Origin of the sequence: Leptothrix sp. (in: b-proteobacteria) (genome assembly GCF_965250675.1) — a bacterium.
In the GTDB taxonomy this organism is placed as follows: Bacteria; Pseudomonadota; Gammaproteobacteria; order Burkholderiales; family Burkholderiaceae_C; genus Sphaerotilus.
The window spans coordinates 115,020-172,003 of sequence record NZ_CBDFPH010000006.1 but is presented as its reverse complement, the minus strand read 5'-3'; the positions used below and the strand labels follow the sequence as shown (position 1 = coordinate 172,003).

Annotated in this window: 48 protein-coding genes, 1 pseudogene and 1 CRISPR repeat array (2 of these 50 cut by a window edge); of the genes and pseudogenes, 29 read left to right on the top strand and 20 right to left on the bottom strand. The window is 67.5% G+C overall.

Annotation, left to right across the window (positions count from 1 at the left end):
• Both AC5IG3_RS08285 and pmbA read right to left on the bottom strand, forming a co-directional pair.
• On the bottom strand, positions 1-610 hold the 5' portion of the coding sequence (locus AC5IG3_RS08285) for a DMT family transporter (RefSeq protein WP_491905816.1). 287 nt of this gene lie to the left of the window's left edge; 610 of the gene's 897 nt are visible here — the first part of the coding sequence; the start codon lies at positions 608-610; its stop codon lies beyond the left edge, outside the window.
• Between the two features lie 27 nt (positions 611-637).
• Positions 638-2,026 (bottom strand): metalloprotease PmbA, encoded by a 1,389-nt coding sequence (gene pmbA / locus AC5IG3_RS08280; protein ID WP_491905910.1) that lies wholly within the window; start codon positions 2,024-2,026, stop codon positions 638-640.
• 166 nt (positions 2,027-2,192) lie between these two features.
• Between pmbA and yjgA the strand changes: the two genes are divergently transcribed.
• Positions 2,193-2,774, top strand: coding sequence for a ribosome biogenesis factor YjgA (gene yjgA / locus AC5IG3_RS08275; protein ID WP_491905815.1), 582 nt, complete (start codon positions 2,193-2,195; stop codon positions 2,772-2,774).
• Positions 2,774-3,406, top strand: a complete 633-nt coding sequence (gene mog / locus AC5IG3_RS08270; RefSeq protein ID WP_491905814.1) for a molybdopterin adenylyltransferase — start codon at positions 2,774-2,776, stop codon at positions 3,404-3,406. The genes yjgA and mog overlap by 1 nt, the downstream gene beginning before the upstream one ends.
• 11 nt (positions 3,407-3,417) lie before the next feature.
• Here the strand turns inward: mog and cysE are convergent, their stop codons facing one another.
• From cysE to AC5IG3_RS08255, 3 genes are all read right to left on the bottom strand, one after another.
• Complete coding sequence (cysE, locus tag AC5IG3_RS08265; RefSeq protein ID WP_491905813.1) at positions 3,418-4,197, bottom strand: serine O-acetyltransferase; 780 nt, start codon at positions 4,195-4,197, stop codon at positions 3,418-3,420.
• Between the two features lie 64 nt (positions 4,198-4,261).
• Complete coding sequence (locus tag AC5IG3_RS08260; protein WP_491905812.1) at positions 4,262-5,305, bottom strand: acyltransferase family protein; 1,044 nt, start codon at positions 5,303-5,305, stop codon at positions 4,262-4,264.
• 26 nt (positions 5,306-5,331) lie between these two features.
• A complete protein-coding gene (locus AC5IG3_RS08255) occupies positions 5,332-6,075 on the bottom strand; it encodes an RNA methyltransferase (protein ID WP_491905811.1) in 744 nt (247 codons plus the stop codon).
• A 179-nt stretch (positions 6,076-6,254) separates the two neighbouring features.
• On the opposite strand from AC5IG3_RS08255, the pseudogene AC5IG3_RS08250 reads away from it, so the two are divergent.
• The 12 genes and pseudogenes from AC5IG3_RS08250 to AC5IG3_RS08195 form a co-directional block, all read left to right on the top strand.
• A pseudogene (locus AC5IG3_RS08250) lies at positions 6,255-7,130 on the top strand (inositol monophosphatase family protein); the annotation flags it as partial.
• Between the two features lie 471 nt (positions 7,131-7,601).
• Positions 7,602-10,214: a DNA mismatch repair protein MutS gene (gene mutS, locus AC5IG3_RS08245; RefSeq protein ID WP_491905909.1), complete on the top strand. Its 2,613-nt coding sequence runs from the start codon at positions 7,602-7,604 to the stop codon at positions 10,212-10,214.
• A 39-nt stretch (positions 10,215-10,253) separates the two neighbouring features.
• Positions 10,254-11,081, top strand: a complete 828-nt coding sequence (locus AC5IG3_RS08240; RefSeq protein WP_491905810.1) for a proteasome-type protease — start codon at positions 10,254-10,256, stop codon at positions 11,079-11,081.
• Positions 11,082-11,095: 14 nt separating this feature from the next.
• Positions 11,096-11,935 (top strand): alpha/beta hydrolase, encoded by an 840-nt coding sequence (locus tag AC5IG3_RS08235; protein WP_491905809.1) that lies wholly within the window; start codon positions 11,096-11,098, stop codon positions 11,933-11,935.
• A 28-nt stretch (positions 11,936-11,963) separates the two neighbouring features.
• Positions 11,964-12,821, top strand: coding sequence for a 3-methyl-2-oxobutanoate hydroxymethyltransferase (gene panB, locus AC5IG3_RS08230; RefSeq protein ID WP_491905808.1), 858 nt, complete (start codon positions 11,964-11,966; stop codon positions 12,819-12,821).
• Between the two features lie 30 nt (positions 12,822-12,851).
• Complete coding sequence (gene panC / locus AC5IG3_RS08225; protein ID WP_491905807.1) at positions 12,852-13,700, top strand: pantoate--beta-alanine ligase; 849 nt, start codon at positions 12,852-12,854, stop codon at positions 13,698-13,700.
• 113 nt (positions 13,701-13,813) lie between these two features.
• Positions 13,814-15,502: a CTP synthase gene (gene pyrG, locus AC5IG3_RS08220; RefSeq protein WP_491905806.1), complete on the top strand. Its 1,689-nt coding sequence runs from the start codon at positions 13,814-13,816 to the stop codon at positions 15,500-15,502.
• Positions 15,499-16,356: a 3-deoxy-8-phosphooctulonate synthase gene (kdsA, locus tag AC5IG3_RS08215; protein ID WP_491905805.1), complete on the top strand. Its 858-nt coding sequence runs from the start codon at positions 15,499-15,501 to the stop codon at positions 16,354-16,356. Before pyrG ends, kdsA begins: the two co-directional genes overlap by 4 nt.
• Positions 16,357-16,440: 84 nt before the next feature.
• Positions 16,441-17,724, top strand: coding sequence for a phosphopyruvate hydratase (gene eno / locus AC5IG3_RS08210; protein WP_491905804.1), 1,284 nt, complete (start codon positions 16,441-16,443; stop codon positions 17,722-17,724).
• Positions 17,725-17,742: 18 nt separating this feature from the next.
• Positions 17,743-18,018, top strand: coding sequence for a cell division protein FtsB (gene ftsB / locus AC5IG3_RS08205; RefSeq protein WP_491905803.1), 276 nt, complete (start codon positions 17,743-17,745; stop codon positions 18,016-18,018).
• Positions 17,984-18,454: a hypothetical protein gene (locus tag AC5IG3_RS08200; protein ID WP_491905802.1), complete on the top strand. Its 471-nt coding sequence runs from the start codon at positions 17,984-17,986 to the stop codon at positions 18,452-18,454. Before ftsB ends, AC5IG3_RS08200 begins: the two co-directional genes overlap by 35 nt.
• Positions 18,455-18,459: 5 nt before the next feature.
• Positions 18,460-19,062 carry a MarC family protein gene (locus AC5IG3_RS08195; RefSeq protein ID WP_491905801.1) on the top strand — a complete coding sequence of 201 codons (603 nt, stop codon included), beginning with the start codon at positions 18,460-18,462 and terminating at the stop codon, positions 19,060-19,062.
• Between the two features lie 15 nt (positions 19,063-19,077).
• On the opposite strand, the gene AC5IG3_RS08190 is transcribed toward AC5IG3_RS08195, so the two are convergent.
• Positions 19,078-19,959, bottom strand: coding sequence for an ion transporter (locus tag AC5IG3_RS08190; RefSeq protein ID WP_491905800.1), 882 nt, complete (start codon positions 19,957-19,959; stop codon positions 19,078-19,080).
• A gap of 3 nt (positions 19,960-19,962) precedes the next feature.
• On the bottom strand, positions 19,963-20,775 hold the full coding sequence (locus tag AC5IG3_RS08185; protein WP_491905799.1) for a ferritin-like domain-containing protein: 813 nt from the start codon (positions 20,773-20,775) through the stop codon (positions 19,963-19,965).
• Between the two features lie 38 nt (positions 20,776-20,813).
• Here AC5IG3_RS08185 and AC5IG3_RS08180 point away from each other — a divergent pair, with 38 nt between their 5' ends.
• From AC5IG3_RS08180 to cas2, 9 genes are all read left to right on the top strand, one after another.
• Complete coding sequence (locus AC5IG3_RS08180; protein ID WP_491905798.1) at positions 20,814-21,338, top strand: gamma carbonic anhydrase family protein; 525 nt, start codon at positions 20,814-20,816, stop codon at positions 21,336-21,338.
• Positions 21,338-22,345 (top strand): Hsp33 family molecular chaperone HslO, encoded by a 1,008-nt coding sequence (gene hslO, locus AC5IG3_RS08175; RefSeq protein WP_491905797.1) that lies wholly within the window; start codon positions 21,338-21,340, stop codon positions 22,343-22,345. Before AC5IG3_RS08180 ends, hslO begins: the two co-directional genes overlap by 1 nt.
• Positions 22,346-22,517: 172 nt before the next feature.
• Positions 22,518-24,860 carry a CRISPR-associated endonuclease Cas3'' gene (locus AC5IG3_RS08170; protein WP_491905796.1) on the top strand — a complete coding sequence of 781 codons (2,343 nt, stop codon included), beginning with the start codon at positions 22,518-22,520 and terminating at the stop codon, positions 24,858-24,860.
• A gap of 43 nt (positions 24,861-24,903) precedes the next feature.
• Positions 24,904-25,659, top strand: a complete 756-nt coding sequence (cas5c, locus tag AC5IG3_RS08165) for a type I-C CRISPR-associated protein Cas5c (protein WP_491905795.1) — start codon at positions 24,904-24,906, stop codon at positions 25,657-25,659.
• A gap of 2 nt (positions 25,660-25,661) precedes the next feature.
• Positions 25,662-27,434, top strand: a complete 1,773-nt coding sequence (gene cas8c, locus AC5IG3_RS08160) for a type I-C CRISPR-associated protein Cas8c/Csd1 (protein WP_491905794.1) — start codon at positions 25,662-25,664, stop codon at positions 27,432-27,434.
• On the top strand, positions 27,431-28,447 hold the full coding sequence (cas7c, locus tag AC5IG3_RS08155) for a type I-C CRISPR-associated protein Cas7/Csd2 (RefSeq protein WP_491905793.1): 1,017 nt from the start codon (positions 27,431-27,433) through the stop codon (positions 28,445-28,447). Before cas8c ends, cas7c begins: the two co-directional genes overlap by 4 nt.
• Before the next feature lie 18 nt (positions 28,448-28,465).
• Entirely contained in the window at positions 28,466-29,083 is a 618-nt protein-coding gene (gene cas4 / locus AC5IG3_RS08150; RefSeq protein WP_491905792.1) for a CRISPR-associated protein Cas4, read from the top strand.
• A gap of 14 nt (positions 29,084-29,097) precedes the next feature.
• Positions 29,098-30,129: a type I-C CRISPR-associated endonuclease Cas1c gene (gene cas1c, locus AC5IG3_RS08145; RefSeq protein WP_491905791.1), complete on the top strand. Its 1,032-nt coding sequence runs from the start codon at positions 29,098-29,100 to the stop codon at positions 30,127-30,129.
• 29 nt (positions 30,130-30,158) lie between these two features.
• A complete protein-coding gene (gene cas2, locus AC5IG3_RS08140) occupies positions 30,159-30,449 on the top strand; it encodes a CRISPR-associated endonuclease Cas2 (protein WP_491905908.1) in 291 nt (96 codons plus the stop codon).
• A gap of 187 nt (positions 30,450-30,636) precedes the next feature.
• Positions 30,637-32,968: direct repeats of the CRISPR family, unit length 37 nt; unit sequence GTCGCCCACCGGGAAACTGGTGGGCGTGGATTGAAAC.
• Between the two features lie 77 nt (positions 32,969-33,045).
• Here the strand turns inward: cas2 and AC5IG3_RS08135 are convergent.
• Both AC5IG3_RS08135 and AC5IG3_RS08130 read right to left on the bottom strand, forming a co-directional pair.
• Positions 33,046-33,741 (bottom strand): type IV pili methyl-accepting chemotaxis transducer N-terminal domain-containing protein, encoded by a 696-nt coding sequence (locus AC5IG3_RS08135; RefSeq protein WP_491905790.1) that lies wholly within the window; start codon positions 33,739-33,741, stop codon positions 33,046-33,048.
• Between the two features lie 155 nt (positions 33,742-33,896).
• Positions 33,897-35,789, bottom strand: a complete 1,893-nt coding sequence (locus AC5IG3_RS08130; protein ID WP_491905789.1) for a sensor domain-containing diguanylate cyclase — start codon at positions 35,787-35,789, stop codon at positions 33,897-33,899.
• Between the two features lie 228 nt (positions 35,790-36,017).
• Here AC5IG3_RS08130 and AC5IG3_RS08125 point away from each other — a divergent pair, with 228 nt between their 5' ends.
• On the top strand, positions 36,018-36,866 hold the full coding sequence (locus tag AC5IG3_RS08125; RefSeq protein WP_491905788.1) for a basic amino acid ABC transporter substrate-binding protein: 849 nt from the start codon (positions 36,018-36,020) through the stop codon (positions 36,864-36,866).
• Between the two features lie 55 nt (positions 36,867-36,921).
• On the opposite strand, the gene AC5IG3_RS08120 is transcribed toward AC5IG3_RS08125, so the two are convergent.
• Complete coding sequence (locus AC5IG3_RS08120) at positions 36,922-39,075, bottom strand: putative bifunctional diguanylate cyclase/phosphodiesterase (RefSeq protein WP_491905787.1); 2,154 nt, start codon at positions 39,073-39,075, stop codon at positions 36,922-36,924.
• 292 nt (positions 39,076-39,367) lie between these two features.
• On the opposite strand from AC5IG3_RS08120, the gene AC5IG3_RS08115 reads away from it, so the two are divergent.
• Positions 39,368-40,120, top strand: a complete 753-nt coding sequence (locus AC5IG3_RS08115) for an amino acid ABC transporter permease (RefSeq protein ID WP_491905786.1) — start codon at positions 39,368-39,370, stop codon at positions 40,118-40,120.
• Between the two features lie 94 nt (positions 40,121-40,214).
• On the opposite strand, the gene xerD is transcribed toward AC5IG3_RS08115, so the two are convergent.
• Entirely contained in the window at positions 40,215-41,147 is a 933-nt protein-coding gene (gene xerD, locus AC5IG3_RS08110) for a site-specific tyrosine recombinase XerD (RefSeq protein WP_491905785.1), read from the bottom strand.
• Positions 41,148-41,152: 5 nt separating this feature from the next.
• Positions 41,153-42,139 (bottom strand): tripartite tricarboxylate transporter substrate binding protein BugE, encoded by a 987-nt coding sequence (locus AC5IG3_RS08105; RefSeq protein ID WP_491905784.1) that lies wholly within the window; start codon positions 42,137-42,139, stop codon positions 41,153-41,155.
• Between the two features lie 109 nt (positions 42,140-42,248).
• On the opposite strand from AC5IG3_RS08105, the gene AC5IG3_RS08100 reads away from it, so the two are divergent.
• A complete protein-coding gene (locus AC5IG3_RS08100) occupies positions 42,249-43,151 on the top strand; it encodes an AEC family transporter (RefSeq protein WP_491905907.1) in 903 nt (300 codons plus the stop codon).
• Positions 43,152-43,186: 35 nt separating this feature from the next.
• Here AC5IG3_RS08100 and AC5IG3_RS08095 read toward each other — a convergent pair whose 3' ends face one another.
• Both AC5IG3_RS08095 and queG read right to left on the bottom strand, forming a co-directional pair.
• Positions 43,187-44,965 carry an alkaline phosphatase D family protein gene (locus tag AC5IG3_RS08095; RefSeq protein ID WP_491905783.1) on the bottom strand — a complete coding sequence of 593 codons (1,779 nt, stop codon included), beginning with the start codon at positions 44,963-44,965 and terminating at the stop codon, positions 43,187-43,189.
• Positions 44,922-46,055: a tRNA epoxyqueuosine(34) reductase QueG gene (queG, locus tag AC5IG3_RS08090; protein ID WP_491905906.1), complete on the bottom strand. Its 1,134-nt coding sequence runs from the start codon at positions 46,053-46,055 to the stop codon at positions 44,922-44,924. Before queG ends, AC5IG3_RS08095 begins: the two co-directional genes overlap by 44 nt.
• 66 nt (positions 46,056-46,121) lie before the next feature.
• Between queG and tsaE the strand changes: the two genes are divergently transcribed.
• Positions 46,122-46,631, top strand: coding sequence for a tRNA (adenosine(37)-N6)-threonylcarbamoyltransferase complex ATPase subunit type 1 TsaE (tsaE, locus tag AC5IG3_RS08085; RefSeq protein WP_491905782.1), 510 nt, complete (start codon positions 46,122-46,124; stop codon positions 46,629-46,631).
• Entirely contained in the window at positions 46,628-48,136 is a 1,509-nt protein-coding gene (locus AC5IG3_RS08080) for an N-acetylmuramoyl-L-alanine amidase (RefSeq protein ID WP_491905781.1), read from the top strand. Before tsaE ends, AC5IG3_RS08080 begins: the two co-directional genes overlap by 4 nt.
• A 19-nt stretch (positions 48,137-48,155) precedes the next feature.
• Here the strand turns inward: AC5IG3_RS08080 and AC5IG3_RS08075 are convergent, their stop codons facing one another.
• Complete coding sequence (locus tag AC5IG3_RS08075; RefSeq protein WP_491905905.1) at positions 48,156-49,418, bottom strand: glycerate kinase type-2 family protein; 1,263 nt, start codon at positions 49,416-49,418, stop codon at positions 48,156-48,158.
• Between the two features lie 57 nt (positions 49,419-49,475).
• Positions 49,476-50,141 carry a DedA family protein gene (locus AC5IG3_RS08070; RefSeq protein ID WP_491905780.1) on the bottom strand — a complete coding sequence of 222 codons (666 nt, stop codon included), beginning with the start codon at positions 50,139-50,141 and terminating at the stop codon, positions 49,476-49,478.
• An 82-nt stretch (positions 50,142-50,223) separates the two neighbouring features.
• Here AC5IG3_RS08070 and mutL point away from each other — a divergent pair, with 82 nt between their 5' ends.
• A complete protein-coding gene (gene mutL, locus AC5IG3_RS08065) occupies positions 50,224-52,119 on the top strand; it encodes a DNA mismatch repair endonuclease MutL (protein ID WP_491905779.1) in 1,896 nt (631 codons plus the stop codon).
• Between the two features lie 17 nt (positions 52,120-52,136).
• Here the strand turns inward: mutL and AC5IG3_RS08060 are convergent, their stop codons facing one another.
• The 4 genes from AC5IG3_RS08060 to AC5IG3_RS08045 form a co-directional block, all read right to left on the bottom strand.
• Positions 52,137-54,749: a GspE/PulE family protein gene (locus AC5IG3_RS08060; protein ID WP_491905778.1), complete on the bottom strand. Its 2,613-nt coding sequence runs from the start codon at positions 54,747-54,749 to the stop codon at positions 52,137-52,139.
• Between the two features lie 142 nt (positions 54,750-54,891).
• Positions 54,892-55,659, bottom strand: coding sequence for an ABC transporter permease (locus AC5IG3_RS08055; RefSeq protein WP_491905777.1), 768 nt, complete (start codon positions 55,657-55,659; stop codon positions 54,892-54,894).
• Positions 55,656-56,489, bottom strand: coding sequence for an ABC transporter ATP-binding protein (locus tag AC5IG3_RS08050; protein WP_491905776.1), 834 nt, complete (start codon positions 56,487-56,489; stop codon positions 55,656-55,658). The genes AC5IG3_RS08055 and AC5IG3_RS08050 overlap by 4 nt, the downstream gene beginning before the upstream one ends.
• A 10-nt stretch (positions 56,490-56,499) precedes the next feature.
• Positions 56,500-56,984, bottom strand: the 3' portion of a protein-coding gene (locus AC5IG3_RS08045) for an ABC transporter substrate-binding protein (protein ID WP_491905904.1). The gene runs 517 nt beyond the window's last position; only the last 485 of its 1,002 coding nucleotides appear in the window; its start codon lies off the right edge, out of view — the gene reads right to left on this strand; its stop codon occupies positions 56,500-56,502.

Here is a 56,984-nt window from a genome sequence, read left to right as displayed (position 1 = left end):
CGATGCACAGCAGGCAGGCCACCGTGGTCGCCAGGCCCGTGAGGCGCAGCGAGCCCAGGCGCTTGACCTCCTCGCCGCTGAAGACCAGGTAGACCGCGTAGCTGACCGCGCTGCCGAACACCAGCGCCGCACCCAGGCCCACATTGGCACCGGCGAGCGTCAGCTCATGGCCGAACACCAGCACCACGCCGGCGTAGCTCACGCCCAGAGCCACCAGCTGGCGCGGCTTGACCCGGTGCTTGAACAACACCACGCCCAGCAACAGCACGAGGGTCGGATTGAGGTAGAGGATCAGCCGCTCCAGGCTCGCGCTGATGTAGCCCAGCCCGGCGAAGTCCAGGAAGCTCGCCAGGTAGTAGCCAGAGAATCCCAGGCCGAAGATGGTGATCCAGTCGCGCCGGTGCAGCGCGCGCTGGCCGCGCCCAGCCCACCACGCCAGCGCCACGAACAGCGGCAACGCAAACGCCATGCGCAGCATCAGCAGCGTGATCGCATCGGCGCCGTGCCGGTAGCCGAGCTTGACGATGATGGCCTTGCCCGAGAACGCGATCGAGCCGATCAGCGCAAACGCCAGGCCCGGCCAGAGCTTGGGCGGAGCGGCAGCCGTCATCGGTGGCGTGCTGTCAGTGACGGGTTATCAGTGGCCTGCAATGGTCATCTTCTCGATCAGGATGGAGCCGACCGTCTTGCTGCCCATGTTGTAGGCATCCGCGCCCACGGCGACGATCTGGCTGAACATCTCGCGCAGGTGGCCGGCGATGGTGATCTCGTCGACCGGGTGCACGATCACGCCGTTCTCGACCCAGTAGCCCGACGCGCCGCGCGAGTAGTCGCCGGTGACGTAGTTGACGCCCTGGCCCATCAGCTCGACCACCAGCAGGCCGCGATGCAGCTTGCGGATCATGGCGGCCAGGTCATCGCCGCGCCGCGTCAGGCGGCTGCTCAGCGTCAGGTTCTGCGAGCCGCCGGCGTGGCCGGTGGTGCGCATGCCGAGCTTGCGGGCCGAGTAGGTCGACAGGAAATAGCCCTGCGTCACGCCGGCCTCGACCACCGTGCGGGCGCGGGTCTGCACGCCTTCGTCATCGAAGGGCGCGCTGCCCTTGGCCTTGGGAATGTGCGGGTCTTCGCGGATGTCGATGTGCGCGGGCAGCACCTGCTGGCCCAGGCAGTCGTGCAGGAAGGTCGACTTGCGGTACAGCGCACCGCCGCTGGTGGCCTGCACGTACGCGCCCAGCAGGCCGGCGGCGGCGGGAGCCTCGAACAGCACCGGCACCTCGCAGGTCTTGACCTTGCGCGACTTGAGGCGCGCCAGCGCACGCTCGGCACCGTAGCGGCCGATCACTTCGGGCGCGGCCAGGTCGAGCGCGTCGCGCATCGAGCTGTACCAGCCATCGCGCTGCATGTCGCGGCCCTTGCCGGCAATGGCCGAGCCCGAGATTGAATGGCGCGAGCTGGCATAGCCGCCCCGGAACCCCCGGCTGTTGCCCGAGAAGAAGTGCGACTGCTGCGCCGACACCGCCGCGCCTTCGCTGTTGGTGATGCGGGCGTCGACAGACATGGCGGCGTCTTCGCAGCGCAGCGCGATCTCGGCCGCGCCCTCGGCGTCGATCAGCCAGGGGTAGAACAGGCCGAGGTCGCGCCGGGTGGCCTCGGGCGTGGCCATGTCGGCCTCGTCGGGCAGGCCGGCGGCGCTGTCTTCGGCGGTGAAGCGGGCGATGTCGTAGGCGGCCTGCACGGTCTGCTGCAGCGCAGCCGGCGAGAAGTCGCTGGTGCTGGCGTTGCCGCGCCGCTGGCCCAGATAGACGCTCACGCCGATGGCCTTGTCGCGGTTGCGCTCGACGTTCTCGATCTCGCCCTTGCGCACCGACACGGACAGGCCGGTGCCCTCGGACACTTCGACGCCGGCATCGGTGGCGCCGAGCTTGCGCGCCCGCTCCAGCGTGTCCTCGACCAGCTGCGCGAACTGCTCGCGGGTGTAGGCAAAACCCGGCGCCGAACCGGAGGCAGCAGACGGATCGGAAGGCATGTCGGAGGGCACGTCGGAAGGCACGTTGGAAAAGGTCATGGGGTACGCCACAGAGGAGTCGAAAGACCTGACAGGGAGGCCGCTCGTATCATAGCCTTCGACTTTTTGCCCCTGTTTCAGGGAGCTCTGCGGTATTTCACCGTCTCACATTGCCTGCGCCTGCATGATGCCTTCCGACGATTTCGACGCCCCCCCCGCACGCCTGCCCCGTGACGAGCGCCCCAGCCGCACCCAGCTCAAGAACGAGTCGCACGAATTGCAGACGCTCGGCATTGCCCTGCTGGAGCTGTCCGACGCCAAGCTCGACGCCCTCGACATGCCCGAGATCCTGCGCGACGCCCTCACCGACCTGCGCCGCATCACCGCGCACGAAGGCCGCCGCCGCCAGCTGCAGTACGTGGGCAAGCTGATGCGCCACGTCGATGCCGAGCCGCTGCGCGAGGCCGTGGCCTCGCAGCGCCTGCCCGGCGCCAAGGAAACGCTGGCGCTGCACGACGCCGAACGCTGGCGCGACCGACTGATCGCCGAGGACAACGCGCTGACCGAATGGCTAGTCGCCCACCCCGACACCGACGCGCAGGCCCTGCGCAGCCTGATCCGCAGCGCCCGCAAGGACGCCGCCCTGGCCGCCGCCGCCCCTGAAGGCGGTCTGGAGCGCAAGGGCCGCACCTACCGCGAGATCTTCCAGCTGGTCAAGAGCACGCTGGAGCAGGCTGCTCGCGAAGCCAAGAACGACGATGAAGCGTGATGAGTGACGTGATGGGCAACACCGCCAGCCCCGCCACGCTTCCGCTGCCCGAGCCGGTCCGCATCGGCCTGGTTTCGGTCAGCGACCGCGCCAGCGCCGGTGTCTACGAGGACAAGGGCCTGCCCGCATTGCAGGACTGGCTGTCGCGCGCGCTGCACAACCCGATCACCTTCGTGACACGGCTGATTCCGGACGAAGAGCAAGGCATCAGCGCCGCGCTGCGCGATCTGGTCGACATACAAGCCTGCGATCTGGTGCTGACCACCGGCGGCACCGGCCCGGCACCACGTGATGTCACGCCCGAAGCCACGCTGGCGGTGGCCGACAAGGTCATGCCCGGTTTCGGCGAGCAGATGCGCCAGATCAGCCTGCGCTTCGTGGCCACGGCCATCCTGTCGCGCCAAGTGGCGGTGATCCGGGGCCAGGCGCTGATCATCAACCTGCCGGGCCAGCCCAAGTCGATCGCCGAAACACTCGAAGGCTTGGCCGCCGCCGTGCCGCCCTGCCCCGGCATCTTCGCTGCCGTGCCCTACTGCATCGACCTGATCGGCGGGCCGTACCTGGAAACGCGCGACAGCGTCTGCACGGCATTCAGGCCCAAGACGGCGCGGCGTCCCGCCCGGCCGGACTGATCACTTGATGATCACTTGACAAGGCGGTTCAGGCGCTCGGCGTCGAACTGTTCGGTGGTCTGCGCATCATTGGGCACGCAGGGCGCGCCGGGCAGTTCGCGTGCACCGGTCGAGAGTTTCTCGATCGCCTGCCACAGCAGCGCAATCTGGTGCTCATGGCCAACGGCGTTGTCGATCAGGCCCTTCATCGCCATCGCCACCGGGTCGTCGCCCTGGGTCACGCCGTAGGCGGAGAAACCCATCCTGGCGGCCACCGCCTCGCGGTTTTCATCGTCCTTGGCCAGGATGATGCGCGCCGGGTTGCCCACCGCCGTGGCGCCCGCCGGCAAGGGTTTGGTCAGCACCGCGCCGGAACCGACACGAGCCCCTGCGCCCACCGTGAAGCCACCCAGCACCGCCGCGTTGGCGCCAACGATCACGCCGCGCTCCAGCGTCGGATGCCGCTTGGCGCCCTTGACCAGCGAAGTACCGCCCAGCGTCACACCTTGGTAGATGGTGCAGTCGTCCCCGACCTCGGCCATCTCGCCGATCACCACGCCCATGCCGTGGTCGATGAAGACGCGCCTGCCAAAAGTGGCACCGGGGTGAATCTCGATGCCGGTCAGGAAGCGGCCGATGTGCGACGAGAAACGGCCCAGCCACCGCAAATCGTGCACCCAGAACCAGTGGCCCAGGCGCTGGATCCACAGCGCATGCAGGCCGGGATAGCAGGTCAGCACCTCGAACCACGACTTGGCGGCGGGGTCGCGCTCCAGGATGCAGGCGATGTCTTCTTTGAGGCGGGAGAACATGGCGATGTGGCGAAATCTGAGTTGCTCAGTGTAGGCGCCGCCATCTCGGCCATGGCGTGGCAGGTTATGCCGGCGAGCGCTGTATCCTGGCTCGCAACCAACGGGACATGGGCCGCTCCAGCAACCGGTTGACCGCCCAGGCCGCACCGACCACCCCCACCAGCACGATCAGTGCACGCAGTTGAAAATCAACCCCTCGCCACCCGCCCGTCTCCAGCAGGATGTAGCCGATATTCTGATGCAGGATATAGACCGGATACGTCAATACGCCCATCCACACATAAACAGAACTGTTCCCGATCGAAATCCACTTCTGTGAAACAGCGTAGAACACCAGGTAAAAAGACGTCAACAAGGCAAGCGTGATCCAAAGAACTGAAAAATCTGAATCGACCAACACGACCGATTCCTTGCCCGCCGCTTTCCAGATATAAGCCACCGACAGCGCATAACACCAGAGCATCAAACCCGATCGCCAGCGTGTCCAGCCTTCGCGGCTGGCGCGGTAGAAAAGCATTCCGGCGACAAACAGCGAAGCCCATTGGGCGTCGAGCCAGAATTCTGCAAAATACACTGGCCGGATGACATTGGCCGTGCCGATCAGCAGCCAGACCGTCATCACCCTCTCAGCATGTCGCAGCCATTTCAGCCAGACCATGAAACCGATCAAAAGGTAGAACTGCAACTCCACAGCCAATGACCAATAGGCGCCATCGACATAATCCACCTTCATCCAGTGCGGCACCATGGTCAGGTTGGCCAGCGCCTGCAAGCCGTCTACTTGAAAGTGGGGCGTACTAAAAAACACCGTGATCAGCGAGGTCAGAATCACGCCCACCCACAATACCGGATACAACCGAGATACTCTGGAAGCGAAGAATTCCCGCACGGAAACCCCTTCAGCCGACATGAATATCACGAAACCGCTGATCATGAAAAACAGGTGCACACCGAGATAACCGTATCGAGCCAGATCACCCACCCAGATTGAGGGCTGATCGGTCAACCAGCCGCCTTGCTGACCCCGGTACAGATAATGAAAGGCCACCACCATCAGGCAGGCCAACCCCCGCAACAGGTCAATTTCTGGGTATCGCTTGGATTTCATCCCGCGATCATGACTCAGCAGCAGGGTTATTTCTTCAGCACCGCACGCGCAATGCCGCGAAGAATGTGAACTTCTTCTCCCGTCAGTGCTGCGCGATTGAGCAGTTGGTTGAGCCTGGGCAGCAGCTTGCGCGGCGCGGCGGGGTCGAGGAATTCAAGCGCGATCAGCGCCTGTTCCCAGTGCTTGAGCGCACCTTGGACCTCATCGACGGTGGCCTGGCGCGAGGTGGTCGTGCGCGCCTCGACCGCAAAGCCGCCCAGCGCCTGGCGCCATTCGTAGGACAGCAGCTGCACCGCCTGCGCCAGGTTGAGCGAGCCGTAGTCGGGGTGGGTGGGAATCGACAGGCAGACGTGGCAGCGGTAGACCTCTTCGTTGCTCATGCCGTAGCGCTCGCTGCCGAAGACCAGCGCGACCTTGGCATCGCGGTGCAAATCAGAGGCCGCCAGTTCGCCGAAGTAATCGCGCGGCGTGCGGGTGGGCGGGCCGAAGTCACGTGGCGTCATGGCCGTGGCGCAGGCGATGTGTACGCCTTCGAGTGCCTCATCGAGCGTGGCGACGATGCGCGCCCGCGCCAGGATGTCGGCCGCACCGCTGGCCATCGCCACGGTGTCCTCCTGGCTCAGCACGTCGGCGAAGCGCGGTGCCACCAGCACCAGTTCCGAGAAGCCCATCACCTTCATCGCCCGCGCGGTGGCACCCACGTTGCCGGGGTGGCTGGTGCGGATCAGCACGAATCGGGTGGCATTGGGCGGGGGCGAAGGCAGGGGCATGGGCGATGAGGGACAGCAGCAACGAAACACGGGGACAAAAATCTGATGCAGAAAACAGCAGCGCGCCGCTAGAATCCGCGTCCTCATCATAGGTGCCCCACCCGGGCGCCTTGCTCTTTGTCCTCGCCAGCCCCTTCCACTGAACGCGCCGCCACAAGCGGTGCCAACGCGTCGTCGCCATGTCACAACAAGTCAATCTTCACCCCATGCTCAACATTGCCGTCAAGGCAGCACGTGCGGCGGGCGCGTTGATCAGCCGCGCGAGTTTTGACGTGGACCGGCTCACCGTGAGCCAGAAGGGGCACAACGACTTCGTCACCGAAGTCGACCAGGCGGCCGAAGAAATCATCATCGAGACCATCCTGCAGGCCTATCCGGGCCACGCCATCCTGGCGGAAGAGTCGGGCCGCAGCCGCGGCGCGCAGAACAGCGATTTCGTCTGGATCATCGATCCGCTCGACGGCACCACCAACTTCATCCACGGCCTGCCGCAGTACGCCGTGTCGATCGCGCTGGCGTTCAAGGGCCGCATCGAGCAGGCCGTCGTCTACGACCCGACCCGCAACGACCTGTTCTACGCCACCAAGGGGCGCGGCGCGTTTCTGAACGACAAGCGCCTGCGCGTGTCCAAGCGCATCCGCATGCTCGACGCGCTGATCGGCACCGGCTTCCCCTTCCGCAAGGGCGACAACTTCAAGCGCTACATGAAGATGTTCGAGGAGATCTCGGTCGCCTGCGCCGGCCTGCGCCGCCCGGGTGCCGCCTCGCTGGACCTCTGCTACGTGGCGGCGGGCTGGTATGACGGCTTCTTCGAGACCGGCCTGTCGCCGTGGGACGCTGCTGCCGGCTCGCTCATCATCACCGAGGCCGGCGGCCTGGTGGGCAACTTCACCGGCGAAGCCGACTTCCTGTACCAGCGCGAAATCGTCGCCGGCAACCCCAAGATCTACGCCCAGCTGGTTCAGATCCTGACGCCCTACACCCGCATCCTGCCGGCCGACGAGCCGGCAGTCGCCCCGCAAATCGAAGCCGCCAAGCCGGCCCGCACCGCCTCGCGCCTGAAGGCCAAGGCCGTTGCCGAGCCGGACCTGACCGCCTCGGCCGGCGATGGTCTGGTGCCTTTCTCGGCCAGCCGCCCGGGTTCGACCCTGGTCGAGCCCCAAGAGACCGAGGCCCCCGTGCAACCGCCGCGCCGCACCTACGAGATGACGCCGGCCCAGGCCCTGGCCGACGCCTTCGACGACGTGCCTCAGGCGCCCGCGCCGGCGCCGATCATCACGCACAAGCCGCCGACCCGCATCCGCAAGGAAGACATGCCGCCGCCGGCGGAAGTGGTCGAGCCGCGCCGCGCCAAGCGCCGCGACGACGACGCGCCGTTCTAAGCGCCGTCCGCTGCCTCAGCAACCACCACAGCCCGCACTCTTGCGGGCTGTTTCACGTCCATCAGCCCCCACGCCGTGACCGCCGCCTCCCATCCACCGGCTGGCTCCGCCGCCGACCTCAGCTTCGCCGGCCACACGCCAGTCATGGCCCAGTACCTCCGCATCAAGGCCGAATTCCCTGACGCGCTGGTGTTCTTCCGCATGGGCGACTTCTACGAGGTCTTCTTCGAGGACGCCCGGCGCGCGCACCGGCTGCTCGACATCACCATCACCACGCGCGGCCAGAGCAATGGCGAGCCGGTGGTGATGGCGGGCGTGCCGGTGCACTCGCTCGAAAGCTATCTGGCCAAGCTGATCAAGCTGGGCGAGGCGGTGGCGATTGCCGAGCAGGTGGGCGAGGTCGGCGCCAGCAAAGGCCCGGTCGAGCGCAAGGTGGTGCGGGTGGTGACGCCCGGCACCATCACCGACACCGAGCTGCTGGCCGAGCGCGAGGACACGCGGCTGCTGGCCATCGCCCGCATCGGCCCGCCGGTGGCCGCCACCTATGGTTTGGCCTGGCTGGCGCTGGCGAGCGGCCAGCTCGGCCTGACCGAATGCGCCGAGCGCGAACTGCCGGCCTGGCTGGCGCGGCTGTCGCCGGCCGAGGTGCTGGTCAGCGCCGAGATCGAGCAGCGCCCCGCCGCGCTGCAAAACTGCACCGCCGTCATCACCGCCAGGCCAGGCTGGCAGTTCGACCGCGCCCTGGGCGAGCGCAAGCTGCGCGAGCAGCTGAAGGTGGCGCACCTCTCAGGCTTCAACGCGCAGGATCTGCACGCCGCGCATGCCGCCGCTGCCGCGCTGCTGAGCTACGCCGAGCACACGCAGGGCCGGGCGCTGTCGCACGTCAACGCGCTGACGGTCGAGCGCGCCAGCGACCTGCTGGAGCTGCCGCCGGCCACGCACCGCAACCTGGAGATCACCCAGACACTGCGTGGCGAGACGGCGCCGACGCTGCTGTCGATGCTCGACACCTGCCGCACCGGCATGGGCAGCCGCGAGCTGCGCCTGTGGCTGACGCACCCGCTGCGCGAGCGCAGCGTGGCGCGCGAACGCCACGGCGCCATCGCCGCGCTGCTGGAGGCACGGGCGGCCGAACCCTTGCGCGACGCGCTGCGCCACGTCAGCGACGTGCAGCGCATCACCGCCCGCACGGCTTTGCGCCAGGTGCGCCCGCGCGAGTTGTCCGGCCTACGCGAAACGCTGCTGACGCTGCCTGAGCTGCGGCTGCGCGTGCCCGACAGCGCCGCGCTGCTGCAGACCTTCCACGGCGCGCTGACGCCGGATGTGGCAATTGCCGACCTGCTGCAGCGCGCCATCGCCACCGAGCCCGCTGTGCTGCTGCGCGACGGTGGCGTGATCGCGCCGGGTTTCGATGCCGATCTGGACGAGCTGCGCGGCATCGCTACCCACTGCGATGCGTTTTTGCTTGATCTGGAAGCGCGTGAGCGCGCCCGCACCGGCATCCCGAACCTGCGGGTGCAGTTCAACAAGGTGCACGGCTTCTACATCGAGGTCACGCTCGGTCAGGTCGACAAGGTGCCGCTCGACTACCTGCGCCGCCAGACGCTCAAGAACGCCGAGCGCTACATCACGCCCGAGCTGAAGGCGTTCGAGGACAAGGCGCTGTCCGCCCAAGAACGCTCGCTGGCGCGCGAGAAGTGGCTGTTCGAGCAGGTGCTCGACGCGCTGCAGCCCCACCTGTCGGCGCTGTCGGAACTGGGCCGCGCGCTGGCGTCGCTGGATGCCTTGGCCGCTCTGGCCGAACGCGCCGCCACGCTCAACTGGTGCGTGCCGGAGTTCGTCAACCACCCGTGCCTGGACATCGAGCAGGGGCGGCACCCGGTGGTGGAGGCACGGCTGGCCGAAACGGGGGCGGGCAGCTTCATCGCCAACGACTGCCGGCTCGATGCCGCGCGGCGCATGGTGATCGTCACCGGCCCGAACATGGGCGGTAAAAGCACCTTCATGCGCCAGGTGGCAGTCATTTCGCTGCTGGCGGCGATGGGCAGCTATGTGCCGGCGTCGCGCTGCCGGCTCGGGCCGCTGGACGCGATCCACACCCGCATCGGCGCGGCCGATGACCTGGCCAACGCGCAGTCGACCTTCATGCTGGAGATGACCGAGGCCAGCGCCATCCTGCACGGCGCCACCGAACACAGCCTCGTGCTGATGGACGAGATCGGCCGGGGCACCAGCACCTTCGACGGCCTGGCGCTGGCCGGTGCCATCGCCAGCCACCTGCACGACCGCAACAAGAGCTTCACGCTGTTCGCGACCCACTATTTCGAGCTGACCGAGTTCCCGGCGCGGCACCGCCACGCCGTCAACATGCACGTGTCGGCGGCGGAAAGCGGTGATGACATTGTTTTTCTGCACGCCATCGAGGCCGGCCCGGCCAGCCGCAGCTACGGCGTGCAGGTGGCGCGGCTGGCGGGCATGCCGGCCAGCGTGCTGCGGCAGGCGCGCGGCGCGCTGGAGTCGCTCGAAGCCCAGCAGCGCGCGGGCGAGGCGCAGATCGACCTGTTCGGCGGCACTGCAGCGCTTGAGGCGGCCATCGAGGCCGATGCCCCGGCGTCTGTGCCCGCTGTCCCGCCGGTGATAGCCCCCGCGCCCTCGGCGGTGGAAACTGCGCTGCGCGAAGTGGATCCCGATGCGCTCACGCCACGCCAGGCACTGGATGTGCTCTATCAACTGCAAGCCCTCGCCCGGGCTGCTTAAATCGGGCGGCTCCGCCCTCCTCACTTCAAGCTCTCCACCATGACCTATTGCATCGGCATCCGGCTCAACGCCGGCCTTGTGTTCCTGTCGGACTCCCGCACCAACGCCGGCCTGGACGCCATCAGCACCTTCCGCAAGATGATGGTCTACGAGCGTCCGGGCGACCGCTTCATCTGCCTGCTGTCGGCCGGCAACCTGAGCATCTCGCAGTCGGTGCGCGAGGTGCTGCAGGTCGAGAAGATCGCCGGCCCCGAGGGCAGCGAGCCGATCACGATCTGGAACGCCAAGAGCATGTTCGACGTCGCCCGCGTGCTGGGCGCGGCCATCCGGCGCGTGCACGACCAGGACGGCCCGGCGCTGCGCGCCGCCGGCATCGACTTCGTCGCCAGCTTCATCCTGGGCGGCCAGATCGGCGACGAGGCGATGCGGCTGTTCCTGGTCTATTCGGCCGGCAACTTCATCGAGGCCACGCGCGAGACCGGCTTCTTCCAGATCGGCGAGAGCAAGTACGGCAAGCCCATCCTCGACCGCATGCTGACGCCCGACACCCCGCTCGACGAGGCAGCCAAGTCCGCGCTGGTGTCGATGGACTCCACCATGAAGTCCAACCTGAGCGTCGGCCTGCCGCTCGACCTGCTGGTCTACCGCGCCGGCTCGCTGCAGGCCGACCAGATCATCTGCATCGACGACAAGAACCCCTACTTCCAGATGATCCACAACACCTGGGGCCAGCGCCTGCGCGAGGTGTTCGAGAGCATCGACGACCCGCGCTGGGACGGCGGCGACGCGGCCCACCCGCTGCTGGTGGCGTCCGAGCGCTACGAGCCGATGAAGAAGATCACCCACGCCGACGAGAAGATCGTCTGAGGCAGAAGCCCGCCATGCACCTCGTCTTCAGTCACGGCAACGGTTTTCCGGCCGGCACCTACCGGGTGCTGATGGAGGCCTGGGCGCAGGCGGGCTGGCGGGTGTCGGCGGTCGAGAAGTTCGGCCACGACCCGCGCTGGCCGGTCAGCAGCAACTGGCCGCGCCTGCGCGACGAGCTGATCCACCACATCGACACGCTGGCCGCCAGCGGGCCGGTGGTGCTGGTCGGCCACTCGCTGGGCGGCTTCCTGAGCCTGCTGGCGGCGTGCAAGCGCCCCGATCTGGCGCGCGCCGTGGTGCTGCTGGATTCACCGGTGATCGGCGGCTGGCGGGCGCACAGCGTGCATGTGGCCAAGCTGACGCGGCTGATGGAGCGCGTCTCGCCCGGCAAGATCGCCCTGCGCCGCCGCCAGCACTGGCCCAGCCGCGACGACATGCAGCAGCACTTTGCCGCCAAGCACGCCTTCGCCCGCTGGGACCCGCGCGTGCTGGCCGACTACGCCCGGGCCGGCGTGCAGCCGGTGAGCAATGTCGCTGAAGGCGGCGCTGAACTGGGCGCGGGCGTCGAACTGGCCTTCAACCGCCGCGTCGAGGCGCGCATCTACAACACGCTGCCGCACCACCTGCCGGCGCTGCTCAAGCGCCATCCGCCGCGCTGTCCGGTCGGGCTGATTGCGGGCACTCAATCGGCCGAGGTGCGCCAGGTCGGGCTGGCCGCGAGCCGGGCGCTGGTGCGCGACAACTTGCGCTGGATCGAAGGCAGCCATCTTTATCCGATGGAGCGCCCCGACGAGACCGCCGCCGCCGCGCTGGGGCTGATCGACGATCTGCTGCACCGCAGCACCGCTGGCTAGAATCCGCCGCCCCGATGGAGGACTTTCGATGAGCAGTCACGCCCAGCCCAGCGCACCCACCGCCCCGGCCCGCAAGCCGGTCACGCTGCATGGGCTGCGCGCCATGCACCAACGCGGCGAGAAAGTCACCATGCTCACCGCCTACGACGCCACCCAGGCGCGGCTGGCCGACGAGGCCGGCGTCGACACCCTGCTGGTGGGCGACTCGCTCGGCATGGTCGTGCAAGGCCACGGCAGCACCGTGCCGGTGTCGCTGGATGAAATGGTCTATCACACCCGCTGCGTCGCCCGCGGCCTGGGGCCGAACGGCGCCCCCTGGCTGATCGCCGACCTGCCCTTCGGCAGCTACCACGACAGCGCGGAGCAGGCCATGCGCTCATCGGCTGCGCTGATGCAGGCCGGCGCGCAGATGGTCAAGCTCGAAGGCGGCGGCTGGACCGCCGAGACCGTGCGTTTCCTGACCGAGCGCGGCATCCCGGTCTGCGGCCATCTGGGCCTGACGCCGCAGAGTGTGCACGCGCTCGGCGGCTACCGCATCCAGGGCCGTGACGCCGAGGGCGCCGCCCTGCTGCGCCGCCACGCCGCGCAACTGGCCCAGGCGGGTGCGACCATGCTGGTGCTGGAGCTGATGCCCAGCGCGGTGGCCGCCCAGGTGCAGGCCGACAACCCGGAGCTGATCACCATCGGCATCGGCGCCGGCCCGGACACCGCCGGCCAGGTGCTGGTGCTGCACGACATGCTGGGCTGGACGCGCGGCAAGCTGCCACGCTTCGTGCGCGACTTCCAGGCCGAAGGCGGCCACGCGCTGGACGCGATCGAGCGCTATGTGGCCGCCGTCAAGGACGGCAGCTTCCCCGATGCGGCGCTGCACACCTACGCTACCTGATTCACGCGGCCTGAGCCCGCCACACCGACCATGCAAACCGTCCACACCCTTGCCGACCTGCGCGCGGCGCTCGCGGAGCGTCCCGCCATCGCCCTGGTGCCGACCATGGGCAACCTGCACGACGGCCATCTGGCCTTGATCCGCCAGGCGCGTGAACTGGCCGGCCCCAGCGGCACGGTGGTGGCGAGCATCTTCGTCAACCGGCTGCAGTTCGCGCCGCACGAGGACTTCGACCGCTACCCGCGCACGCTGGCGCGCGACTGCGAGTTGCTGGCAGAAGCAGGCTGCGATCTGGTGTTTGCGCCCGACGAGGCCGAGCTGTATCCGCAGCCGCAGACCTTCAAGGTCGTGCCCGACCCGGCGCTGGCCGACATTCTGGAAGGCCACTTCCGCCCCGGTTTCTTCACCGGCGTGTGCACGGTGGTGATGAAGCTGTTCTCGATCGTGCAACCGCAGATCGCCGTGTTCGGCCAGAAGGATTACCAGCAGCTGATGGTGCTGCGCCGCATGGTCGAGCAGTTCGCGCTGCCGATCCGCGTGGTGGCTGGCGCCACGCGGCGTGCCGACAGCGGCCTGGCGCTGTCCTCGCGCAACGGCTACCTGAGCGAGGCCGAACGCACCGAAGCGCTGCACCTGAGCGCCGCGCTGCGCGAACTGCTGGCTGCGGTGCGTGCAGGCCGGCACGACCTGGCTGCGCTGGAGGCTGAGGCGATGGCCGCGCTGGCCGCGCGCGGCTGGCAACCCGACTATCTGACCGTGCGCCGCCGCAGCGATCTGCTGCCGCCGAGCACCGCCGAAATGGCCGCCGGCGTGGCCTTGGTCGCCCTGGGCGCAGCCCGTCTGGGTGCGACCCGGCTGATCGATAACGTGGAAGGTTGAGGCGTCGCAAAGCGGCGCACCTATAATTTCCGTTTACCACAACGGCCCTCCTGTCCGACGCTTGGCGCCCCTCGTCCCGAGGCGGCCGCGTCCCCAAGGGAGGGCCGCTTCACATGACCAAGTTTGTCTTCGTCACCGGCGGTGTGGTGTCCTCGCTCGGCAAGGGCATTGCAGCGGCTTCGCTGGCTGCAATCCTTGAATCCCGCGGCCTCAAGGTCACCCTGATCAAGCTGGACCCCTATCTCAACGTCGATCCGGGCACCATGAGCCCGTTCCAGCACGGCGAGGTCTTCGTGACCGACGACGGTGCTGAAACCGACCTCGATCTGGGCCACTACGAGCGCTTCATCACGACGCGCATGCGTCGCAGCAACAACTTCACCAGCGGCCAGATCTACATGTCGGTGCTGGAGAAGGAGCGCCGCGGCGACTACCTCGGCAAGACCGTGCAGGTGATCCCGCACGTCACCAGCGAGATCCAGGACTACATCAAGCGCGGTGCCGGCTTCGGCACGCCCGATGCGGTTGACGTGGCGATCTGCGAGATCGGCGGCACCGTGGGCGACATCGAATCGCTGCCCTTCCTGGAAGCCGTGCGCCAGATGGCGCTCAAGCTCGGCCCCACCAACTCGGCCTTCGTGCACCTGACCTACGTGCCGTGGATTGCGGCCGCCGGCGAGTTGAAGACCAAGCCGACCCAGCACACGGTGCAGAAGATGCGCGAGATCGGCATCCAGCCCGACGCGCTGCTGTGCCGCGCCGACCGGCCGATCCCGGATGAAGAGCGCGAGAAGATCTCGCTCTTCACCAACGTCGCCCAGCACGGCGTCATCAGCGTCTGGGACGCCGACACCATCTACAAGGTGCCGCGCATGCTGCACGAGCAGGGCCTCGACGAGCTGATCTGCATGAAGCTGCAGCTGCTGACGCGCCCGGCCAACCTCGACCGCTGGGACCGCCTGGTGCACGCCGTGGCGCACCCCCAGCGTGAACTCACGCTGGCGATGTGCGGCAAGTACACCGACCTGTCGGACAGCTACAAGTCGCTCAACGAGGCGCTGCGCCACGCCGGCATCCACCACCACGTCAAGGTCAACATCGAGTATGTCGACTCCGAGACACTGACGCCCGAGACCGCCGCCACGCTGGAGCAGTACGACGCCATCCTGGTGCCCGGCGGCTTCGGCAAGCGCGGCATCGAGGGCAAGATCGTCGCGGCGCAGTACGCCCGCGAGCACGGCATTCCCTACCTGGGCATCTGCCTGGGCATGCAGGTCGCCACGATCGAGTACGCCCGCCACATGGCCGGCATGACGGGCGCGAACTCGACCGAGTTCGAACCCGACGGCGCCTACCCGGTGATCGCGCTGATCGACGAATGGCAGGACAACGACGGCAGCATCCAGAAGCGTGACGCCAACTCCGACCTCGGCGGCACCATGCGCCTGGGCGCGCAGAGCTCCGACGTCAAGCCCGGCACGATCGCGCACGCGATCTACGGCGACGTGGTGACCGAGCGCCACCGTCACCGCTACGAGGCCAACGAGAAGTACCTGCAGCGCCTGCAGGACGCCGGTCTGGTGATCAGCGCCATCACCCAGCGCGAGAAGCTGACCGAAATGGTCGAGCTGCCGCAGAGCGTGCACCCGTGGTACGTGGGCGTGCAGTTCCACCCCGAGTTCAAGTCGACGCCGTGGGACGGCCACCCGCTGTTCAACGGCTACATCGGCGCGGCGCTGGCGCACCAGACCGCCCAGGCTGCCAGCAAGACAGCAGCCGTCACCACCAAGGAATCGGCATGAAGCTCTGCGGTTTCGACGTCGGCCTGGACCAGCCCTTCTTCCTGATCGCCGGCACCTGCTCGATCGAGGGACTGCAGATGTCCCTGGACGTGGCCGGCCTGCTCAAGGAAGCCTGCACGGCGCTGGGCATTCCGCTGATCTACAAGGGCTCGTTCGACAAGGCCAACCGCTCGTCGGGCACGACCCAGCGCGGCGTCGGCATGGACGCGGGCCTGAAGATCCTCGACGAGGTGCGCCGCCAGACCGGCCTGCCGGTGCTGACCGACGTGCACGACGAGTCGCAGGTGGCCGAGGTCGCCAGCGTGGTCGACGTGCTGCAGACGCCCGCCTTCCTGTGCCGCCAGACCGACTTCATCCGCGCCGTGGCGATGTCGGGCAAGCCAGTCAACATCAAGAAGGGCCAGTTCCTGGCGCCCTGGGACATGAAGAACGTCATCGACAAGGCCCGCGCCGCCGCACGCGACGCCGGTCTGTCGGAAGACCGCTTCCTGGCCTGCGAACGCGGCGTGAGCTTCGGCTACAACAACCTCGTCGCCGACATGACCAGCCTGGCCGAGATGCGTAACACCGGCGCGCCAGTGGTGTTCGACGTCACCCACTCGGTGCAGAAGCCCGGCGGCCTGGGCGGCGCGAGCGGCGGTGCGCGCGAGATGGTGCCGGTGCTGGCGCGTGCCGGCGTCGGCGTCGGCGTGGCCGGTCTCTTCATGGAGACCCACCCCGATCCGACCAAGGCCTGGAGCGACGGCCCGAACGCCGTGCCGCTCAAGCACATGAAGACACTGCTCGAACAGCTGGTCGCGATCGACCGCGTCGTCAAGTCCCAGCCGCTGCTGGAAAACGACTTCAGCTGCTGAGCCACCCCTCGATTGACGCGACGCGGTAACTGCCTTGCTGCACCATCGTCGCGTTTTCCATCTTTTGACCCAGGAGATTGACCCATGAGTGCCATTGTTGACATCGTCGGCCGCGAAGTGCTGGACAGCCGAGGCAACCCCACCGTCGAATGCGACGTGCTGCTCGAGAGCGGCGTCATGGGCCGTGCGGCCGTGCCGAGCGGCGCGTCCACCGGCTCGCGCGAGGCCATCGAGCTGCGCGACGGCGACAAGAGCCGCTACCTCGGCAAGGGCGTGCTCAACGCCGTCAAGAACATCAACACCGAGATCAGCGAAGCGGTGCTGGGCCTGGATGCGGCCGAGCAGGCCTTCCTCGACAAGACCCTGATCGACCTCGACGGCACCGACAACAAGGCCCGCCTGGGCGCCAACGCGATGCTGGCGGTCTCGATGGCCGTGGCGCGTGCCGCGGCCGAAGAGTCGGGCCTGCCGCTGTACCGCTACTTTGGCGGCATGGGCGCGGTGCAACTGCCGGTGCCGATGATGAACGTCATCAACGGCGGCGCGCACGCCAACAACAGCCTCGACCTGCAAGAGATGATGATCATCCCCGTGGGCGCGCCTTCGTTCCGCGAAGCAGTGCGCTGGGGCGCCGAGGTGTTCCACGCCCTCAAGAAGATCCTGCACGACAAGGGCATCAGCACCGCCGTGGGCGACGAGGGCGGTTTCGCGCCCAGCGTGGCCAGCCATGAAGAAGCCATCCAGCTGATCCTGCAGGCGATCGAAAAGGCCGGCTACACCGCCGGCGAGCAGATCGCCCTCGGCCTGGACTGCGCCGCCAGCGAGTTCTACAAGGACGGCAAGTACCACCTCGAAGGCGAGGGCCTGTCGCTGACCGCGCAGGAATGGACCGACATGATGGCCGCCTGGGTCGACAAGTACCCGATCATCAGCATCGAAGACGGCATGGCCGAAGGTGACTGGGACGGCTGGAAGATCCTGACCGACCGCCTGGGCAAGAACGTGCAGATCGTCGGTGACGACCTGTTCGTCACCAACACCAAGATCCTGAAGGAAGGCATCGAGAAGGGCATCGCCAACTCGATCCTGATCAAGATCAACCAGATCGGCACGTTGAGCGAAACCTTCGCCGCCATCGAGATGGCCAAGCGCGCGAACTACACCGCCGTCATCAGCCACCGCTCGGGCGAGACCGAAGACAGCACCATCGCCGACATCGCCGTGGCCACCAACGCCGGTCAGATCAAGACCGGCTCGATGAGCCGCAGCGACCGCATGGCCAAGTACAACCAGCTGCTGCGCATCGAGGAAGACCTCGGCGAAGTGGCGGTGTACCCCGGCCGCGCGGCGTTCTACAACCTGCGCTGAAACCGTCGGGCCTGACGCATGCGCAGCATCTGCCTGATCCTGACTGTTCTGCTGGGCTTGGTGCACGCCGAGCTGTGGTTCGGTCATTCAGGCGTGCCGCGCGTGCGGGAGCTGAGCAACATGGTCAGCCAGCAACAGGCCCACAACGAAGAGGCGCGCGTGCGCAACGCGCGCCTGCAGGCCGAAGTGCGTGACCTGCAGGAAGGCATGGAAATCATCGAGGAAAAGGCCCGCGCCGAGCTGGGCATGATCCGCGCCGATGAAATCCTGGTGCAGTACGCGCCGCAGCGCTGATGCACCGCCCATGCAGGCCCAGGTCGCACCGCGCCTGCTGCTGCTGGGCGACGAGGCGCTGACGCGGCAGATCGCGGCCCGGCTCTCGGCCCAGTTCACCGGCGTGACCGTCGACACGGCCAGCCACTGGCCTGTTGAAGCAGCTCACAGCGTGGGCCTGACGCTGCTGTGCACCACACCCGAAGCCCGTGCCACCCGCGCTGAATTGCAGGCCGCCCTGCTGCACGCCGGCCAGCCCTTCGGCGTGGCCACCGGCGCAGACGCTGCGGCCTGCGCCCACATGGCCACCCGCGCGTGGCAGGCGCACCTGAACGCCCTCACCCACCCGGCCCCGCGCCCCAGCCTCTGGCGCCACGCCTGCGCCCGCTGCGGCGATGGCGACTGCGAGCGCCGGCTGTTCCAGGACCTGCACGGCCGCCAACACCAAGGACAATGAGCGCCATGGACCACAGTTTCTCTTCCGCGCTCCTGCTGCTGCTGCTCGTGCTCGATCCACTGGGCAGCCTGCCGATCTTCATCTCCATCCTCAAGAACGTGCCGCCCGAGCGACGCACGCGCGTGGCGCTGCGCGAGGCCTCGATCGCGTTTGCCGTGCTGGCGCTGTTCATGGTGGGCGGCCAGCACTTCCTGACGCTGATGCGGCTGTCCGAGCGCTCGCTGGAAGTCGCAGGTGGCGTGATCCTGATCATCATCGCCATCCGCATGATCTTCTCGGGCGGCTCGGAGATCTACGCCCAGGACGGCGAGGCGCGCGAGCCCTTCATCTTCCCGCTGGCGGTGCCGCTGATGGCCGGCCCCTCGGCCATGGCGACCGTGCTGCTGCTGGCCTCGCGCCAGCCCGAGCGCATGCTCGACTGGGCGGGCGCACTGACGGCGGCCATGGTCATCTGCACCGTGGTGCTGCTGAGCGCCGACCGCATCCGCCGCCTGCTGGGTTCGTCGATGGTCTCGGCGATCGAGAAGCTCATGGGCCTGGTGCTGACGGCCATCGCGGTCGAGATGATTCTGGCGGGCCTCAAACGCTACTTCATGAACCCGCTGTGAACGGTTGGAGCGCGATCAGTCGCGCTGGTAGGGCGGCAGCCAGACGCCGCAGTGGCGGCAGAAGTTCGCATCAGGCAGGTGGTCTTCGGTCAGGCAGGTGTGGCAGCTTCGGGTGGTGGTGAGCCGCTCGCCGCGCCGCGAACTCATCTCGGCCGTCACGATGCCGGTGGGCACCGCCAGCACGCCCCAGCCCAGCAGCATCATCAACGAGGTGATCAGGCGGCCGATGTCGGTCTTGGGCGTGATGTCGCCGAAGCCGACGGTCGTCATCGTCGTGATCGCCCAGTACACCGCCACCGGAATGCTGGTGTAGCCGTTGGCGGGCCCCTCGATCACGTACATCAGCGTCCCCATCACCAGCACCACCATCAGCACGAAGCCCACGAACACCACGATCTTGCGTGCGCTGGCTTCCAGCGCCAGGCGCAGGTAGCGGACCTCGGCGGCGTAGCGCGAGAGCTTGAACACCCGCACGATGCGCAGCAAGCGCAGCACCCGCACATCGACCAGCAGATGCAAGCCCGGCACCAGGATGGCCAGGTACGTGGGCAGGATGGACAGCAAGTCGACAACGCCATAGAAGCTGCGTGCATAACGCCACGGGTTGCGCACGCACAGCAGCCGTGCCAGGTATTCGGCGGTGAACAGCAGGGTGAAAAACCATTCGGTCGCCTTGAACCAGGGCTCCCAGCGCTGGGCCAGGCTGGCCACGCTGTCGAGCACCACCACCACGATGCTCAGCAGAATGGCCCAGATCAGCGCCACGTCGAAGCCTCGCCCGGCACGGGTGTCGGCCTCGAAGATGACGGTGTAGAGCGTCAGCCGCCAGCCGGTCAGCGGGCGACCGTAGCGGTCGGCGTCGCTCACCGGGGTGGAGGCAGGTCGAGCAGCGGCCACGGGTCAGCTCCAGTCCAGCGTTTCAAAGGCGGGCGCTTCCAGATACGCCAGCTCGGCCTCGCTGAACCCTGCCGCCAGCCGCGCCGCCCGGTTGAGCGGCGGGCGCAGGCGCGGGGCCTTGTACTGGCGCACCAAGATGCCGTAGTGCGCCACCGGGTCGAGCCCGGCGCGCTCGCAGGCCCAGCGGTACCAGTGGTTGCCGATGGCGACGTGGCCCACCTCGTCGTGCAGGATCACGTCCAGGATCTCGACCGCGCGCAGGTCGCCGGCGCGTTTGAGCTTGGCCTGGATCGGCGGCGTGGCGTCCAGCCCGCGCGCCTCCAGCGTGCGCGGCACCAGCGCCATGCGGGCGATGAAGTCGTCTCGGGTGGCGTGCGTCATGGCCCAGAGGCCGTCGTGGCCGTCGAAGTCGCCGTAGACGTGGCCGAGTGTGGCCAGATGCTCGACCAGCAGCCGGTGGTGCTTGCCCTCTTCCGCCGCCACGCGCAGCCAGTCGAGGTAATACTCACGCGGCAGGCCGGCAAAGCGCCAGCAGGCGTCCAGCGCCAGGTTGATGGCGTTGTGCTCGATGTGCGCAATCGCGTGCAGCAGCGCGGCGCGGCCCTCCAGCGTGAAGGGCGAGCGCGGCGGCACCTTCTCCACTGGCACCAGGCGCGGCAGCGCAGGGCGGCCGGGCAGGTCGGGCGGCTCGGCCAGTTCGGCGTCCGCATCGATGGCGATCAGCTCGCGCTCATCCCACAGCGCTTGCGCAGCCGCTGCCTTTTGCAGCGGATCGGTCAGGCGCAAGGCCTGCAGGGCACGTCGTCTCAAGTCCATCCCTACAATTTTGCCTTTGCCCAGGACAGGAGCGCCGCATGGCCGTCTACCAGCTCGGTGAGCACACGCCCGAGATTCACCCCAGCGCCTATGTGGCCGACAACGCCACCGTGATCGGCAAGGTGCACCTGGCCGAGGACAGCAGCGTCTGGTTCGGCGTGGTGCTGCGCGGCGACACCGACCGCATCCGCGTCGGCCGGGGCAGCAACATCCAGGACAACACGGTGGTGCACACCGATGCGGGCATCGAGGTCGTCATCGGCGACCATGTCACTGTCGGCCACCAGTGCATGCTGCACGGCTGCAGCATCGGCGACGGCTCGCTGATCGGCATCGGTGCCATCGTGCTCAATGGCGCCAGAATCGGCCGCCACTGCCTGGTCGGCGCCGGCTCGCTGGTCACCGAAGGCAAGGAATTCCCCGACCACAGCCTGATCATGGGCAGCCCGGCCCGCGTCGTCAAAACCCTCACGCCCGAACAGGCCGAGCGCCTGGCGCGCGGCGCCGCCCACTACGCCGAAGCCGGCCAGCACTACTCGCAAGCACTCAAGAGAATCGCCTGATGAAAACCGATCCCCACATTGAAGTCACCGACATCGACGGCGGCGAACTGCACAAATTCATCTTCGAAGGCCTGCCCGTGCGCGGCATGCTGGTGCGCCTGACCGGCGCCTGGACCGAGATGCTCGCGCGCCGCGAAGTCGCCGGCGGCTACCCCGAACCGGTGCGCCGCCTGATCGGCGAGATGAGCGCCGCCGGCGTGCTGATGCAGGCCAACATCAAGTTCAACGGCGCGCTGATCCTCCAGATGCAGGGCGACGGCCCCGTCAAGCTGGCCGTGGCCGAGATCCAGCCCGACCTGGCCCTGCGCGCCACCGCCACCGTGGTGGGCGAGGTGCCGGCCGACGCGCAGGTCGAGGCGCTGCTCAACGTGCACGGCCAGGGCCGCTGCGCCATCACCCTCGACCCCAAGGACCGCCAGCCCGGCCAGCAGCCCTACCAGGGCGTGGTGCCGCTGCACGGCGACCAGCGCGAGCCGCTGCAGAAGCTCAGCCAGGTGCTGGAGCACTACATGCTGCAGTCCGAGCAGCTCGACACCACCCTGGTGCTGGCCGCCAACGGCCAGGTCGCCGCCGGCCTGCTGATCCAGCGCCTGCCCATCCTGGGCGAAGGCAACCTGGCCGGCCAGCGCAATGAGGACGAGATCGGGCTCAACGAGCACTACAACCGCATCGCCATCCTGGCCTCGACGCTCAAGGACGAGGAACTGCTCGGCCTGGACACCGACACCATCCTGCGCCGCCTGTTCTGGGAAGAAGACATCCGCCGCTTCCCCGCCCTGACCGGCGAACACGGCCCGCGCTTCGCCTGCAGCTGCAGCCGCGAACGCGTCGGCCGCATGCTCATCAGCTTGGGCCGCGCGGAAGTCGACAGCGTGATCGAGGAGCGCGGCGATGTGGAGATCAACTGCGAGTTCTGCGGCCAGCAATACCACTACGACCCGGTCGACGTGGGCGAACTCTTCAGCCCCGCGCTGATGCAGGCGGGGGGATCGGGGACGGTGCAATGACATTTACTCGAGATTTGTCGTTCGTGATTTTTGCCACGCTGATCGTCTTCAACGCCTTGATGTAGAAAAACCAAAACTCGCCTGAAGCGCCCTTGAGGCGCTACCGTTGCCCTGTCAGAGGTCAAGCCCTTGCCAACAAAGGGCGCCTCTGACGAGCATCAGGGAGAAGGCAATGGACTACTTCGCGCACAGCGCGGATGAGCACGGTCGCAAGCATCTGCTGCGCGTGCATCTCGATTCAGTCGCTGCCATAGCGCGGCAATTCGCCGAACAGCGTCCATGGCGAGACGAGGCGGGGCTGGCCGGTACGGCACACGATCTGGGCAAGTACGGTGACCTGTTCCAGCGCAGACTGGAGGGAGAGGAAGCCGGACTGGATCACTGGACGGCCGGTGCCATTCTTGCCGTCACTGACCCCAAGCTGAAGTCACTGGCAGCTGCACTCGCCATCGAAGGACACCACGTCGGTCTCTGCACTGGTGACTCATCATCATTGATCAGCCGGTTCAAGGCGTCATCCGCACGCCACCCGCTGGGCCTGCGACTGTCAGACGCCAACATCGCCCGACTGAGACAACGCGCCGAGGCTGATGGACTTCGCTTCACAGCACCGGCAGCCCGTGCCATCGACAACCAGCTCACCGGACAAGGTCAGACCGGCACGATGCTCGATGTCCGCCTGCTGTTCTCCTGCCTGGTCGATGCGGATTTTCTCGATACCGAATCGCATTTCCAGGCGGGGCCGGAAGGCAAACGACTCCGCACGGCAGGGCCTTCGCTGCAAGCTCATTTGCCTGATGCACTGGCCTGTCTGGATCGTTACATGGCGAAGACGACAAGCAGCCCACAGCGGTCGAGCGATGTGGTGCGGCAAGTGCGCAGCGAGCTATGGGAGCAAGTCACTGCCGCAGCGGCAGGAGACCATCGCGGGATATTCACGCTGACGGCACCCACAGGCTCCGGCAAAACCCTTGCCATGCTGCAGTTCGCACTGCGCCATGCTGAACAGCACGGACTGCGCCGCATCGTTCTGGCAGTGCCGTATCTGTCGATCATCGAGCAGACCGCGCGGATCTACCGCGAGGTGTTCGCTGGGTTACCCGAGAACTTCATCCTCGAACATCACAGCCTGGCGGGGCTCGGCCAGGAAACATCACGCGGCGACGCAGAACCGCAAGACCGACACGGGGACCAGGAACGTCAGCGACGGCTGCTCGCCGAAAACTGGGACGCTCCGATCATCCTGACCACCAATGTGCAATTGCTGGAATCGTTGTTCTCCAACAGACCCAGTAGTTGCAGAAAACTCCACCGCTTGATGGATGCCGTGGTCCTGTTCGACGAAGCGCAAAGCCTGCCACAAGGACTGACGGTGCCCACGCTGGCAGCGCTGTCGCACTTGAGCCAAGCCTCACGCAGCAGCATCGTGTTCGCCACCGCCACGCAGCCGGCATTCGACCACCTGGATGCAGCGGTCAGCACTCACGCGCCTTCCGGCTGGAAACCCAAGGAGATCGTCGGCGGGCACGCCTCGATGTTCGAGCGACTGGCGCGCGTGGATGTCGAATGGCCCAAGGACGGCCAACGCACCCGCTGGGACACGCTGGCAGACGAACTGGCCGATCAAGAGCAGGTGCTCTGCGTCGTCAATCTCAAACGTCATGCCCATGAGCTCGCCGGTGCGCTGGAAGGCAGGAATGGGTTGCTGCACCTGTCGACCAATCTCTGCACCGCCCATCGGCGTGAAGTGCTGGCGCAAGTTCGCCAACGACTCAACCCAGCCGACCCACAACCCTGCCGGCTGGTCGCCACCCAGTGCATCGAAGCCGGTGTCGATGTGGACTTCCCGGTGGTCTACCGGGCTTTGGCACCGCTAGAAGCCATCGCGCAAGCTGCAGGCCGCTGCAATCGCGAGGGCCGCTTGAGCAGCGGTCGCGTGGTGGTGTTTGAGCCCGAAGGCAAGTCGACCGACACAGACGCCTGGCGGGGCAATTACCCGAACTTCAACTACTGGCAGGCCGCTGCAGTCACTCGGTCGCTCGGCGCCGTCGACATCAACGATCCGGCCTCGTACCAGCGCTACTACCAAAAGCTGTTCGATCTGGCGCGACCGGAGTTGCAGAACAAGGCACTCGATGAGGCGTTGCGCTCCCTCGACTTTCCGGAAGTCGCCAAGCTTTACAGGTTGATCGACACCGACGCGATTCAGGTCGTGGTGCCCTGGAGCCGCGCAACCGGTCAGTTCGCCGACTTGCGCAAGCGAGCACTGCAAGGGGTTGATGCGCTCTGGATGCGCGAGGCCCAGTCACTCGCGGTGGCTGTCTACAGACCCGAGCACGACCACAAGGTCTGGGACTACCTGATGCCCGCCAAGCTGCAATCGAGACGCGGTTCGGCCGATTCCGACGAATGGTTCATCCTCGAAGACCCCCATAGCGACGACCCGGATCGGCGCATGTACGACGACGTCTTCGGCCTGCGCCTGCCGGAGTCGCAGCGAATCATGATTGCCTGAACCCCTTACCGTTCACAGAACGAATCACAAATCAGGAGGATCGATGCACGACAACACCCACACGCTCGAAGTCTGGGGCGACCTGGCCTGCTTCACCCGCCCGGAGATGAAGGTGGAGCGCTTCTCCTACCCCGTCATCACGCCATCGGCGGCTCGGGGCATCTTCGACGCCATCTACTGGGACGGCCGGCGCGAGCAGCGTGGCAAGCGCAGCGTGATGCAGGCGTACTTCTATTGGCAGATCACGCGCATCGAGGTTCTCAAGCACCCGCGCTACATCGCCTTGCGCCGCAACGAAGTCAAAGGCGTGGTGCCCGGCAACGCGGTACTGAACAAGTGGATCAGCGGCGAAGTAAACCCCGAACCGCTGTGGGCCGATGGCGATGATCAGAGCAACGGCCGCACGCAACGGCAGACGATGGCACTCAAGGACGTGCATTACCGCATTACCGCGCGCATTGTTCCCAAAGGGCGTTTCGGCCCGAACATCGCCAAGTTCAACGCCACCTTCGAACGGCGCGCCAAGCAGGGCAAGTGCTTTCAGCAACCCTACTTTGGCTGCCGTGAGTTCCCGGCGTTCTATGAATACGTCGAACGCGAAAGCGCCGTCGAGCACCCGCCCATCGCGCTCGACCAGCACCTGGGTTTCATGCTCTACGACGTCTTCGATCTGGCAGCCGACGAAACACCCGATGTGACCGAGCCCTTCATCTCGGTCTTCGACGCCACCCTTCAGGCCGGTGTCATCAACGTGCCGGCGTTCGAGAGCGCGGCCGTGCGCAAACCGAGGAGCGCCTGATCATGCTGATGGAACTGGCTGAATACGGCCGCACGCTTGGAGGCGAGCCGGGGTTTCGGGTTCGCTCGGTGAAATGGTGTGTGGATCTGGCCCAAGACGGGACGCTGCTTGGCGTGCTGCCGCTGGGTGACGGCAAGAGCGGTCTGCAACTCAACCGATGCCCGGACATGCACAGCATGGTCACAGGCGGTCGGGCTCATTTTCTGGTGGAGTCAGCGCAATACGTCGCGCTGGTTCTGAAGCCTGGATCGGACACCAAGACAATGGAAGGAAGCAAGGTTCGGCACGCATTCTTCTTTCAGATGCTGCAGAAAGCGGCGGCACAACTGCCTGAACTCGACGCTCTGGTGGCAGTGCTTGCCGACGAGAGTGCACGGGATCAGGTGCGCGACGCTCTGCAAGCGGCCAAGGCCAAACCGATGGATTGGGTCACTTGGCGTATCGCCGGAAAAGACCCGCGAGAAAACTTGGCCGTCCAGCAATGGTGGCGTCAATGGCGGGCGGCCGATCTCTCCGATGGGTCGACAGGAAAGAAGGCTCGGGCAAAAGCAGCACCTGCGCGCATGGTTTGCCTTCTCAACGGCGACCTGATCGAACCACTGGCCACTCAACCCAAGATCAATGGCCTCGGCGCGGTCGGTGGATTGGCCATGGGCGACGGCCTCATCGGTTTTGACAAGGCCGCCTTCACGTCGTTCGGGTTGGAGCAGTCCGCCAATGCCGCCATGGGCGCCGTAGCCGCACAAAGCTACGTCGACGGCCTCAACGACCTGATCAGCAACCACTCGGAACGACTGGTCAACGCCCAGGTCGTGCACTGGTTCAAGGATCGTGTCGTCGACGCGGAAGATCCGTATGCCTGGCTGCTCGACATCCAGGACGACGATCAAGTGGCAATCGCGGCGCGCGCCAGGGTGAAGCACCTGCTGACCTCGATCAAGGCCGGTCAGCGCCCTGATTTGGCCGGCAACACCTACTACGCCATCACCTTGTCCGGTGCCTCGGGGCGGGTGATGGTGCGCGACTGGATGGTGGGCTCATTCGAGAGCCTGGTCGGCAATGTCGATGCCTGGTTCGACGACCTGGAGATTGCGCACCGCGACGGCAAAGGCATGGCCCCGGCGCCGAAGTTTCTTGCGGTCGGCGGATCGCTGTTTCTGGCGCTCAAGGACATGCCGGCACCGACTGCCTCGACGCTGTGGCACGTGGCGGCATTCGGCATGCCCATCCCTGCGCCGCTGATGGCTCAGGCCCTCGCGCGATTTCGCATCGATCTCATCAACGATGCCCCGTTCAACCACGCCCGCATGGGCTTCATCAAAGCGTATTTCGTTCGCAAACCCCAAGGAGGTGATCCGCATATGCAAGCCACAGTCAACGAAGAACACCCGGCTCCGGCCTATCACTGCGGGCGCCTGCTCGCGGTGCTGGCCGGGTTGCAGCGCGCCGCGCTGGGCGATGTGGGCGCTGGCGTGGTGCAGCGCTTCTACGCTGCCAGCAGCCAGACGCCGGGACTCACGCTCGGGCGACTGGTCTCGAACGCGCGCAACCACCTCGGCAAGCTCGAAGGCGGCCTGGCATGGTGGTACGAGGACCAGATCGCCAACATCATGAGCCGGCTCGGCGACGGTGCACCCCGCACGCTCGACCTAGAAGGCCAGGGGCTGTTTGCACTTGGCTACTACCAGCAACTGGCTGCATTACGTACCAGCAAGAAGACCGCACAGACGGCTGAAACCACTGAACCAATCCAAGCACAGGGAACATTGCCATGAGTGACAACAACCGCCAGCACATCCAGAACCGCTACGAATTCGTGCTGCTTTTCGATTGCGAAAACGGCAACCCGAATGGTGATCCCGACGCCGGTAACAGCCCACGCATCGACCCGGAGGACATGCACGGGCTGGTCTCCGACGTGATGATCAAGCGGCGCATCCGCAACTACATCCAGATGCGGTTTGGCAATGAAGCGCCCAATGCGATCTTCATCGAGCACGCCACCAACCTGAACCGTCAGATCACCGCCGCACACGTTGCGACCGACGGTGCACCCGCTGGCGGGGGAAACCGAAAACAGGTGGAGAACGCCCGCGACTGGATGTGCCGGCAGTTCTATGACGTGCGTACTTTTGGTGCCGTGATGTCCACAGGCCCCAATGCAGGCCAAGTTCGCGGTCCGGTGCAAGTGGCGTTTTCGCGTTCGCTCGATCCGATCATGCCGATGGAAGCCGCCATTACCCGTATGGCGGTGGCCGAGAAAGTCAAGGATGCAAAGACCACTGCCGACTACGACGCATGGGCCAACCTGCAGGAAGAAGACAAGCTGCGCACGATGGGCCGCAAGGCGCTGATCCCCTACGGCCTCTACGCCACCAAAGGCTTCATCTCCGCGCACCTCGCCGCCGGCACCGGCTTCAAGGATGACGACCTGGATCACCTGTGGGCGGCCCTGACGCAGATGTTCGACCACGACCGCTCCGCCTCCAAGGGCGTGATGGCCAGCCGCGAGTTGCTGGTGTTCAAGCACGTGGGTGCAGACAACGGTGACCCGGCAGCGCAGGTGCGCCAGGCCATGCTCGGCTGTGCGCCAGCCCATCGACTGATCGACCTGGGTCGCAGCGGGGATGAAGGCAAGGTGATTGACGTTACCAAGAAAGCCGAGGGCGCCTCGCCACGCCGGTTTGAAGACTACGTTGTGACCGTGCATGCCGACCGGATGCCAGCGGGTGTTGAACTATGGCGCTGGGACTTCGATGCCGGCAAGCTGGTTCAAGTGACGGCCTGACACGCCAAGGTGACGCCCATGGACGAACCGATCGACCCCGTCAACGTCTCCGCGCTGAACCAGTACGCCTACTGCCCAAGGCGTTGCGGCCTGATCTACCTCGACGGTGAGTTCAAGGACAACATCCACACCGAGCGCGGCAATGCCGAGCATGCCCGGGTGGACCGGGCGTCACACACCACCAGCAAGGCGGGCGCGCGCATCGAGTACGCCCTGCCGGTCTGGAGCGACCGGCTCGGCCTGATCGGCAAGTGCGACGTGGTCGAGTTCTGGCCCGATGGCACGATCTACCCGGTCGAATACAAGCACGGCCGTCGCAAGCAGCATGACAACGACGACCTGCAACTGGCCGCACAGGCCTTGTGCCTGGAAGAGATGTTCCAGCGTCCCGTCACCCTCGGCGCCATCTTTCATGCCAGCAGCAAGCGGCGCCGCGAGGTGAGTTTCGATGTCACGCTGCGCGACAAGACCGAAGTCATCGTTGCGCAGATCCGCAGCTTGCTGCAGCAGCAGAAGCTGCCTCATGGCGTCAACGACAAACGCTGCGGCGAATGCTCCATGCGCGACATCTGCCTGCCGCAAATCGGTACGACGGGCGCCATCGCAGCCGACCTGAGTGCGCACCTGTTTGATTGACGCCGGAACCCGCCATGCAACTCCTCAACACCCTCTACATCACTCTGCCCGACAGCTACCTGAGGCTTGACAACGACACCCTGCGCATCGTCGATGAAGACAAGGAAACTCGGCTGCGCGTGCCGCTTCACCACCTGCAGGCGGTGGTGTGTTTCGGCCATGTCGGGCTGAGCGCCAAGCTGATGCACCGGCTGGCCGAAGACGGCATCGCGCTGGTGCTACTGGACGCCAACGGCCGCTTCAAGGCTCGACTGGAAGGTGAGGTCAGCGGCAACGTGCTGCTGCGCCGCGCGCACCACCAAGCCATCGACAACGCCGTGTTCACGCTGGAGGCGGCGCGCTGCATCGTCGCCGGCAAGCTGCGCAACCAGCGGCAAGTCCTGCTGCGCGGCGCCCGCGAAGCCAAGGATGCCGGCGAAGAAGCACAGATCACGCGCGCTGCGCTGGACTTGGCCGCCAGCCTGCGAGCCCTGCCCGATGCTGCCAACTTGGATGTGATTCGCGGCATCGAAGGCGAGGCTGCGCGCACTTACTTTGGCGCGCTCAACCTGCTCGTGCGGCCAGACAAGCGCGAACAATTTCAGATGAACGGCCGCAGCCGTCGTCCGCCGCGCGACCGCATGAACGCGCTGCTGAGCTTTTTCTACTCGATGTGGATGAACGACTGCCGCAGCGCCATCGAGGCAGCCGGACTCGACCCGCAGATGGGTTTTTTGCACGCGCTGCGCCCGGGCCGCGCGGCGCTGGCACTCGATCTGATGGAGGAGTTCCGTCCCTTTGCAGATCGGTTGGCGCTCACGCTGGTCAACCGCGCCCAGGTGAAGGAGAGCGACTTTGTCGAGCGCGAGGGCGGCGCCGTCTTGCTCGAAGGCGACGCGCGCAAGGCCATTGTCGTGGCGTACCAGGAGCGCAAGCAGGAAGAACTGACCCACCCGCTGCTGGCCGAAAGCCTGCCGCTGGGCCTGGTGCCGCTGGTGCAGGCCCGCCTGCTGGCGCGCCACGTGCGTGGCGAAGCACCAAGCTACGTGCCGTTCGCCATGCGCTGATCCAGATTCAAAAATAACGGGGAGACACCATACTGGTCATCGTCTGCTATGACGTCAACACCGAAGACCGCGCCGGCCGACGCCGCCTTCGCCGTGTCGCCCGGGTCTGTGAAGGCACCGGGCAACGCGTTCAGAAATCGGTGTTCGAGTGCCAGGTGACGCTGGCACAGATGGAGGACCTGGAGCGCCGCCTGCTGCATGAAATCGACCTCGACACCGATTGCCTGCGCCTCTACCGCATGGCCGACACACGAGGCTGCGAAGTGCGCGAGCACGGCAAGTTCAAGGCCACGGACTTCGAGAATCCGCTGGTTCTATGATGTCTTCCGCGCGAACCCCAAGTGACCGCCCTGGTCACCACAGGGTTCGCGCAAGCCGTAAGTCCCCGTCCCGCAAGGAAAAGCATGCAGCGCAGTTGGCTGAAGGCTGATCGACGCAAGACCCGCACCTCAGGTTCGCGCGCAATGCGCAATTTGAGTAAGGATTTCAAGGACTTGGACACGCGGTGTCGCCCACCGGGAAACTGGTGGGCGTGGATTGAAACATGATTTCCCCCATATCAGGGCGGCGACCGCCGAAGTCGCCCACCGGGAAACTGGTGGGCGTGGATTGAAACGAAGTTGAACAGGCCGCCCAGGTACGATGAGAATGGTCGCCCACCGGGAAACTGGTGGGCGTGGATTGAAACTCAATCTTGCCGCGCAGAACTTCGCGCCAGTACAGGTCGCCCACCGGGAAACTGGTGGGCGTGGATTGAAACGATCACCGCAACAGCGACGAGATCGACGCCCTCTACGTCGCCCACCGGGAAACTGGTGGGCGTGGATTGAAACCAGCTACGGCGGCGGCAATCTTGGCGTCCTGGGCGGTCGCCCACCGGGAAACTGGTGGGCGTGGATTGAAACAAGACATTCTTCCGCTGGCTCGCCAGCCCGCACCCCGTCGCCCACCGGGAAACTGGTGGGCGTGGATTGAAACAACTTCACCGAACGCGAGCTGATTGATCTCGCCAGTCGCCCACCGGGAAACTGGTGGGCGTGGATTGAAACACCTCCGCCTCTCGCCGCCTCACCAGCCCCGGCAGGTCGCCCACCGGGAAACTGGTGGGCGTGGATTGAAACTTCCACCACTGGTCCACGCGATCGGCGTAGCCGGCGTCGCCCACCGGGAAACTGGTGGGCGTGGATTGAAACTCGCAGCCGGTGACGCGTCGCAGCCCCTCGACAGGTCGCCCACCGGGAAACTGGTGGGCGTGGATTGAAACGTTGAGGTACAGCGACGAGATGCCCGACAGCTGTGGTCGCCCACCGGGAAACTGGTGGGCGTGGATTGAAACACGCTCAACCCCGACCAGTCAACCACGCCCGGCGGTCGCCCACCGGGAAACTGGTGGGCGTGGATTGAAACTTGCCCCTTGCCCCCTTCACCTGGTGGCCGCTATTGTCGCCCACCGGGAAACTGGTGGGCGTGGATTGAAACTGGCCGCTGTCAGCCTTGAACGACAGGCCAAGGCCGTCGCCCACCGGGAAACTGGTGGGCGTGGATTGAAACTGGTGACGGCATACCCGCTCACTGGCATCACGGGGTCGCCCACCGGGAAACTGGTGGGCGTGGATTGAAACATCGGCCCGGCCCTTGAGCGCCTGGGCAGAAAGCGTCGCCCACCGGGAAACTGGTGGGCGTGGATTGAAACCATCCTGCTGGCGGGCGTGACGGCCTCGGCTGCGGTCGCCCACCGGGAAACTGGTGGGCGTGGATTGAAACCAATGAACTCTGTGGATTGCATGCATGACTATCGGTCGCCCACCGGGAAACTGGTGGGCGTGGATTGAAACAATCAAAACCGATTCAACGGGCGTGGTGGGTTCGAGTCGCCCACCGGGAAACTGGTGGGCGTGGATTGAAACACGCTGTGGGCTGGCGTCAACGGACACGGGAAGAGGTCGCCCACCGGGAAACTGGTGGGCGTGGATTGAAACGTGGCACTCGCCGGGCATGAATCCGACGCCATCGGTCGCCCACCGGGAAACTGGTGGGCGTGGATTGAAACATCAAAACCAGCCGTCCCAGACGCAGGGGTTGAGGTCGCCCACCGGGAAACTGGTGGGCGTGGATTGAAACAGCGCGACGGCCAACAACCTTGCGCTGTCGCCGAGTCGCCCACCGGGAAACTGGTGGGCGTGGATTGAAACACTCGCTGTTCGACCAAGGGGCGATGTTCGACAAGTCGCCCACCGGGAAACTGGTGGGCGTGGATTGAAACGATTTCATCCAGGAACAGGTCGCGCACGGGCATGGGTCGCCCACCGGGAAACTGGTGGGCGTGGATTGAAACGATCCAGTCGCCCGCATAACGGTCACCCGCCGTACCGTCGCCCACCGGGAAACTGGTGGGCGTGGATTGAAACACGCTGTACGGCCCCGGCACGGCCCAGCACCAGGGTCGCCCACCGGGAAACTGGTGGGCGTGGATTGAAACGATTTCATCCAGGAACAGGTCGCGCACGGGCATGGGTCGCCCACCGGGAAACTGGTGGGCGTGGATTGAAACAGTCTGTGCCCGCTGCGGCGGTATTGTCTGCGTTGTCGCCCACCGGGAAACTGGTGGGCGTGGATTGAAACTCCAGCGCGTCGCGCAGCGTCAGCCGCTTGCGCTCGTCGCCCACCGGGAAACTGGTGGGCGTGGATTGAAACATCCAAGTCCCTGGCGACGTATTCGGGCTCTGCTGGTCGCCCACCGGGAAACTGGTGGGCGTGGATTGAAACGCATATACCAGCGGTCCGACCCGGCGCACGGTGGCAGTCGCCCACCGGGAAACTGGTGGGCGTGGATTGAAACCGGACAAAACTCAAGGGCCGAGGAATCCGGGTGAGTCGCTCATCGAGAGACTGGTGGGATTTTTGCAGCTGGGCCCGTCACCCCACCGAACTGCGCAGCGCATCCCGCACCAGGCCGTCGATGCGGTCGGTGATGCGGGACAACTCGCCAGCCACCACCGCGAACTCACGGCCTGAGGCGGTGGGGCGGGCGGCCACCACCTGGGCGTTGAAGGCAACGATGCGGGCCTGCATGGAGATGGCTTCGATCTCGCCCATCACGTCGACCAGGTGCTGGCGCGACTGGGTGGCTTGGCGCCGGGCCAGGTCTTCGTAGGTCTGCGTGATCTGGTTGAGCACGGCCAGCAGCGGCGTGCCTCTTTCGACCAGTTGGTCGAGCAGAGCCGAGGCACTGGCGGCTCGCGCCTCGATCGCCTCGTGAACCCGCTGGGCCAGCGCGATGAAGGCCTTGATCATGGCGTCGCCACCGAGGGCACTGCTGCCGGGCCGCGTGCCGTGATAGGCCTGCCGCAATTCATCGCAGTACACGCCGGGCAAGTCGGCGCTGTGGCCATCCATCAGCAGATGATGGGCTTCGGCAAAGGTGGCCAGGGCGTCGCGCGACACCTGCAAGGCACCCTCGCGTCCGTGCGCGGCCAGCAGGGCGTAGAGCACCAGGCGCTGCGAGGTGAATCGGCGCCGGCCCGAGAGGTTGATCAGCCGGCCGAACACTTCGCCCGACAGCCTCGAAGGAGCACCTGCGGGATGCGCTCTCGCGGGTTGTGCATGCTGCATGAGTCGACTCCGGTGCATCGTTGCCGCATCGATCCAGTCGACACGGGACGCCTGATGACGCCACATCGTGTGGTGCAAGGCCTGTACCCGGAATTGATCAACGTCGAGCGGGCCTGAGCCAGGCCGATCAATGCCGCCAGAAATTCACGAACATGTCAGCCGCAAACCCGGTTGCGCCCGGCGGTCTTGGCCGCGTAGAGGCGCTCGTCAACCATGCGCACGAGTTGGTTGAGGTCGAGCGCAGGTCGCCATTGGGCCACGCCGATGCTGACGGTCAGGCTGATGTGCGGGCCGTCTCGGGACAGGCCGTCGTGCGGGATGCGCAGGCTGGCGACGGCGGCACGCCAGCGTTCGGCCACATGCAGCGCTTCGGGCAGGGGGGTGTCGGTGAGCAAGGCAATGAACTCCTCGCCCCCAAAGCGGGCCAGCAGGTCGCCTGAGCGCAGGTCGGCCTGCACGGCACAGGTCAGGCTCAACAGGGCCTGGTCGCCAGCACCATGGCCGTGCTGATCGTTGATGGCCTTGAAGTGGTCGGCGTCGATCATGAGCAGGCAGAGTGGGCGGCCATGGCGCGCGCTGGCGTCGATGGCGCTGCGGGCGGCATCCAGGAAATAGCGCCGGTTCCAGATGCCGGTCAGGCTGTCGGTATGCGCCAGGTTGATGAGCCGTTGGTTGGCGTGCTCCAGCGCCTGGGTGCGTTCGGCCACGCGCTGCTCCAGCGCCTGGTTGACACGGGTCAGCTCGGCGTGGGCGGCTTGCAGTTGCGATTCGGCCTCGCGCATGGCGGTCACATCGCGCTGGATGCCGACGTAGGCGATGAGCTGCTGGTCAGCGTCGCGCACGGGCGCCAGGGTCAGGTCGTTCCAGAACAGGCTGCCGTCCTTGCGGTAGTTGCGCAGCAGGACGTGCACCGGCTCGCCTTGGCGCAAGGCGGCCTGCACGCGCGGCAACTCGGGTTGATCGCGGTGCTCGCCCTGCAGAAAGCGGCAGTTGCGGCCGATGACTTCGGCCAGGCTGTAGCCGGTCAGGGCTTCGAAGCTGGGGTTGACATAGGTGATGGGCAGGTCGGGTTGCAGGGCGTCGGCGATCACGACGCCCTCACCGATCGACTCGATGGCCCGGTTGCGCAGGCGCAGATCGGCGTTGCGCTGGCGCAGTTCGTTCACGACGGCCGCGATCAACAGCGCGCTGAGGCTGAAGCTGAACAGGAACGCCTGTACTTGCAGCACCGCGTGGGCCGCGTTGGCGTCGGCAAACGGGCCAAGTCCGCGGCGCGTGCATTCGATGGCAATGACACCGATGATCAGGCAGACCCCCGCCACGCTGCGGGCGCCGAACCGCGCAGCCACCCAGATCGCCAGTGGGAACAGCAGCACCGGCAGGGCGGGTGATGGCCGTCCATCGTCGGCCGCGCAAGAAAATACCAACAGGCTGGCAATCACCGCCAGGACCAGCAGCGCCGCGAATTCCAGGCGCATGCGATGTCGGGTGACCCAGGGCATGGCGTCGACCCAGGCCAGCAGCGGCGGCGTGAGCATCAGCAGGCCCAGGCTGTCGCCCAGCCACCAGAGCTGCCAGTAGGTCCAGAGGTTTTCGGTGCCGCCCACGCTGTAGCGAAACACCAGCGCGCCGGCTGCTCCGGCCAGCGCACAGGTCACGCCCAGCACGCCCAGGCAAAAGGCCGACACGGCGCGCAGGCGGTCAAAGCTGAAACGCGGCGGCGCATCAAGCCGCCCCAGCCAGAGCGCTGCCAGCGTCACTTCACCCGCATTGACCAGCCCGAACAGCACGGACTGCAGCAGGGTGAAGTGGTCGGAATCCGCCAGCACTTCCGCTACCAGCATCGCGGCCAGAAACCCGGGCCAGCGGCGGCGCGGGCTGCGCAGCAACGCCACCAGCAGCACGGCGTTGGCCGGCCACAGGAAGACGATGCCTTCGCTCATCAGCGTGGTGGTGCTGGCCAGCAATGCTGCAGCGTAGAACCCCAGACCCGCCAGCAGCGGGTGCCACCATGCGGTGAGGGGCAGCGCAGTAGCGTCGGTTTTCATATGCCGAGAACTGTAACGGCGACCCCCAGGCACCCGACCTGTTCGTTGGCGCACAGCGACACAACGCCGCTGCGCCACATCAATATTCATTCAGTAACACGGCTGGATGGCCGATGGCGCCCGAGTGACCTCCCGGAGTGCAAACACCGACACGCCCTTTTACACTGGCATTTCGCTTGCTACCCGTGAGGTGGCAAACCCAGTTCTCACCCTTCATCAAGGACGCTCATGACTCGCTGGACTACACGTCGTTTTCTGAAAACCGCCGGTTTCGTTACCGCCGCGCTGGTGCTCGCCGCTTGCGGCAAGAAGGAAGAAGCTGCGGCGCCTGCCGCATCGGCCGCCGTGGCACCGCCGCCGCCCGCCAAGGTCTACGTGGTGGGCACCGACGCGGCCTACGCACCGTTCGAGTCGCAGAACGAGAAGGGCGAGATCGTCGGCTTCGACATCGATGTGGTGCGCGCCGCAGCGGCCAAGGCCGGCATCGAGGTCAAGTTCGTCAACACGCCGTGGGAAGGCATCTTCAACAACCTGGCCCAGGGCGACCGTGACCTGCTGGTGTCGGCCGTGACCATCACCGACGAGCGCAAGCAGACCATGGACTTCAGTACGCCGTACTTCGATGCGATCCAGTTGATCGCGGTGAAGGAAAACTCCAAGGTCGCCAAGTTCGACGACCTGAAGAAGCTCAAGGTCGGCGTGCAGACCGGCACCACCGGCGACGAGGTCGTGACCAAGCTGCTGGGCAAGAACAGCACTAACGTCAAGCGTTTCGAGTCGACCCCGCTGGCACTCAAGGAACTGGAAGCCGGCGGCGTGGACGCCGTGGTGGCCGACAACGGCGTGGTGATCCACTACGTGGCCAACAACGCCGGCACCAAGTTCAAGACCGTGGCCGACACCAAGAGCTTCGCGCCCGAGCAGTACGGCATCGCCTTCAAGAAGGGCAACACCGAACTGCTGGAGAAGTTCAACAAGGGCCTGGCCGACATCAAGGCCGACGGCAGCTACGACAAGCTGTTCGCGCAGTACTTCGGTGCAGCCCCGGCAGCCGCTGCAGAAGCTGCGTCCAAGTAAAAGTCAACGGCACTGCACGGCAGGCACAAAGGCGGGTGGCAGCACCCGCCTTTTTTCATGGCGAGGCGGTCTTGCTTTCGTCCGGCGCCGCGCGCCACCAGGCCTCGAACTGCTCGGCCGGCATGGGCCGCGCGAACAGGAAACCCTGGCCGACGGCACAGCCGTCCTGGCGCAGCAGGTCGCGCTGGGCGGATTCCTCGATGCCTTCGGCCACCACCTCCAGGCCCAGGCCGCGCGCCAGCGCGATGATGGTGGCGGCAATGCTGCGGTCGGCCGAATCGGTGGCGATGTTGTGCACAAAGCTGCGGTCGATCTTGAGCATGTCGACCGGCAGGCGCTTGAGGTAGGACAGGCTCGAATAACCGGTGCCGAAATCGTCGATCGCCAGCCGCACGCCCGCCGCGCGCAGGCCGGTGAGCAAGGCGGTGGGGTCGGCGTCGCCCATCAGCAGGGTCGATTCGGTGATCTCTAGCTCCAGGATGCCGGCCGGAATGGCGTGCCGCGCCAGCAGGCGGCGCAGGTGGTCGGCCAGGCGGACGTCGGTGAAATGCCGCGCGCCCAGGTTCACGGCCACCGGGATCCAGCCCAGCCCGCAGGCCTGCCAGCGGGCGATCTGGGCGCAGGCTTCTTCGAGCATCCATTCGCCGATGGCGACGATCAGGTCCAGCGACTCGGCTGCCGGAATGAAGCGGCCCGGCGGGATGAAGCCCTGCTCCGGGTGCTGCCAGCGCACCAGCGCCTCGGCGCCCACCGGACGGCCGGTGGCGAGGTCGATCTTGGGCTGATACCAGCTGCGCAACTCGCCCGCCGGAATGGCGCGGCGCAGCGCAGACACCAGAATGAGCCGCTCCAGCGACTCGACGTTCATCTGCGGGTCGTAGAAGCGGATGGCGTTGCGGCCATCGCTCTTGGCGCCGTAGAGCGCGGTCTCGGCGTTCTTGAGCAGCGCATCGAAGTCCGCACCGTCGCTGGGGTAGACGCTGATGCCGGCCGACACGGTGACGGCCAGCTCATGGCCCTCGATGCGAAACGGCACGCTCATCTGGTCGAGCAGGCTGCGCGCCAGATCACCGGCCTGATCACGTCCGGCCAACGTGGTCATGACCAGGAACTCGTCGCCGCCCAGGCGGCCGACCATCATGCCCTGCGCAGCCAGCGCACGCAGCCGATCCGCCAGCTCGACCAGCAAGCTGTCACCGGCGTGGTGACCCATGGAGTCGTTGATGGCCTTGAAGTTGTCCACGCCCAGCACCACCAGCACCGAGCCCAGGCGCGCATCGCGCCGGCTGACCAGCAGCGCGCGGGTGCGCTCGGCAATGGTCAGGCGATTGGGCAGATCGGTCAGCAGGTCGTGGGTGCTGAGGTAGCGGCTGCGGTCTTCGGCCTCGCGCAGGCTGGACACGTCGATGCCGATGCCGACGTAGTGCGTCAACCGGCCTTCCTCGTTGCGCAGCACGCTGATGGTCTGGATCAGCGCATAGAGCCGGCCGTCCTTGGCGCGGTTCCAGAACTCGCCCTGAAAGCTGCCCTGCTCCTTGAGCTGGCGCCACATGCCGGCGTAGAAATGCCGGTCCTGGCGGCCCGAGCGCACCAGGCGCGGGTTCTTGCCCAGCACCTCTTCAGCGGTGTAGCCGGTGATGCGGGTGAAAGCAGCGTTGACGGCGACGATGTTGCGCTGCGCATCGGTCACGATGATCGACTCATTGGCCGAGTCGAAGATGCGCGCCGCCAGCCGCGCATGCGCTTCTTCGGCCTTGCGCAGGGTGATGTTCTGCAGCGTGCCGATCACCTCGGTCAGGTGCCCCTGGGCGTCGCGCTGGACTTCGGCCTGGACATGAACCCATTGGGTCAGGCGGTCCTTGTCCTCCGCCGCCAGCCGGAATTCCAGATCGATCGGGCCGTGGCGCAGCGCTTGGCGCCAGTGGCGGCGCACACGGGCCCGGTCCAGCCGGGCCACCAGGTTCATCACGCAGTCAAGCCCCATGCGGCAGCCCGGCGGCTGGCCCAGGATGCGGCAGGCCAGGTCGGAAAATTCCAGAACCTCCCGGCCGTGCCAACTGCCCAGCCCTGCCACGGTCTGGGCGCGGGCCAGGTGTTCAAGGCTGCGCTGCAGTTGCCGGGACAAAGCCTGCAGGGCCGCTTCGACCGTCTGAGGGTCGGTGGTGCCCTGCGTCACGGGATCGGGTAAAAAAATGTGAGGACGAGGCATCTCAAACAACGGCTTCTGACGGTGCCAGCTCCCTTTTTATAGACCAGAGTGTTGCAGCTTCAAGCGAAATCAATCCATCAATAACCGGGCGGGATGCAGGGGATCTCGTGCAACCGTCCCCCCGGCAAAGCACCTCGCAACGCAGGCAAAACCGGCGGTATGCCGAGCCTGGACAGGGGTTTGTGCGCCCCGCCCACCCGGGGGCGACGCTTACACTTCTGCGCCTTGGCCGGCGGCTTGCTTGTAGCTTCCCGTTCACAGGACCAAAACGATCAATCAAAGGAGTCGCACCGTGGATCTGCGTTGGGAAATTCTGGCCGGTTATGGCCCGCTGTTCATCGAAGGCGTGGCCATGACGGTCAAGCTGACGGTGGTGGCCATCATCGCGGGCATGGCCCTGGGCGTGGTGTTCGGGCTGGTGAGTGCATCGCGCGACGCGCCGCCGCCACGCTCGGCCTTCTGGGCTCTCGTGCTCAAGGTGGTGCGCGGCTTCACCGTCGGCTACGTGACCTTCTTCCGCGGCACGCCACTGTTCGTGCAGATCCTGCTGGTGCACTTTGCGCTGATGCCCGCGCTCATCCACCCCGAAACCGGCCTGCTGCTGGCCGGCGAGGCGGCGCGCACCTTCCGCCAGGAACACGGTGCGTTTTTCTCGGGCTGCCTGGCGCTGAGCCTGAATGCGGGCGCCTACATCAGCGAGATCTTCCGCGCCGGCATCCAGAGCATCCACAACGGCCAGACCCAGGCCGCCTACAGCCTGGGCTTCACCCACGCGCAGAGCATGCGCTTCGTGGTGCTGCCGCAGGCGTTCCGGCGCATGCTGCCGGCGCTGGTGAACGAGGCGATCACGCTGATCAAGGACTCGTCGCTGGTCTCGGCCATCGGCCTGGCGGAGCTCGCGCTGGCCGCCCGCACCGTGGCCGGTGCCTACTCGCGCTACTGGGAGCCGTACCTGGCGATCTCGGTGGTGTATCTGGCGCTGACGCTGATCCTCTCGACCCTGGCCCAGCGCCTGGAAGCGCCCGCCCACCAGCGCGGCCGGTAGACCGTGGTCGCCCCTGGGCCGAGCGCCGGGCCGCTCCCAAGCCGGCCCAACCCCCTCGGGGGCGTTCGCCGTATCCGGCGAACGGTGGCAGACGTCACCCCCTGGGGTGATGGTGCGCGTGCAGCACCTTGAGCCGCTCGCGCGCCACGTGGGTGTAGATCTGGGTGGTCGAGATGTCGGCGTGGCCCAGCAGCATCTGCACCACGCGCAGGTCGGCGCCGTGGTTGAGCAGGTGGGTCGCGAAGGCGTGGCGCAGCGTGTGCGGTGACAGCGGTGCGTTGATGCCCGCCAGCAGCGCGTACTTCTTGACCAGGTTCCAGAACATCTGCCGCGTCATGCCGGCGCCGCGCACCGTGACGAACAGCTCGTTGCACGGGCGCGGCCCGAGCAGCACTGTGCGGCCTTCCATCAGGTAGCGCTGCAGCCAGTCATGCGCGGGTGCACCAAAGGGCAGCAGGCGTTCCTGGCTGCCCTTGCCATGCACCAGCAGCACCATCTCGGCCAGGTTGAGTTGCAGGGTTTTGATGCCCACCAACTCGCTCACGCGCAGGCCGGCGCCGTAGAGCAGCTCCAGCATGGCGCGGTCACGCAGCCCGAGCGGGGTGGTGACGTCGGGCGCGGTCAGCAGCGCCTCGACCTGCGCCTCGCTCAGCGAGTGCGGCAGGCGCTCGGGGTTGCGGGCGGCGTCCAGGCGCAGCGTGGGGTCGTGCGCGCAGAGCGACTCGCGCAGCGCCCAGCGGAAAAAGCGCTTGAACACCGTCAGCCGCCGGTTGGCGCTGCTGATCTTGCCGTGCTGGTCGAAGCGCGTTGCCGCATAGGCGTTGAGGTTTTCTTCCTGCAGCGCCAGCAGCGCCGGGGCATCCTCGGTCTGCGCCCAGACGGCCAGCGCCTGCAGGTCGCGCCGGTAGGCTTCGAGCGTGTTGGGCGACAGGCCGTCCTCCAGCCACAGCGCGTCCAGGAAGCGCTCGATCACGCCCTGGTCGCGCGTGGCGTCCGGGGCGACCAGGGGCGCGTCGACCTCGCTCATGCCCTTCAATCCAGCTTGAGCTTCTGGCGTTCGACCACGCTCTTGTAGACCTCGAATTCGGCCTTGATCTGCGCCGCAAACTGCTCGGGCGTGTTGCCCACCAGCACCGAGCCGGTGTCCTCGATGCGCTTCTTCACCGCCGGGTCTTCCAGCGTCTTCTTGACCGCCGCGTTGACCTTGTCGACCACCTCGCGCGGCAGGCCCTTGGGGCCTTGCAGGCCGTAGAAAGCCATGCGGTTGACGGGCTCCAGGCCCACTTCCTTGAAGGTCGGCACATTGGGCAGCACCGCCAGGCGCTGGGGCGCGGCCACCACGATGGCGATCAGCCGGCCGTCCTTGATGAAGGGCAGCGCCGAGGGCAGGTTGTCGAAGATCATCGGCACCTGGCCGGCGACGGTGTCATTGAGCGCCGGGCCCGCGCCGCGGTAGGGAATGTGGGTGACGAAGACGCCCGCCAGGCTCTTGTACAGCTCCATCTGCAGGTGACCGATGCCACCGGTGCCAGAGCTGCTGAAGCTGTAGCGGCCCGGGCTTTTCTTCAGGATTTCGACGAAGCTCTTGTAGTCGCGGCCCAGGAAGCTCGGGTGCACCGCGATCACGTTGGGCGTGGCGGCGATGTTGATGATGGGCGTGAAGTCGGTGATCGGGTTGTACGGTGTCTTCGGGTTGATGGCCGGGTTGGCTGCCGTGGTCGACACCGTGGCCATCACCAGCGTGTAGCCGTCGGGGGCGGCCTTGGCGACCGCATCGGCGCCGATGATGCCGCCGCCACCGGCGCGGTTCTCCACCACCACCGTCTGGCCCAGCACGGGCCCGAGCTTCTCGGCCAGCACGCGGGCGACGATGTCGGTGGTGCCGCCGGGCGCAAACGGCACCACCAGGCGCACCGGGCGCGACGGATAGGTGTCGGCACGGGCGGCCAGCGGCAGCACCGCCAGGGTGCTCAAGGCGGTCGAAGCCGCTGCCAAGGCAAGAACAGAACGACGCTGCATGAGGGTTGACTCCGGGGTGTGGGCCGTTGAATCCGGCGTGGGGCTGAGGGTGACTGCATGCTAGCCGCTGCGGGCACTGCACTGGCAGCCGTTAAGCTCGCCGCCCATGCTGAACCACGCCCTGCTCCTGCTGCCTGATTTTCTGCTCATCGTGCTGGGCTTCCTGATCTGCCGCTACACCGCGCTCGACCGCGCCGTGTGGGCCAGCGTCGAGCGGCTGGTGTACTGGCTGCTGTTCCCGGTGCTGCTGTTCGGCTCGATCATCAAGACACCGCTGGCGCTGGGTTCGAGCCTGCAGCTCGGGCTGGGCGGCATCGCGGTGTCGGTCTGCGGTTTTGCGCTGGCGACCGGGCTGCGCTGGTGGCCGGGGGTGGACGCGAGGCTGCAGGCCTCGGGCGCGCAGGTGGCGTTCCGCTTCAACAGCTATGTGGCGCTGGCGCTGGCCGAGCGGCTGGGCGGCTCGCAAGCGGTGGCGTGGATCGCGCTGCTGCTGGCGCTGTGCGTGCCGCTGTGCAATGTGGGCGCGGTGTGGTCGCTGGCGCGGCACGGCGGCCACCACACCGGGCGCGAGTTGCTGCGCAACCCGCTGATCATGGCCACGCTGGCCGGCCTGCTGTGCAATCTGGCCGGGCTGAAGCTGCCCGAGATGGCCGCCATCACCCTCAACCGCATCGGCAGCGCCGCGCTGCCCTTGGGCCTGATGGCGGTGGGCGCCGGCCTGCAGCTGGGCGGCATGGCCAAGGCGCCCAGGCTGGCGACCGCGCTGCTGGCCATCCGCCATGCGGCGCTGCCAGCCATCGGTATCGGCCTGGGCTTGCTGCTGGGGCTGCCGGCCGGCCAGGCGCAGGTGCTGGGCGCGTTTGCTGCGCTACCCACCGCGTCGAGCTGCTACGTGCTGGCCGCACGCATGGGCGGCGACGGGCCGTATGTGGCCGGACTGGTGACGGCGTCGACGCTGCTGGGCATGGTCAGCGTACCGGTGGTGATGGTCGTACTGGCCGGGCTGCAGTGAACCAGATCGCCTGATGCGCCCGACCAGCCAGTGGCTTACGCCGCCACGATCAGGCCGCGCCCTGCCGCACCCGCCACCACCTTGAGCGACCTGGCCGTGCTGGCCGTGTAGCTGCGGCTGCCGATGGTGTCGACAAAGACCCAGTCCGCCCGGCACTCGGTGGCCGTGGCCGTGAGCACCATGTAGCCGCGCCGCGAGGTGTCGCAGTACTTGAGGCGCGGTATCAGCGCCTGCAGCGAAGCCGCCAGCGTGACCGGCGGCTCGCTGGGCAGGTACTCCTCGAAGCCCGGCGACGTGACCGACGAGGTGGCGAACTCCACGCCCACGGCGTTGCCGGCCATGTCCTGCAGCTCGTTGGCCCAGGCGTTGTGGGTATCGCCCGACAGCACCACCAGGTTCTTGCCCAGCGCGCGCGACGTGGCCAGCACGGTTTCGCGGGCGACGTAGTAGCCGTCCCAGGCGTCGAGGTTGTACGGAATGGCCGGCTGCGCCAGCGCGGCCTGCTCGGTGGCCGTGAGCGTGGCAGGCGCCAGTTGCGCCTTGGTGGCGAGGGCGGCGTACTGCGTCACCGTGACACCGGTGCCGGGCGCGATGGTTTCAAGCAGGATCGGCGCCGGAATGTTCATGCGCCCCATCAGCACCTGCTGGCCCAGCACCTGCCAGGTGGCGGTGGACGCGCTCAGCTGGCCTTGCAGCCAGGTGGTCTGCGTGCTGCCCATCAGCTGGCGCGCCGGCTGGGTCAGGGCGGTGGTGAAGGCAGCGCTGTCGAAGCCGCCGGCGGTGAAGTAGTTGGCGTAATCCAGCGGCTGGTCGCGCCCGACCACGCGGGTGTCGAGCATGTGCAGCGCCAGCAGGTTGCCGAAGTCGAAGCTGCGGTAGAGGACATCGGGCGTCGCGTTGCGGGTGGGCATCCACTCGTGATACGCCTTGAGGGCCGCCGCCTTGCGCAGCGCGAAATCACCTTCGGTGGCGGGTGTGTGGTTGTCGGCGCCGCCGGTCCAGGTGTCGTTGGCGATCTCGTGGTCGTCCCACACCGCGATCATGGGCGCGGCGGCGTGCAGCGCCTGCAGGTCGGCATCGCCCTTGTACTGGGCGTGGCGGCTGCGGTAGTCGGCCAGCGTCAGCGCCTCGGTGCTGGGGGCAGACAAGCGACCGAGCGCGGCGGCGTTGGCCGAGGCGTAGCCGCCCTGGCCGTACTCGTAGAGGTAGTCGCCCAGGTGCACGGTGGCGTCCAGGTCGTTGCGCTGGGCCGCGTCGGCGTAGACGTTGAAATAGCCCGCCGGGTAGTTGGCGCACGAGAACACCGCCAGCTTGACCTGCTCGACATGATTGACGCTGCTACCGCTGGGCAAGGTGCGGGTGCGGGCGGTGGCCGTGGTCGCCGCATAAGCCTTGAAGCGGTAGAAGTAGCCGGTGGCCGGCTGCAGGCCAGTGGCGTCGACCTTGACGGTGAAGTCCTGCGTGGCCATCGCCGTGGCGCTGCCCTGGGCGACCAGGGCCGAGAACGCGGCGTCTGCAGCCACCTCCCAGCGCACCGGAATGTCGGCGCTGCTGCCGGCGGGCGGCGTGACGCGGGTCCAGAGCATGACGCGGTCGCTGAGCGGATCGCCGCTGGCCACGCCATGAACAAAAGTCACGGCGGGATCGTTGCTGCCCTCACGGCCATCACCCCCGCCGCAGGCCGCCAGCGGCAACACACCCACGGCACCGGCACCCAGCGCCAGCTGGCGGACGAAGTCACGCCGGCCCGGCGTGGCGTGCTGGGCCACTTCACGCAAGGGATGGGTCCAGGGGCGCAGCAGGCGTTTCATCATGATGGAGGGGTTCGCGTTCGTGGATGAGCGGCAGAGCATCGCAGGCGGGCGTGACAGCGGCGTGATCCAGCGCCCAGCCGATGTGCTCGGCCACCAGCGGCGACACCGGCTGCGCCGCCCTCAGCGCCGCGGCGTAGACCGTGTCACCCGTCTGCCGCCACGCGTTACCCAGCGCCACCGCCAGGTTGCGCTGCCAGCGCTCGAAGCCGATGCGGCGGATCGGGCTGCCCTCGGTGCGACGCAGGAACTCGGCCTCGTCCCAGGCCCACAACTGCAGCAGCGTGGCGTGGCCGAGCGGCGCGCGCACGTCGAAATCGGGCAGCACGCTCACCTGCGCGTACTTGTTCCACGGGCAGACGGTCTGGCAGTCGTCGCAGCCGTAGATGCGGTTGCCCAAGAGCGGGCGCAGTTCCAGCGGAATCGGCCCGGCGTGCTCGATGGTCAGGTAGCTGATGCAGCGGCGCGCATCGAGCCGGTGCGGCGCCACGATGGCCTGCGTCGGGCAGACACTGAGGCAGGCGCTGCAGGCGCCGCAGTGGGCGCTGACCGGCGGCGTGACCGGCAACGGCAGATCGATGTAGATCTCGCCCAGGAAGAACATCGAGCCGGCCTCGCGGCTCAGCACCAGCGTGTGCTTGCCGCGCCAGCCCTGGCCGCTGCGGCGGGCGAGTTCGGCCTCCAGCACCGGTGCCGAATCGCAGAACACCCGGTGGCCAAGCGGGCCGATGGCTGCGGCAATCCGGTCGGCCAGTTGCTGCAGCCGCTGGCGCAGCACCTTGTGGTAGTCGCGGCCCCGGGCGTAGAGCGAAATCACCGCCTCGCCGGGCTGCTGCAGGCGGGCGGTTTCGTGCTCGCGCCAGTCGGCTGGCGTTGCCTTGGGCAGGTAATCCATGCGCGCGGTGATCACCCGCAGCGTGCCCGGCACCAGTTCGGCCGGCCGGGCGCGCTTGAGGCCGTGGCGGGCCATGTAGTCCATCTGGCCGTGAAAACCGGCCGCCAGCCAAGCGAGCAGGCCGGGCTCGGCGTCGGCCAGATCGATGCCGGCCACACCGATCTGGGAAAATCCCAGCACCCGGGCCCACTCACGCACCTGCGGGATCAGCGCCTGCAACTCGTCGGGGTGGGCGTGGGGCGCATCGGCAGGAGTTGTCATCACGTGATTCTAGAAACCCAGACCCTGAACTGGCCCGACGAGGCCGCCTGCGCCGCCACGGCCCAGGCCCTGGCGCGCCAGCCGGAAACACGCCTGGCCTGCCTGGCCCTGCACGGCCCGCTGGGCGCCGGCAAGACCACCTTCGTGCGCCACCTGCTGCGCGCGCTGGGCGTGGAAGGCCGCATCAAGAGCCCGAGCTACGCCATCGTCGAGCCCTACGAGCTGACCGACGCCACTGGCGCGCTCACGAACGTGTGGCACTTCGACTTCTATCGCTTCGGCGACCCACGCGAGTGGGAAGACGCCGGGTTCCGCGAGCTGTTCGCCAGCCCGGGCCTCAAGCTGGTCGAGTGGCCCGAGCGCGCCGCCGGCCTGATGCCCACGCCCGACCTGGACGTGCAGCTGGAGCCGGCGCTGGACGCCAGCCGCCGCGTCGTGCTGCAGGCCCGCACGCCGCGGGGCGCCCGGCTGTTACAGGCCGCGCAGCCCGGCGCGCTAACCTTGGCACCATGAAAGCCCAACCCGCTGCCCGCCGCGCCTGGCTCAAGCAGGCCGGCGTCTGGTGCCTGACACTGGCGGGCGCCGACCTGGCCTGGGGCGCCAGCCTGGTGGCCGTGCGCGTCTGGCCGGCCGCCGACTACACCCGCGTCACGCTCGAAGCCGATCAGGCGCTCACCGCCACACACTTCACCGTCGATGAGCCGCCCCGGCTGGTGATCGACATCGACGGACTCGAACTCGGCCCGCAGCTGCGCGATCTGGTCGCCAAGGTCGGCAGCGACGACCCGCACATTGCCGGCGTGCGCCTAGGCCAGACCCAGCCGCGCCGGGTGCGCATGGTGTTCGACCTCAAGCAGCCCAGCACGCCGCAGGTGTTCGCGCTGGTGCCGATTGCGCCCTACCAGCACCGGCTGGTGTTCGACCTGCGCCCCAGCGCCGACCCCGACCCGCTGCTGGCGCTGGTGCGCGAGCGCGAAAAAGCCCTGCGCGCCAGCCCGGTCGCCGACGAGGCCACCGCTGGCGACACCGGCGCCGCAGGCCGCGCCGCCTCGGCGGTGGAAGACGCGCTGGGCGAATTCATCGGCCGCATGGACAGCGCGGGCCACCGCCTGCCGGCACCCACGCTGCCGGCGCCCGTCACACCCCCCCTGCCCTCGGCCAGCAGGCCCACGCCCACGCCCTCCCCTTCCATCGCTGCCGCCCCCGGCGTGCAGGCCGGCCCCGCGCTCACGCCTGGCCCGCGCCCACCATCGGCCGCCCAAGGCGCACCGCAGACCCGTGCGGACCTGGGCCGCCCGGGCGTGGACCGGCTGATCATCGTGGTGATCGATCCCGGCCACGGCGGCGAAGACCCCGGCGCCATCGGCCCCAGCGGCCTGCGTGAGAAAGACGTGGTGCTGCAGATCAGCCGTCAGCTGGCCGAGCGCCTCAACGAGCGCCCCGGCATGCGCGCCGTGCTGACGCGCGACGCCGATTTCTTCGTGCCGCTGCACGAGCGCGTGCGCAAGGCGCGCCGGGTGCAGGCCGACCTGCTGATCTCGGTGCACGCCGACGCTTTCTTCACGCCCGAGGCGCGCGGCGCATCGGTGTTCGCGCTGTCGGACTCGGGCGCCACCAGCGCCGCCGCGCGCTGGATGGCCAAGCGCGAGAACCTGTCCGACGCCATTGGCGGCATCGCCATCAAGGCCGAGGACAAGACCGTGCTGCGCGCCCTGCTCGACATGAGCACCACCGCGCAAATCAAGGACAGCCTGCGCCTGGGCCGCGAGCTGCTGGGCCACATCGGCCGCGTCGGGCGGCTGCACAAGACCAGTGTCGAGCAGGCCGGCTTCGCGGTGCTGAAGGCGCCCGACGTGCCGTCCATCCTGGTCGAGACCGCCTTCATCTCCAACCCCGACGAAGAAGCCAAGCTGCGCGACGAGGCCTATCAGGCCCGGCTGGTGCAGGCGCTCTACACCGGCATCGTGCGCTACTTCGCCCGCAACCCGCCGCTGGCACGCAGCCGGGTGGCGAGCTGAACCGCAGTCAAGGCAGGCGTCAGAGCTGGGGTGGGCTGTCGATGACGATGGCGCGGAAGTCGTTCACGTTCGTCAGCGTCGGCCCGGTGATGACCGAATCGCCCAGCGCCTGGAAGAAGCCGTGGCCGTCGTTGCGGTCCAGGCTGGCGCGCGGGTTGATGCCCAGCGCCCACGCGCGGGCCAGCGTGTCGGGGCCGATGCAGGCGCCGGCGATTTCCTCGATGCCGTCCACGCCATCGGTGTCGCCGGCCATGGCGCTCACGCCGGGCAGGCCGTCGAGCGCCACCGCCAGCGCCAGCAGGAACTCGACGTTGCGCCCACCACGCCCGTCGCCTTTGATCGTCACGGTGGTCTCGCCGCCCGAGAGCAGCACGCAGGGCGGCGCAAACGGCTGGCCGTGCATGACCACCTGGCGGGCAATGCCGGCGTGGACCTTGGCCACGTCACGCGCCTCGCCTTCGAGGCTGTCGCCCAGGATGTAGGGCGTGTAGCCCGCTTGGCGCGCCACCTGCGCAGCGGCTTCAAGTGCCATTTGCGGCGCGGTGATCAGGCGGGTGTCGCTGCCCGACAGCCGCACGTCGCCCGGCTTGACGGTTTCGCCCGCGCCGCTGGTCAACAGTTCGCGCACGGCGGGCGGCAGGTCGATGCGGTAGCGGTCGACGATGGCCAGCGCGTCAGCGCAGGTGGTCGGGTCGGCCACGGTCGGGCCGGAGGCGATGTCGATGGGGTCATCGCCCGGCACATCGGAGATCAGCAGCGTCAGCAGTCGCGCCGGATGGCACAGCGCACCGAGCCGGCCACCCTTGAGCGCCGACAGGTGCCGGCGCACGCAGTTCATCTCCGAGATGCTGGCGCCGCTCTTGAGCAGTGCGGCATTGACGGCCTGCTTGTCGGCCAGCGTCAGCCCCTCGGCCGGCGCGACCAGCAGCGACGAGCCGCCGCCGGAGATCAGCGCAATCACCAGGTCGTCTGCCGTCAGGCCGCTCACGAGGGTGCGGATGCGCTCGGCCGCGTGCAGCCCGGCCGCGTCGGGCACCGGGTGCGCGGCCTGCACGATCTCGATGCGCTGGCACGGCACGTCGTAGCCGTAGCGGGTCACCACCAGGCCTTCGAGCCGCTCCAGCGGGCCGGGCCAGTGCGCTTCCAGCGCCTGCGCCATGGCGGCCGAGGCCTTGCCCGCGCCGATGATGATCGTGCGGCCTTTGGGCAGATCCTCCCGGCGCGGCAGATGCGGCGCCAGGCACAGCGCCGGCTGCGCGGCGGCGATGGCCGTGTCGAACATGGCGCGCAGCAGGGGGCAGTGTTCAGGCAGGGACACGTTCTGCACCTGGTGACAGTGTCAGGGCCGGCTGGCCGCCTCGATCGCGGCCGAATTGCGCCGCGCCCGCCAGGCACCGAAGATGGCCAGCACGCCCGGGATAATGATCATGGCCCAGATGATGTTCTTCAGATTGGCCTGGACCCAAGGCACCTCGCCGAAGAAGTAACCCGCCAGCGTGAGGCCCACCACCCACAGCAGCGCGCCGGTCACGTTGAAGATGATGAAGCGGAAACGGGTCATCTCGGCCACGCCCGCGACGAAGGGCGCAAAGGTCCGGATGAAGGGCATGAAGCGCGCCACGATGATGGTCGGCCCGCCCCAGCGTTCATAGAAGGCGTGGGCCTCGTTGAACGCCCGCTTGTTGAACCAGCGCGACTGCTCCCAGCCGAAGACCTTGGGCCCCAGCTTACGGCCGATGGTGTAGTTGAGCTGGTCGCCCAGCACGGCGGCCGTCAGCAGCAGCGCGATCGTCAGCGGCAGATCCATCAGGCCCAGGCCGCAGAGCGTGCCAACCACGAACAGCAGTGAGTCGCCGGGCAGGAAGGGCATCACCACCACGCCGGTCTCGACGAAGATGATGGCGAACAGCAGCGGATAGATCCACGCACCGTACTGGGTCACAAACTCCACCAGGTGGCGGTCCACGTGGAGGATGAAGTCGATCAGGGTCATGAGAAAGTCCATGGCGCAGGATTATCGGCGCGGCCCGCGACAGCGCAGCGACACCTGCCCCGCACGCCACGGGGCGATTCCTACAATCCTTGGCATGAATCCGGATGTTGTTGATGCCCCCCGCCGCCGCGCCATTCTTGAGCTGCCCGATGAACTGGTGAGCCAGATCGCCGCAGGCGAGGTGGTCGAGCGCCCGGCCTCGGTGGTGCGTGAGCTGGTCGACAACGCGCTCGACGCCGGCGCACACCAGATCACGGTGCGGCTGTCGGCCGGGGGCGTGCGCGCCATTCTTGTCGAGGACGACGGCTGCGGCATTCCCGCCGACCAGTTGCCGCTGGCCTTAAAGCGCCACGCCACCAGCAAGATCGGCTCGTTGAGCGACCTGGAGCAGGTCGAGACCATGGGCTTTCGCGGCGAGGCGCTGGCGGCGATTGCCTCGGTGGCCGAGGTCAGCGTCACCAGCCGCACCGCCGACAGCGCGCAGGCCAGCCGCCTCGACGCCCGCACCGGCGAACTGGGCGCGGCGGCCCGTGCCGTCGGCACGACGCTGGAGGTGCGCGAGCTGTTCTTCAGCACGCCGGCGCGGCGCAAGTTCCTCAAGAGCGACGCCACCGAGCTGGGCCACTGCCTGGAAGCGGTGCGCCGCCACGCGCTGGTGCGGCCGGACGTGGGCTTTGCGGTCTGGCACGAAGGCCGGCTGGTCGGGCAGTGGCGCGCGGCCGAGCCCGAACAGCGCCTGCGCGACGTGCTCGGCGAAGACTTCCTGCGCGACAGCCGCGCCGTCAACGCCCAGGTCGGCCCGCTGCGGCTGTTCGGCCGCGTCGGCCTGCCCGAAGTGGCCCGCGCGCGCGCCGACCTGCAATACACCTACGTCAACGGCCGCTACGTGCGTGACCGCCTGATCGGCCATGGCGTGCGCTCGGCCTACGAAGACGTGCTGCACGGCCAGCGCCAGCCCAGCTATGTGCTGTTCCTGGCGATTGCGCCCGAGCGGGTCGACGTCAACGTGCACCCGACCAAGATCGAGGTGCGTTTCCGTGATGGCCGCGAGGTGCATCAGGCTGCCCGCCGTGCGGTCGAAGCCGCGCTCGCCCTGTCGCGCAGCGCTGCACCCGAACCGGGCCGCGCGGGCGAGCAGGCGCTGGCGCAGCAGGAAGCCGTCGACGCATCCAGCGCCGCACCCGGCACCGCCCTGCCCTGGCGCCCCGAACCCGGCCTGACGCCCACGCAAGGCCGGCTCGCACTGCAGCAGGCCAGCCAGCTGTTTGATCGGCCACTGCCGGCAGCACCGGGGTTCGGCGCGGCATCAACGCCGCTACAGGCCGCCGAGCCGCGTCACGACTACGCGCCCGCCCCATCGCCCGGAGACGACTGGCCGCTCGGCCGCGCGCTGGCGCAGCTCGGCGGCGCCTATGTGCTGGCCGAGAACCGGCACGGACTGGTGATCGTGGACATGCACGCCGCGCACGAGCGCATCGTCTACGAACGGCTCAAGCAGGCCATGGCGCAGCGCCGGGCCGAAGCGGCAGCCGATGGCGAGGCAGCCCCCGGCCTGGCGAGCCAGCCGCTGCTGATTCCCGCCACCTTTGCCGCCACGCCCAACGAGATCGCCACCGCCGAAGCGCAGACTGCGGCGCTGGCCGAGTTGGGGCTGGACGTGGCGCCACTCTCGCCCGGCGTACTGGCCGTGCGCGCCCAACCCGCCGCGCTGCGCAACGCCGACCCGGTCGCGCTGGCCCGGGCCGTGCTGGCCGAGCTGGGCGAAACCGACGCCAGCGCGCTGGTCCACCGTGCCCACGACGAGATCCTGGCCACCATGGCCTGCCACGGCGCCGTGCGCGCCAACCGGCGCCTGACGATCGAAGAAATGAACGCCCTGCTGCGCGACATGGAAACCACCGACCGCGCCGACCTGTGCAACCACGGCCGCCCGACGTGGCGTCAGGTCACGCTGCGTGAGCTGGATGGGTTGTTCTTGCGGGGACGGTAGGAAAGCCTACCGTCCCCTCAAATATCCAGCAGCGTCCGCACCTCATCGAGGCTGGTCAGGCCGGCGACCATCTTTTCGACCGCGTCCTGGCGCAGCGTGCGCATGCCATCTTTCATGGCCTGGCGCTGCAGGTGCCAGGCAGGTGCGCTGGCACGGATCAGGCGGCGCAGTTCGCGGCTCATGGGCATGAGTTCGTGCACCGCCATGCGGCTGCGCAGGCCGGTGTGGTGGCAGCGTTCGCAGCCGGAGCCGTGGTAGCGGCGCAGGCGGCCGTCGCGGCCGTATTGCTCGATCCAGCGGGCGCGCAGCGCGGTGCGTTCGGGGTCGGCGTCGACCAGCACGGCGCCGTGCAGATAGCCGTCAAGCCATTCGTCGACCTCGGTGTCCTTGGCCGAGCGGCTCATGCGGCAGCCGCTGCACAGGCGGCGCAGCATGCGCTGGGAATGCACGCCGATCAGCGCGTCCGCCAGATCCCACGCCGGCAGGCCCTGGTCGAGCAGGCGCATCACGGCATCACCGGCGTTGCGCGCGGCCATGCCGGCCAGCACCAGCCGGCCCTGCAGCGCGGCTTCGAGCGCCAGGCGGGCGGTGGCCGCGTCGGCGATGTCGCCCACCATGATGACGTCGGCATCCGTATGCAACAGGCTGCGCAGGGCCTGTTCGGGGTTCTGGCCGAGGCGGCGGTTGACCTCCATCTGGCGCAGGCCGGGCTGGGTCAATTCGATGCGGTCTTCCAGCGTCCAGAGCCGGCGCTCGGGCTGGTTCAGCCGCGCCAGCGCCGCATGCAGCGTGGTGGTGCGGCCCGAGCGCGCCGGCCCCACGCACAGCAGCAGGCCGGCGGGCCGCTGCAGCAGGTTCTTGTAGGTGGCCAGTTCGGGCGCGGCCAGGCCGATCTTCTCCAGCGCCAGCGGCTTGAGCCGCATCGGCAGCGCCAGCACCACGTCTTCGAGCCCGCCGTGGGTCGGCAGGGTCTGCACACGCAGGTCGATGCGGTGCTGCGGCAGCAGCCGCCCGAATGCCAGCCGGCCCTCCTGCGGCCGGCGGGTGTCGCTGGCCTCCAGGTCGGACAGCGCCTTGATGCGCGCCAGCAGCGGGCCGCGGTAGGCCGCCGGCAGTTGGCCGTGCGGCTCCAGCCGGCCATTGAGGCGCAGGCGCAGCTGCAGCGGCGCGTCGGCGCTGGCGGCTTCGATGTGGACGGCGGAGGCGCCCCGCTCGATCGCGTCCAGCACCAGCCGGGTCAGCGCCTGCAGCACGGGGCTGTCGGTGCGGGCGGCAGGCTGCATCGGAGACACGTTGCTGGTGGGGTTGGCCGTGGGCGGATGGGCGGGAGGATTCGCAGCGAGGGGCAGCGGCGCGGGAAAGAGCGCGCGCGAAGGATTGTCCTGAGCGGATTCCGCTTCCAGCTCTGCTTCCGGCGCTGCTTCCGGCGCCGCATCGAGCTGCGCATAGGCCCGCTCGATGGCGGCGGCCAGATCACCGCTGCCCACCAGCGCGGGCGCCACCGGGCACTGCGCCAGCGCCTGCACCGCCGTCAGGGTGTCCTGCTGGCTGGGGTCGGCCAGGGCGAGCACCAGGCGCTCGCCGCCGCGCATCAGCGGCAGCACGTGCAGGCGGCGGGCCTCGTCGAGCGGCAGGGCGCGCAGCGCGGCGGGCTCGATCGGAAAATTCGTCACGTCCACCACTGGAAAACCGAGCTTGCGCGCCAGCGCGATGCGCACCTGCTCGGCCGACACCAGGCCGCTTTGCTGCAACACCTCGCCCAGCGGCTGCTGGCGCTCGCCGGTCTGCTCGTGCAGCGCGTCCTGCAGCTGTTCTTCATTGAGAAAACCCAGCGCCACCAGCGCCTCGCCCAGCCGCATGCGCGGCATGCGCGCCTGCCGGTCCAGCGCGGCAAACAGCTGCGCCGGCGTGACGACCTGGCGCGCCAGCAGGCGCTCGCCCAGCTTCTGCTGGCGCTGCTGCTGCTGGAGTTGCAGGCCTTGCTCGATCTGTTCGGCGGTGGCCGCGCCTTCCATCAGCAGCACGCCCAGGCGCTCGCCCAGGTCCAGCCGCTCGATCATGGCGCGCGGCACGAAAGAGCGCCGCACCGAGCCCGGCGCGTCGTGCGGCTCGAACAGAAACACGCCGGCTTCAGTCTCGACCGGCGCAATCGTGCGGCCGTCCAGGCTGGCGCCGCCGATCAGTTGCACGGCGTAAGGCTGGCTCGGGTAATGCGCCAGCAGTTGCGAGGCGGCGTCGCCCTGGGCATCGGCCACCAGCGCGGCCGTCAGTGGCGCCAGCGGGCGCTGCAGCGTGAGGCGGCGAATCTGGCTGACGCGCAGCAGCACAGGCCGGCGCTCGGGCGGCACCTGCACCCGCACCAGACCCTGCACCGGGTCCAGGCTGAGCAGCAGGCCCGACAGCAGCTCACCACTGCTGCGCTCGACCGCGCACGGCTCCGGCTCGCGCAGCGGCGTGGGCAGCGGATAGGCGGCCAGCGGCGGTGTCGGCCACGCAAAAGCCGCCACGCCCTTGGCGGGCGACAGCGGCTGCCAGGTCAGCTGGACGACGGGCGCAGACACCGGCTCAGGCACTGGCTCGGCAGGCGGCAGCGAAGGCGACGGAATCGGGGAAAACTTCAACTCGGGCATGGTGCATCCTGGGCGCAGACGGGTGGCCGATCCGGGAGATGCGGCCCTCTGATCCTAGGCCGCCCGCCCAAACCTTAAACCCGAAAAAGCGCACCCAAAATGCACCAGCTGTGCGGAAACCCGCCGCCGATCAATGCTTGGATCAGTGGTTGTTCGAGCCCCGGTGCGCCCAGCCCGTGGTGCGCTGCTCGACCACCGAGAACAGCTCATACATCACCATCGCCATCGCACCCACCACCACCAGGCCGGCAAACGCCAGGCCCATCTGCATCGAACTGCCGGCGCTGATCAGCAGGTAGCCGATGCCCTCGTTGGCCGCCGTCATCTCACTGACCGTGGTGCCCACGAAGGCCAGCGTGATCGCCACCTTCAGCGAGCCGTAGAAGTACGGCAGCGAGCGCGGCAGGCCGACCTTCATCAGCACGTCCCAGCGCCGCGCCCCCAGCACGCGCAGCACGTCTTCCAGCTCAGGCTCCAGCGTGGCCAGGCCGGTGGCGATGTTGACCATGATCGGGAAGAAGCTGATCAGGAAAGCCGTCAGGATCGCCGGCCCCGCGCCAATGCCGAACCACACCACCAGGATGGGTACGAAGGCCGCCTTGGGCAGCGCGTTGAAGGCCGTCATCAGCGGGTAGACGGCGGTGTAGGCGATGCGCGAACTGCCGATCAGGAAGCCCAGCAGCACGCCCACCACGATGGCCAGGCCGAAGCCGGCCATCGTGACCCAGAAGGTGCGCCAGGCGTGGCCGGCAATCGTGCTGCCATGCTCGACCAGCGAGCGCGCAATGGCGGCCGGGCTGGGGAAGATGAACTCCGACACGTTCAGCCCCGTGCACAGCAGCTGCCAGACCAGCAGCGTGAACACCAGCAAGATCCAGGGCGAGGCCCTCTCCAGGCTCTTGTTCTTCATTGCGCAATCTCCACGGGCTTGCCGCCGGGTGCGGTGGCGGGTTGGCGCATGGCGCCGATGTGGCCGCGCAGTTCATGCACGATCTGCGTGAACGCGGGCGTGTAGGTCACTTCCAGATCGCGCGGACGCGGCAGGTCGATCTCGCGCCGCACCACGAAGCGGCCCGGGCTGCGGCTCATCACGTAGACCGTATCGGCCAGGAAGACGCTCTCGCGCAGGTCGTGCGTGACGAGGATGACGTTGAACTTCTGCGCCGCCTGCAGGTCGCGCAAGGTGCACCACAACTCCTCGCGCGTGAAGGCGTCTAGCGCACCGAAAGGCTCGTCCAGCAGCAGCATCTTGGGCTCGTGGATCAGCGCGCGGCAGATGCTGGCGCGCTGCTGCATGCCACCCGACAGTTGCCACGGGAACTTGTCCTCGTAGCCACCCAGGCCGACGCTCTGCAGCAGCTTGCGCGCCTTCTCCTGGTATTCGGCCTTCTTCTGCTTGAAGCTGGAGCGATACGGCTCGACGATCTCCAGCGGCAGCAGCACGTTCTCCAGCGTGGTACGCCACGGCAGCAGGCTCGACGCCTGGAAGGCCATGCCGGTGATCTTGAGCGGGCCCTTGACCTCCTGGCCGCCGATGATGACCGTGCCCTTGCTGGGCCGCTTCAGGCCGGTGGCCAGCTTCATGAAGGTCGACTTGCCGCAGCCCGACGGGCCGACGATGGCGATGAACTCGCCCTCGTTGACCTTCAGGTTGATGTCCTCGACCGCGTACTGGCCCTGAGCTTCCAGCTCGTCGTTGTAGGCGAGCCAGACCTTGTCGAAATCGACGAATGAACTCATGTCGCGACCCTCACTTCTTGGGGAAGATGGCGCGCTCGGCAGCGCCGGGCAGGTAGCTGCCGTTCCAGACCGCCGCAGCGTTGACGCGCTCCTTGGTCGCGAAGGCGTCCGACACCTGGCTGGCCATCAGCGACAGGCGCGGGCCCTTGACCTCGCCAAAGCCTTCGGCGCGGGCGTCAGGCGTCAGCACGCTGGCGTCCAGCGCCAGGTTCAGGCGACGCAGTTCCAGGTCGGCGTTGATGATGCCGTCACGCTCCTTGACGTTGGCGATGGCGCTCTTCGGGTCGGCGATGACGTCTTTCACGCCCTTGGTGAAGGCGCGCAGAAAGGCTTTCACGGCCTCGGGGTTCTTCTTGAGGAAGTCCTCGCCCACGATGATGGCGTTGCCGTAGAGCTTGACGCCGAACTGCGGGAACGGCATCACCACCACGTCTTCGGCCTTGATGCCGCGCGCTTCCAGGTTGAGCAGCGAGGTGAACGAGAAGCCGGTGATGG

What these genes read in the sequence shown, in the direction of transcription:
- pmbA (WP_491905910.1), bottom strand. Translation starts at nt 2,026, where the DNA reads ATGCCTTCCGATCCGTCTGCTGCCTCCGGTTCGGCGCCGGGTTTTGCC.
- yjgA (WP_491905815.1), top strand. Translation starts at nt 2,193, where the DNA reads ATGCCTTCCGACGATTTCGACGCCCCCCCCGCACGCCTGCCCCGTGAC.
- mog (WP_491905814.1), top strand. Translation starts at nt 2,774, where the DNA reads ATGAGTGACGTGATGGGCAACACCGCCAGCCCCGCCACGCTTCCGCTG.
- cysE (WP_491905813.1), bottom strand. Translation starts at nt 4,197, where the DNA reads ATGTTCTCCCGCCTCAAAGAAGACATCGCCTGCATCCTGGAGCGCGAC.
- AC5IG3_RS08260 (WP_491905812.1), bottom strand. Translation starts at nt 5,305, where the DNA reads ATGAAATCCAAGCGATACCCAGAAATTGACCTGTTGCGGGGGTTGGCC.
- AC5IG3_RS08255 (WP_491905811.1), bottom strand. Translation starts at nt 6,075, where the DNA reads ATGCCCCTGCCTTCGCCCCCGCCCAATGCCACCCGATTCGTGCTGATC.
- mutS (WP_491905909.1), top strand. Translation starts at nt 7,602, where the DNA reads ATGGCCCAGTACCTCCGCATCAAGGCCGAATTCCCTGACGCGCTGGTG.
- AC5IG3_RS08240 (WP_491905810.1), top strand. Translation starts at nt 10,254, where the DNA reads ATGACCTATTGCATCGGCATCCGGCTCAACGCCGGCCTTGTGTTCCTG.
- AC5IG3_RS08235 (WP_491905809.1), top strand. Translation starts at nt 11,096, where the DNA reads ATGCACCTCGTCTTCAGTCACGGCAACGGTTTTCCGGCCGGCACCTAC.
- panB (WP_491905808.1), top strand. Translation starts at nt 11,964, where the DNA reads ATGAGCAGTCACGCCCAGCCCAGCGCACCCACCGCCCCGGCCCGCAAG.
- panC (WP_491905807.1), top strand. Translation starts at nt 12,852, where the DNA reads ATGCAAACCGTCCACACCCTTGCCGACCTGCGCGCGGCGCTCGCGGAG.
- pyrG (WP_491905806.1), top strand. Translation starts at nt 13,814, where the DNA reads ATGACCAAGTTTGTCTTCGTCACCGGCGGTGTGGTGTCCTCGCTCGGC.
- kdsA (WP_491905805.1), top strand. Translation starts at nt 15,499, where the DNA reads ATGAAGCTCTGCGGTTTCGACGTCGGCCTGGACCAGCCCTTCTTCCTG.
- eno (WP_491905804.1), top strand. Translation starts at nt 16,441, where the DNA reads ATGAGTGCCATTGTTGACATCGTCGGCCGCGAAGTGCTGGACAGCCGA.
- ftsB (WP_491905803.1), top strand. Translation starts at nt 17,743, where the DNA reads ATGCGCAGCATCTGCCTGATCCTGACTGTTCTGCTGGGCTTGGTGCAC.
- AC5IG3_RS08200 (WP_491905802.1), top strand. Translation starts at nt 17,984, where the DNA reads ATGAAATCCTGGTGCAGTACGCGCCGCAGCGCTGATGCACCGCCCATG.
- AC5IG3_RS08195 (WP_491905801.1), top strand. Translation starts at nt 18,460, where the DNA reads ATGGACCACAGTTTCTCTTCCGCGCTCCTGCTGCTGCTGCTCGTGCTC.
- AC5IG3_RS08185 (WP_491905799.1), bottom strand. Translation starts at nt 20,775, where the DNA reads ATGGACTTGAGACGACGTGCCCTGCAGGCCTTGCGCCTGACCGATCCG.
- AC5IG3_RS08180 (WP_491905798.1), top strand. Translation starts at nt 20,814, where the DNA reads ATGGCCGTCTACCAGCTCGGTGAGCACACGCCCGAGATTCACCCCAGC.
- hslO (WP_491905797.1), top strand. Translation starts at nt 21,338, where the DNA reads ATGAAAACCGATCCCCACATTGAAGTCACCGACATCGACGGCGGCGAA.
- AC5IG3_RS08170 (WP_491905796.1), top strand. Translation starts at nt 22,518, where the DNA reads ATGGACTACTTCGCGCACAGCGCGGATGAGCACGGTCGCAAGCATCTG.
- cas5c (WP_491905795.1), top strand. Translation starts at nt 24,904, where the DNA reads ATGCACGACAACACCCACACGCTCGAAGTCTGGGGCGACCTGGCCTGC.
- cas8c (WP_491905794.1), top strand. Translation starts at nt 25,662, where the DNA reads ATGCTGATGGAACTGGCTGAATACGGCCGCACGCTTGGAGGCGAGCCG.
- cas7c (WP_491905793.1), top strand. Translation starts at nt 27,431, where the DNA reads ATGAGTGACAACAACCGCCAGCACATCCAGAACCGCTACGAATTCGTG.
- cas4 (WP_491905792.1), top strand. Translation starts at nt 28,466, where the DNA reads ATGGACGAACCGATCGACCCCGTCAACGTCTCCGCGCTGAACCAGTAC.
- cas1c (WP_491905791.1), top strand. Translation starts at nt 29,098, where the DNA reads ATGCAACTCCTCAACACCCTCTACATCACTCTGCCCGACAGCTACCTG.
- AC5IG3_RS08135 (WP_491905790.1), bottom strand. Translation starts at nt 33,741, where the DNA reads ATGCAGCATGCACAACCCGCGAGAGCGCATCCCGCAGGTGCTCCTTCG.
- AC5IG3_RS08130 (WP_491905789.1), bottom strand. Translation starts at nt 35,789, where the DNA reads ATGAAAACCGACGCTACTGCGCTGCCCCTCACCGCATGGTGGCACCCG.
- AC5IG3_RS08125 (WP_491905788.1), top strand. Translation starts at nt 36,018, where the DNA reads ATGACTCGCTGGACTACACGTCGTTTTCTGAAAACCGCCGGTTTCGTT.
- AC5IG3_RS08120 (WP_491905787.1), bottom strand. Translation starts at nt 39,075, where the DNA reads ATGCCTCGTCCTCACATTTTTTTACCCGATCCCGTGACGCAGGGCACC.
- xerD (WP_491905785.1), bottom strand. Translation starts at nt 41,147, where the DNA reads ATGAGCGAGGTCGACGCGCCCCTGGTCGCCCCGGACGCCACGCGCGAC.
- AC5IG3_RS08105 (WP_491905784.1), bottom strand. Translation starts at nt 42,139, where the DNA reads ATGCAGCGTCGTTCTGTTCTTGCCTTGGCAGCGGCTTCGACCGCCTTG.
- AC5IG3_RS08095 (WP_491905783.1), bottom strand. Translation starts at nt 44,965, where the DNA reads ATGATGAAACGCCTGCTGCGCCCCTGGACCCATCCCTTGCGTGAAGTG.
- AC5IG3_RS08080 (WP_491905781.1), top strand. Translation starts at nt 46,628, where the DNA reads ATGAAAGCCCAACCCGCTGCCCGCCGCGCCTGGCTCAAGCAGGCCGGC.
- AC5IG3_RS08075 (WP_491905905.1), bottom strand. Translation starts at nt 49,418, where the DNA reads ATGTTCGACACGGCCATCGCCGCCGCGCAGCCGGCGCTGTGCCTGGCG.
- AC5IG3_RS08070 (WP_491905780.1), bottom strand. Translation starts at nt 50,141, where the DNA reads ATGGACTTTCTCATGACCCTGATCGACTTCATCCTCCACGTGGACCGC.
- mutL (WP_491905779.1), top strand. Translation starts at nt 50,224, where the DNA reads ATGAATCCGGATGTTGTTGATGCCCCCCGCCGCCGCGCCATTCTTGAG.
- AC5IG3_RS08060 (WP_491905778.1), bottom strand. Translation starts at nt 54,749, where the DNA reads ATGCCCGAGTTGAAGTTTTCCCCGATTCCGTCGCCTTCGCTGCCGCCT.
- AC5IG3_RS08055 (WP_491905777.1), bottom strand. Translation starts at nt 55,659, where the DNA reads ATGAAGAACAAGAGCCTGGAGAGGGCCTCGCCCTGGATCTTGCTGGTG.
- AC5IG3_RS08050 (WP_491905776.1), bottom strand. Translation starts at nt 56,489, where the DNA reads ATGAGTTCATTCGTCGATTTCGACAAGGTCTGGCTCGCCTACAACGAC.